Source organism: Vibrio sp. Vb1574, from assembly GCF_033338675.1.
On record NZ_JAWOTC010000010.1, the window covers coordinates 56,892 to 114,562 of the forward strand.

Annotated in this window: 54 protein-coding genes (2 of these 54 cut by a window edge); 27 read left to right on the forward strand and 27 right to left on the reverse strand. The window is 44.9% G+C overall.

Annotation, left to right across the window (positions count from 1 at the left end; genetic code table 11):
• Positions 1-1,591, forward strand: partial view of an RluA family pseudouridine synthase gene (locus R7O12_RS09620; protein WP_318125777.1) — the 3' portion only. It extends 89 nt beyond the left edge of the window; the window shows 1,591 of its 1,680 coding nt (coding positions 90-1,680); the start codon falls outside the window, past its left edge; its stop codon occupies positions 1,589-1,591.
• Positions 1,592-1,689: 98 nt separating this feature from the next.
• Here R7O12_RS09620 and R7O12_RS09625 read toward each other — a convergent pair whose 3' ends face one another.
• Positions 1,690-3,030, reverse strand: a complete 1,341-nt coding sequence (locus tag R7O12_RS09625) for an MATE family efflux transporter (protein ID WP_025768746.1) — start codon at positions 3,028-3,030, stop codon at positions 1,690-1,692.
• A gap of 506 nt (positions 3,031-3,536) precedes the next feature.
• Here R7O12_RS09625 and R7O12_RS09630 point away from each other — a divergent pair.
• Positions 3,537-4,685, forward strand: a complete 1,149-nt coding sequence (locus R7O12_RS09630) for a GGDEF domain-containing protein (protein ID WP_054700526.1) — start codon at positions 3,537-3,539, stop codon at positions 4,683-4,685.
• A 3-nt stretch (positions 4,686-4,688) separates the two neighbouring features.
• Here R7O12_RS09630 and R7O12_RS09635 read toward each other — a convergent pair whose 3' ends face one another.
• Both R7O12_RS09635 and R7O12_RS09640 read right to left on the reverse strand, forming a co-directional pair.
• Positions 4,689-4,970 carry a hypothetical protein gene (locus R7O12_RS09635; protein ID WP_005374405.1) on the reverse strand — a complete coding sequence of 94 codons (282 nt, stop codon included), beginning with the start codon at positions 4,968-4,970 and terminating at the stop codon, positions 4,689-4,691.
• Positions 4,971-5,102: 132 nt separating this feature from the next.
• Positions 5,103-5,387: a pyrimidine/purine nucleoside phosphorylase gene (locus R7O12_RS09640; RefSeq protein ID WP_005383244.1), complete on the reverse strand. Its 285-nt coding sequence runs from the start codon at positions 5,385-5,387 to the stop codon at positions 5,103-5,105.
• Positions 5,388-5,715: 328 nt separating this feature from the next.
• On the opposite strand from R7O12_RS09640, the gene R7O12_RS09645 reads away from it, so the two are divergent.
• Together R7O12_RS09645 and R7O12_RS09650 are read left to right on the forward strand one after the other, a co-directional pair.
• Positions 5,716-6,219: a DUF2850 domain-containing protein gene (locus R7O12_RS09645; protein WP_005374408.1), complete on the forward strand. Its 504-nt coding sequence runs from the start codon at positions 5,716-5,718 to the stop codon at positions 6,217-6,219.
• A gap of 369 nt (positions 6,220-6,588) precedes the next feature.
• Positions 6,589-9,135: a glycosyl hydrolase family 18 protein gene (locus R7O12_RS09650; protein WP_318125778.1), complete on the forward strand. Its 2,547-nt coding sequence runs from the start codon at positions 6,589-6,591 to the stop codon at positions 9,133-9,135.
• A 168-nt stretch (positions 9,136-9,303) separates the two neighbouring features.
• Here the strand turns inward: R7O12_RS09650 and R7O12_RS09655 are convergent, their stop codons facing one another.
• Positions 9,304-10,161, reverse strand: a complete 858-nt coding sequence (locus R7O12_RS09655; RefSeq protein ID WP_017633823.1) for an alpha/beta hydrolase — start codon at positions 10,159-10,161, stop codon at positions 9,304-9,306.
• Between the two features lie 127 nt (positions 10,162-10,288).
• Entirely contained in the window at positions 10,289-10,879 is a 591-nt protein-coding gene (locus R7O12_RS09660) for a TetR/AcrR family transcriptional regulator (protein ID WP_047102492.1), read from the reverse strand.
• Between the two features lie 250 nt (positions 10,880-11,129).
• Between R7O12_RS09660 and R7O12_RS09665 the strand changes: the two genes are divergently transcribed.
• Positions 11,130-12,155 (forward strand): acyltransferase, encoded by a 1,026-nt coding sequence (locus R7O12_RS09665; protein WP_318125779.1) that lies wholly within the window; start codon positions 11,130-11,132, stop codon positions 12,153-12,155.
• 420 nt (positions 12,156-12,575) lie between these two features.
• Positions 12,576-14,006: a sodium:proton antiporter NhaD gene (nhaD, locus tag R7O12_RS09670; RefSeq protein ID WP_065275582.1), complete on the forward strand. Its 1,431-nt coding sequence runs from the start codon at positions 12,576-12,578 to the stop codon at positions 14,004-14,006.
• 37 nt (positions 14,007-14,043) lie between these two features.
• On the opposite strand, the gene R7O12_RS09675 is transcribed toward nhaD, so the two are convergent.
• Positions 14,044-14,439, reverse strand: coding sequence for a GFA family protein (locus tag R7O12_RS09675; protein WP_017821038.1), 396 nt, complete (start codon positions 14,437-14,439; stop codon positions 14,044-14,046).
• Between the two features lie 201 nt (positions 14,440-14,640).
• On the opposite strand from R7O12_RS09675, the gene R7O12_RS09680 reads away from it, so the two are divergent.
• The gene (locus tag R7O12_RS09680; RefSeq protein ID WP_005374427.1) at positions 14,641-15,249 is read left to right on the forward strand and encodes a YitT family protein; all 609 of its coding nucleotides are present in this window, start codon (positions 14,641-14,643) and stop codon (positions 15,247-15,249) included.
• Positions 15,250-15,321: 72 nt separating this feature from the next.
• Here the strand turns inward: R7O12_RS09680 and R7O12_RS09685 are convergent, their stop codons facing one another.
• The 3 genes from R7O12_RS09685 to R7O12_RS09695 all read right to left on the reverse strand — a co-directional run bounded on the left by R7O12_RS09685 (position 15,322) and on the right by R7O12_RS09695 (position 18,087).
• Entirely contained in the window at positions 15,322-16,140 is an 819-nt protein-coding gene (locus tag R7O12_RS09685; protein WP_053350106.1) for a hypothetical protein, read from the reverse strand.
• Positions 16,141-16,240: 100 nt separating this feature from the next.
• Entirely contained in the window at positions 16,241-16,723 is a 483-nt protein-coding gene (locus R7O12_RS09690) for a methylated-DNA--[protein]-cysteine S-methyltransferase (RefSeq protein ID WP_005374431.1), read from the reverse strand.
• Positions 16,720-18,087 carry an Ada metal-binding domain-containing protein gene (locus R7O12_RS09695; protein WP_193837824.1) on the reverse strand — a complete coding sequence of 456 codons (1,368 nt, stop codon included), beginning with the start codon at positions 18,085-18,087 and terminating at the stop codon, positions 16,720-16,722. The genes R7O12_RS09690 and R7O12_RS09695 overlap by 4 nt, the downstream gene beginning before the upstream one ends.
• Before the next feature lie 194 nt (positions 18,088-18,281).
• Between R7O12_RS09695 and R7O12_RS09700 the strand changes: the two genes are divergently transcribed.
• The 3 genes from R7O12_RS09700 to R7O12_RS09710 all read left to right on the forward strand — a co-directional run bounded on the left by R7O12_RS09700 (position 18,282) and on the right by R7O12_RS09710 (position 19,958).
• Positions 18,282-18,485, forward strand: coding sequence for a hypothetical protein (locus R7O12_RS09700; RefSeq protein ID WP_017633816.1), 204 nt, complete (start codon positions 18,282-18,284; stop codon positions 18,483-18,485).
• Between the two features lie 324 nt (positions 18,486-18,809).
• On the forward strand, positions 18,810-19,253 hold the full coding sequence (locus R7O12_RS09705) for a DoxX family protein (protein ID WP_005374434.1): 444 nt from the start codon (positions 18,810-18,812) through the stop codon (positions 19,251-19,253).
• Positions 19,254-19,262: 9 nt separating this feature from the next.
• Entirely contained in the window at positions 19,263-19,958 is a 696-nt protein-coding gene (locus R7O12_RS09710) for a pirin family protein (protein ID WP_005383228.1), read from the forward strand.
• Positions 19,959-20,039: 81 nt separating this feature from the next.
• Here R7O12_RS09710 and R7O12_RS09715 read toward each other — a convergent pair whose 3' ends face one another.
• Positions 20,040-20,933 carry a LysR family transcriptional regulator gene (locus tag R7O12_RS09715; protein ID WP_005374436.1) on the reverse strand — a complete coding sequence of 298 codons (894 nt, stop codon included), beginning with the start codon at positions 20,931-20,933 and terminating at the stop codon, positions 20,040-20,042.
• A gap of 149 nt (positions 20,934-21,082) precedes the next feature.
• Here R7O12_RS09715 and R7O12_RS09720 point away from each other — a divergent pair, with 149 nt between their 5' ends.
• Positions 21,083-21,436, forward strand: a complete 354-nt coding sequence (locus R7O12_RS09720; protein WP_005374439.1) for a DUF413 domain-containing protein — start codon at positions 21,083-21,085, stop codon at positions 21,434-21,436.
• 147 nt (positions 21,437-21,583) lie between these two features.
• Here the strand turns inward: R7O12_RS09720 and R7O12_RS09725 are convergent, their stop codons facing one another.
• Positions 21,584-21,835 (reverse strand): DUF3081 domain-containing protein, encoded by a 252-nt coding sequence (locus R7O12_RS09725; RefSeq protein ID WP_005374440.1) that lies wholly within the window; start codon positions 21,833-21,835, stop codon positions 21,584-21,586.
• A gap of 374 nt (positions 21,836-22,209) precedes the next feature.
• Between R7O12_RS09725 and nagB the strand changes: the two genes are divergently transcribed.
• Positions 22,210-23,010 carry a glucosamine-6-phosphate deaminase gene (gene nagB / locus R7O12_RS09730; RefSeq protein ID WP_005374441.1) on the forward strand — a complete coding sequence of 267 codons (801 nt, stop codon included), beginning with the start codon at positions 22,210-22,212 and terminating at the stop codon, positions 23,008-23,010.
• Between the two features lie 90 nt (positions 23,011-23,100).
• Here nagB and R7O12_RS09735 read toward each other — a convergent pair whose 3' ends face one another.
• Together R7O12_RS09735 and gltS (R7O12_RS09740) are read right to left on the reverse strand one after the other, a co-directional pair.
• Positions 23,101-23,967, reverse strand: a complete 867-nt coding sequence (locus R7O12_RS09735) for a glycerol kinase (protein ID WP_191116169.1) — start codon at positions 23,965-23,967, stop codon at positions 23,101-23,103.
• 154 nt (positions 23,968-24,121) lie between these two features.
• The gene (gene gltS / locus R7O12_RS09740; RefSeq protein WP_318125780.1) at positions 24,122-25,348 is read right to left on the reverse strand and encodes a sodium/glutamate symporter; all 1,227 of its coding nucleotides are present in this window, start codon (positions 25,346-25,348) and stop codon (positions 24,122-24,124) included.
• Positions 25,349-25,761: 413 nt separating this feature from the next.
• On the opposite strand from gltS (R7O12_RS09740), the gene R7O12_RS09745 reads away from it, so the two are divergent.
• Genes R7O12_RS09745 through R7O12_RS09755 form a run of 3 tightly spaced genes read left to right on the forward strand, consistent with a single transcriptional unit; the run spans position 25,762 to position 27,817 of the window.
• Positions 25,762-26,133, forward strand: coding sequence for a GntR family transcriptional regulator (locus R7O12_RS09745; RefSeq protein ID WP_318125781.1), 372 nt, complete (start codon positions 25,762-25,764; stop codon positions 26,131-26,133).
• A complete protein-coding gene (locus tag R7O12_RS09750) occupies positions 26,130-26,987 on the forward strand; it encodes an ABC transporter ATP-binding protein (protein ID WP_005383221.1) in 858 nt (285 codons plus the stop codon). Before R7O12_RS09745 ends, R7O12_RS09750 begins: the two co-directional genes overlap by 4 nt.
• Entirely contained in the window at positions 26,987-27,817 is an 831-nt protein-coding gene (locus tag R7O12_RS09755) for a hypothetical protein (protein ID WP_318125782.1), read from the forward strand. The genes R7O12_RS09750 and R7O12_RS09755 overlap by 1 nt, the downstream gene beginning before the upstream one ends.
• 100 nt (positions 27,818-27,917) lie before the next feature.
• On the opposite strand, the gene gltS (R7O12_RS09760) is transcribed toward R7O12_RS09755, so the two are convergent.
• Entirely contained in the window at positions 27,918-29,153 is a 1,236-nt protein-coding gene (gltS, locus tag R7O12_RS09760; RefSeq protein ID WP_005374448.1) for a sodium/glutamate symporter, read from the reverse strand.
• A gap of 862 nt (positions 29,154-30,015) precedes the next feature.
• Between gltS (R7O12_RS09760) and R7O12_RS09765 the strand changes: the two genes are divergently transcribed.
• From R7O12_RS09765 to R7O12_RS09780, 4 genes are all read left to right on the forward strand, one after another.
• A complete protein-coding gene (locus R7O12_RS09765) occupies positions 30,016-30,810 on the forward strand; it encodes a DUF4344 domain-containing metallopeptidase (RefSeq protein ID WP_005383215.1) in 795 nt (264 codons plus the stop codon).
• Positions 30,811-30,834: 24 nt separating this feature from the next.
• Positions 30,835-31,221, forward strand: a complete 387-nt coding sequence (locus R7O12_RS09770; protein ID WP_031780806.1) for a thiol-disulfide oxidoreductase DCC family protein — start codon at positions 30,835-30,837, stop codon at positions 31,219-31,221.
• A 175-nt stretch (positions 31,222-31,396) separates the two neighbouring features.
• The gene (locus R7O12_RS09775) at positions 31,397-33,058 is read left to right on the forward strand and encodes a methyl-accepting chemotaxis protein (protein ID WP_025768726.1); all 1,662 of its coding nucleotides are present in this window, start codon (positions 31,397-31,399) and stop codon (positions 33,056-33,058) included.
• A 122-nt stretch (positions 33,059-33,180) separates the two neighbouring features.
• Positions 33,181-33,675 (forward strand): peptidylprolyl isomerase, encoded by a 495-nt coding sequence (locus tag R7O12_RS09780; protein ID WP_318125783.1) that lies wholly within the window; start codon positions 33,181-33,183, stop codon positions 33,673-33,675.
• A gap of 140 nt (positions 33,676-33,815) precedes the next feature.
• Here R7O12_RS09780 and R7O12_RS09785 read toward each other — a convergent pair whose 3' ends face one another.
• The 7 genes from R7O12_RS09785 to R7O12_RS09815 are packed head-to-tail and all read right to left on the reverse strand — an operon-like array spanning position 33,816 to position 40,430.
• Positions 33,816-34,607 (reverse strand): LytTR family DNA-binding domain-containing protein, encoded by a 792-nt coding sequence (locus tag R7O12_RS09785; protein ID WP_318125784.1) that lies wholly within the window; start codon positions 34,605-34,607, stop codon positions 33,816-33,818.
• Between the two features lie 15 nt (positions 34,608-34,622).
• Entirely contained in the window at positions 34,623-35,645 is a 1,023-nt protein-coding gene (locus tag R7O12_RS09790; RefSeq protein WP_318125785.1) for a sensor histidine kinase, read from the reverse strand.
• Positions 35,646-36,974, reverse strand: a complete 1,329-nt coding sequence (locus R7O12_RS09795; protein WP_318125786.1) for a hypothetical protein — start codon at positions 36,972-36,974, stop codon at positions 35,646-35,648. It lies immediately after the preceding gene.
• Between the two features lie 45 nt (positions 36,975-37,019).
• On the reverse strand, positions 37,020-37,805 hold the full coding sequence (locus R7O12_RS09800) for an outer membrane lipoprotein-sorting protein (protein ID WP_248486071.1): 786 nt from the start codon (positions 37,803-37,805) through the stop codon (positions 37,020-37,022).
• Positions 37,798-39,066 carry an ABC transporter permease gene (locus R7O12_RS09805; RefSeq protein WP_318125787.1) on the reverse strand — a complete coding sequence of 423 codons (1,269 nt, stop codon included), beginning with the start codon at positions 39,064-39,066 and terminating at the stop codon, positions 37,798-37,800. Before R7O12_RS09805 ends, R7O12_RS09800 begins: the two co-directional genes overlap by 8 nt.
• The gene (locus tag R7O12_RS09810) at positions 39,054-39,752 is read right to left on the reverse strand and encodes an ABC transporter ATP-binding protein (RefSeq protein ID WP_005448872.1); all 699 of its coding nucleotides are present in this window, start codon (positions 39,750-39,752) and stop codon (positions 39,054-39,056) included. Before R7O12_RS09810 ends, R7O12_RS09805 begins: the two co-directional genes overlap by 13 nt.
• 9 nt (positions 39,753-39,761) lie before the next feature.
• Positions 39,762-40,430, reverse strand: coding sequence for a hypothetical protein (locus tag R7O12_RS09815; protein ID WP_005383200.1), 669 nt, complete (start codon positions 40,428-40,430; stop codon positions 39,762-39,764).
• Between the two features lie 393 nt (positions 40,431-40,823).
• Between R7O12_RS09815 and rodA the strand changes: the two genes are divergently transcribed.
• On the forward strand, positions 40,824-41,906 hold the full coding sequence (gene rodA, locus R7O12_RS09820; protein ID WP_017821057.1) for a rod shape-determining protein RodA: 1,083 nt from the start codon (positions 40,824-40,826) through the stop codon (positions 41,904-41,906).
• A 72-nt stretch (positions 41,907-41,978) separates the two neighbouring features.
• Here the strand turns inward: rodA and R7O12_RS09825 are convergent, their stop codons facing one another.
• The 3 genes from R7O12_RS09825 to R7O12_RS09835 form a co-directional block, all read right to left on the reverse strand.
• Positions 41,979-42,695, reverse strand: a complete 717-nt coding sequence (locus R7O12_RS09825) for a YebC/PmpR family DNA-binding transcriptional regulator (RefSeq protein ID WP_005374482.1) — start codon at positions 42,693-42,695, stop codon at positions 41,979-41,981.
• A gap of 135 nt (positions 42,696-42,830) precedes the next feature.
• Positions 42,831-43,040, reverse strand: a complete 210-nt coding sequence (locus R7O12_RS09830; RefSeq protein WP_005374484.1) for a DUF3283 family protein — start codon at positions 43,038-43,040, stop codon at positions 42,831-42,833.
• A gap of 100 nt (positions 43,041-43,140) precedes the next feature.
• On the reverse strand, positions 43,141-45,039 hold the full coding sequence (locus R7O12_RS09835; RefSeq protein ID WP_042522309.1) for an ATP-binding protein: 1,899 nt from the start codon (positions 45,037-45,039) through the stop codon (positions 43,141-43,143).
• Positions 45,040-45,107: 68 nt separating this feature from the next.
• On the opposite strand from R7O12_RS09835, the gene R7O12_RS09840 reads away from it, so the two are divergent.
• A complete protein-coding gene (locus R7O12_RS09840; protein WP_005383196.1) occupies positions 45,108-45,863 on the forward strand; it encodes a substrate-binding periplasmic protein in 756 nt (251 codons plus the stop codon).
• A 68-nt stretch (positions 45,864-45,931) separates the two neighbouring features.
• On the opposite strand, the gene ribA is transcribed toward R7O12_RS09840, so the two are convergent.
• Both ribA and R7O12_RS09850 read right to left on the reverse strand, forming a co-directional pair.
• The gene (gene ribA, locus R7O12_RS09845; RefSeq protein ID WP_017635221.1) at positions 45,932-46,993 is read right to left on the reverse strand and encodes a GTP cyclohydrolase II; all 1,062 of its coding nucleotides are present in this window, start codon (positions 46,991-46,993) and stop codon (positions 45,932-45,934) included.
• Between the two features lie 238 nt (positions 46,994-47,231).
• Positions 47,232-47,429 carry a PA3496 family putative envelope integrity protein gene (locus R7O12_RS09850; protein WP_005374493.1) on the reverse strand — a complete coding sequence of 66 codons (198 nt, stop codon included), beginning with the start codon at positions 47,427-47,429 and terminating at the stop codon, positions 47,232-47,234.
• Positions 47,430-47,790: 361 nt separating this feature from the next.
• Between R7O12_RS09850 and R7O12_RS09855 the strand changes: the two genes are divergently transcribed.
• Genes R7O12_RS09855 through R7O12_RS09865 form a run of 3 tightly spaced genes read left to right on the forward strand, consistent with a single transcriptional unit; the run spans position 47,791 to position 50,041 of the window.
• Positions 47,791-48,639 carry an ABC transporter ATP-binding protein gene (locus R7O12_RS09855; protein WP_005374497.1) on the forward strand — a complete coding sequence of 283 codons (849 nt, stop codon included), beginning with the start codon at positions 47,791-47,793 and terminating at the stop codon, positions 48,637-48,639.
• A 2-nt stretch (positions 48,640-48,641) separates the two neighbouring features.
• Entirely contained in the window at positions 48,642-49,574 is a 933-nt protein-coding gene (locus R7O12_RS09860) for an ATP-binding cassette domain-containing protein (protein WP_318125788.1), read from the forward strand.
• Positions 49,574-50,041, forward strand: a complete 468-nt coding sequence (locus R7O12_RS09865; RefSeq protein WP_064369546.1) for a hypothetical protein — start codon at positions 49,574-49,576, stop codon at positions 50,039-50,041. The genes R7O12_RS09860 and R7O12_RS09865 overlap by 1 nt, the downstream gene beginning before the upstream one ends.
• 289 nt (positions 50,042-50,330) lie before the next feature.
• Here R7O12_RS09865 and R7O12_RS09870 read toward each other — a convergent pair whose 3' ends face one another.
• Complete coding sequence (locus R7O12_RS09870) at positions 50,331-52,301, reverse strand: replication initiator protein RctB domain-containing protein (RefSeq protein ID WP_005374502.1); 1,971 nt, start codon at positions 52,299-52,301, stop codon at positions 50,331-50,333.
• A gap of 1,238 nt (positions 52,302-53,539) precedes the next feature.
• On the opposite strand from R7O12_RS09870, the gene R7O12_RS09875 reads away from it, so the two are divergent.
• The 3 genes from R7O12_RS09875 to R7O12_RS09885 form a co-directional block, all read left to right on the forward strand.
• Positions 53,540-54,757, forward strand: coding sequence for an AAA family ATPase (locus R7O12_RS09875; protein ID WP_005374503.1), 1,218 nt, complete (start codon positions 53,540-53,542; stop codon positions 54,755-54,757).
• A 7-nt stretch (positions 54,758-54,764) separates the two neighbouring features.
• A complete protein-coding gene (locus R7O12_RS09880) occupies positions 54,765-55,739 on the forward strand; it encodes a ParB/RepB/Spo0J family partition protein (RefSeq protein ID WP_005374504.1) in 975 nt (324 codons plus the stop codon).
• Between the two features lie 105 nt (positions 55,740-55,844).
• Positions 55,845-57,671, forward strand: the 5' portion of a protein-coding gene (locus tag R7O12_RS09885) for a tRNA(Met) cytidine acetyltransferase TmcA (protein ID WP_170889915.1). The gene runs 201 nt beyond the window's last position; the window shows 1,827 of its 2,028 coding nt (coding positions 1-1,827); the start codon lies at positions 55,845-55,847; its stop codon lies beyond the right edge, outside the window.

Below are 57,671 nucleotides of genomic sequence, written 5' to 3' on the forward strand. Positions count from 1 at the left end.
CACGCCGCATCCTCTTTGCGTTATGGCCGCAAAGCAATTGCAACAGCACTTATTAGCGCAAACCGACTTCGAACACGATTTTGGTTTGGTTAATGAAGAAACGGGGCGAGGCAAAATGTTTGGCGTAGTGCTGGTAGAAAACCCTCAAGGCGAACTCGGATTTTTAAGTGCGTTTTCTGGCAAAATTGCTGACCAAAACTTGATTCCAGGGTTTGTCCCTCCTGTGTATGACATGCTGACCGATGAAGGTTTCTTCCGCGCAGAAACGGATGCCATCAACGCCGCCAATGCGGAGTACAAAACCTGTGCCGCGAATCCGGAATTGGCAGATCTTAAAGCGCAAATACAAGCCGACCGAGCCGCTTATCAACAAGAAGAGCAAACACAGCGCCAAGTGATGATTGACGGCCGCGCCGCACGCAAACGACAGCGTCAACAGGGCGAGCAAACACTCAATGCCGATGACCTCAAAATCTTATTGGATGAGTTGGGTAAGCAAAGTGTCGCCGAGAAAAACGTTCTCAAATACTTAAAGCAAGCGTGGGATGAAAAGCTTGCAATCAAAGAAGCGCGCTTGGCTGAGTTAGAGCAGCAACTTGCTCACCTGAAAGAGCAGCGCAAAACGCTCTCCAACGCTTTGCAGCACAAATTGCATAAACAATACCGCTTTCTAAACAACCATGGCAAAACACGCGACTTGGTGGACATTTTTGCGGACACCACAAACCCAGTTCCACCAGCAGGTGCGGGGGAATGTGCTGCGCCAAAACTGCTTCAATACGCGTTTAAACACGGATTCAAACCGCTGGCGCTGGCAGAATTTTGGTGGGGTGTGTCGCCAAAGTCTGAAGTTCGCCAACACAAAAAATTCTACCCATCGTGCAACAGCAAATGTCAGCCGATTTTGGGCCATATGATGCAAGGGCTGGATGTCGAACCTAATCCATTGGCGGAGAATTGGGCAGAAGACAAAGAACTAGAGATAATCTACCAAGACGACGCTATGGTCGTCGTCAACAAGCCCTCGGGCTTACTTTCAGTGCCTGGTAAAACTATCAAGGACTCTGCTTATACGCGCCTACAAGCGATGTACCCTGATGTGGAAGGGCCGTTTGTGATTCATCGTCTCGACATGGCGACCTCTGGCATTTTGGTGTTTGCCTTAACTAAGCGCGCGAACAAAAGTCTGCAAAAACAGTTTATGGCTCGCGGCGTACAAAAACGTTATATGGCACTGCTCGAAGGCGTATTAAACGAGCCTGAAGGGGAAATTTCACTGCCAATGCGTGGTGACCCAGACGACCGCCCACGTCAACTGGTGTGTTTTGAACACGGGAAACATGCAGAAACCTACTGGCAACTGATTGAAGTCAAAGATGGACGCAGCAAGGTATACATGTATCCGAAAACCGGGCGAACTCACCAACTACGTGTACACAGTGCTCATCACATGGGGTTAAACATGCCGATGGTTGGTGATGGTTTATACGGCGAAAAATCGAATCGCTTACACCTGCATGCTGAGATGCTAGAGCTGGATCATCCATACAGCAAAGAGCGTATGGTGTTCCAAGCTGAGTGCGAATTCTAACGTCTTCCCGATTTTAAATAACAAAAAGGCACTGACTATCAGTGCCTTTTTTTGTTTTCTAACAACAGAATAAGCGTGATGCGCGATACCGAAAACCGTTAGCTCACCTTAAACTTGGTCCACACCTGAGAGCGCCAACGTCTTGCCATGATGATACCACGTACCCATTCATCGAGAGCGATTGCCATCCAAGCCCCTAAAACGCCATAACCCAAGTGGATGCCAAAGATGTAAGAGAAAAGCACGCCTAGTCCCCACATACTCAAAATCCCCATTTGCACTGGGAACTTGATGTCACCCGCGCCTTTGAGCCCCGCGATAAAAATCAGGTTAAACACACGTCCGGCCTCGAGCAAAATTGAGCCCATGACTAACGAACCTGCCAATGCGAGTATCTCTGGTTGATCGGTAAATACGCGCAGAATCTCTTCTCTAAACAGGTAAATCAGTGTGGTTGCCGCCGTTGATGCCACAAACCCCACTAAGAAGTAGATTTGTACGCGTTTTAAAATGCTACTCACCCAACCTTTACCGATGTAGTAACCGGTCTGAATTTGCGCAGCCTGACCAATTGCCAGCGCGAAAGCAAACGAGAAACGGGCAATGTTTTGCGCATAAGTGAAAGCCGCTAACGATGCCGTCCCCATTTGCACCACAAAGTACACAATGCAGATTTGCGCCACGTTGTAAGACAGCACTTCACCCGCGTTCATACCGCCGATTTTTAAGATTTTTTTGTAAATCTCTGCCGGTACTTGTTTCATAGTCGACATTGGTAGTTCAATGCTACTGCGAGCGAGAATAAACCATAACATTAACGTACCGATGACTTGGCTGACGACGGTTGCTATTGCCACGCCTTGCACACCATACACAGGTAAACCGAATGGCTGGTAAAGCGCAATATAGTTACCAATGATGTTGAACACACCCGAGATCAAATTCACCACCATTGGGGAACGTGAATAACCATGACTACGCAGAATAGTTGTAAAAACAACGCCAATCGTAACGTTAAACGTCATCGCACCGCTTATCAGCAGATATTCATGAGCGTACTGCTCAACTTGCGCTTCCAAGCCGTAATACGGGAGTAGATATATCGCACCAAGCACGGCAATCACACTCAATAGCACACCGACGAGCACAGACAACGCAATACTCGCAACACCAACGCTCACTGACTCTTGCTCGCGTCCAGCGCCATTGTATTGGGCAATCAAAATCCCCGTACCGCTACTGACAAACGTCGAAACGATGATTAAAAAGAAGGTAATCTGCGTGATCACACCAACAGCGGATACGGCTTTGTCTGAGTAGCCACTCAGCATGAACACGTCACTGGTTCCTAAAGCCGTCCGTAGCAAAATTTCGACAAGAATTGGCCAAGCTAATGCCACGATGGACATTCGTTGGTTGATGTTTTGGCTTTTAGGCATGCTTGTAACCTTTCCTACAACTAAAAACTGCCTCACAATTTTGTGAAGCAGTTTAAAAATAGTGACTCGAACGAAGCTCGATATGAGGTTGTGATTTAGCGCGGATTCTAGTCGCATATTGGTCATAACGACAACAATATTTCGCCCTGTTTCGGAAAAATATTTCTAATGCATTTTCGAAACGACATATGCCTTGACGATACGTAGAGCAGAGATTGGTGAACAATACTCTCAATCAACGAGCACCGAACAGAATTAGGATAATCAATATAAATGCGTCTAACTAGATACATTACTTTGAGTTATCAGTCCAACCATATAGAGCTATGAAGAACCGTCATGAAAACCTGCATGCGCCACCATTCCTCTTTGAACACTCGCACCAAATCACACTGATGGCTTTGCACTAAAAATGACTGATATCACATTTGGAAACTTTGTTGTTCTATTTATCGCGAAAATACCGCCTAGAATAAGCGTACACGTTAATTAAGCAAGGATACGTAATGTCGACATTGGCTGGGGCGCGCTTAGAAGAAATGGCGGACATCCGTTCAACAAGAAAAAAGAAAATTGTCTTTTTATGCTCCAGTATCGCCGCTGCCTGTTTAACTTATGGTTTCATTGCTCAATCACTTGAGAATAACTGGGGTTTAAGCTTTTTCCATGCTTTGTGTGCCTTGGCATGCTTAGCAATCAGTTATGTAATAAAAGTCCAGCGGCACCATCAATACGCCGACTTATGGCTAAGTGCTGTCTTAATGTTCGAAGGGTTATTGTTACTTCTGTATAACGACGCTCCGTCAGGCAAGATGCTATGGCTATATCCTATTGTCGCCACTCTGGTATTAATTAATGAGTTTAAGGTCGGTCTGTTGTTCAGTGGCACCTACATTTTACTGATCTTTTTTGGGGTCGCTTTTTTAGATCGACTGCCAACAGCCACAGAAATCATAGAGCGGAGATTGATGCTGACCCTGATAGCGACCGCGTTTGTGTGTCACACGTTCTCGTATTACTACACGAAAGTCCTCAATTACATTCAAACACTGTATCGTGAGGGGATTGAGGAGTTAGCATATTTTGACCAGCTCACTGGGCTTGCCAATCGCTGGAGCTTTGAGACTTGGGCGCGCGCAAAGCTCGATGAAATCAAGCACTCATCTGATGACAGCATCACCGCATTGGTCTTTCTCGATATCGATAACTTCAAGCACATCAACGACACCTACGGGCACGATATTGGTGACCAAGTACTTCAAGCCTTCGCCACTCGATTAAAAAATAACATTCGCAACAAAGACAGAAAAACCGATAAACATGACTACTCCATCGCTCGATTTGCGGGCGACGAGTTTGTAATCATGCTTTACGATGTAAAAAGTAAAGATGACCTCGACAGCATCCTAAAACGGATCGTGAATCTGTTTCCGACAGGTTACCGAAGCTACGATATGATTAACGAGTTAACGATGAGTGTAGGTGCTGCTATCTATAAGCAAGATGCAAAGGATTTGTCTGAATTGACTCGATGTGCAGATAAAGCAATGTACGCAGCTAAACATACTGGTAAAAACCAGTACGCCTTTTATGAGCACTGCAATACGGAAGAACAGTCAACATCTGATGCACCAGCGGTACCAGAAGCTTGCTAATGACTAAGCGAACACATGCATCACCCAAAGCCCCACAACGAGGAATACGATTAACCACACTACTTGCAACGTTCTGTTCGGCTTGTCTTGCTGACGAGTGGGGTGATCTTTAAACGCACGGCCCTTCATTTTGCCCATTAAGCTCTTTCCTAGAGCACGTCGATAAAATTCACGTCTCTTATGAGCGGCATTGGCAACTTCGGTAAAGCGCTGTCTTTGCTCATTGGTGAGATCTTTGTCCTCGTAACGAGGAGGGAGATCAGAATGCTTGCGTTGTACTGCCATCACTTCCTCCCTGGTCGATGGGTACATTTTTATTAAGTATATACCCAAATAACCAAAAAGATGCGTTATAAGTGAAGCACATAGACGAAAAAACCACCCGAAGGTGGTTTTATGACGAGCAACAAATGAACGCTAGAAGTACTCACATAAATACGCAGTCGCTTCTTTCACTTGAAGCTCAAATGAAGAATTACCTTCCACTTCAAAAAACTCACCACTTTGATAAGTCGTCCAATCGCTCTCGCCAACACGCTTGACCACAAGCGCACCTTTTACAACCGTCATACGCTCTGGTGCTTGAGTACCAAACGTGTACTCACCAGGAAGCATCACACCAACGCTAACATCCTGATCTTTCTGGTTAAAGCCTAGTGATTTTACACTACCAGCAAAATAGCTATTTTCCTTAATATTCATTATTGGTTTCCTTATCAAAAGTCCGCTCTTTTTTACCTTGTTTCTTTCCGTTACTCAAGCTTTGAAAGCCATTAAACTCAACGTAGTAACGCACATCCTTTGCTACTGAGCGAGAACCTCTTTTCGCGAGGATTAATCAGGCGACCTAAACCGAGCAAGAAAAACTGCGAAGTAATGAATGTGAGCAAACAACAAAACCATCAATAAGATGTGTATCTGAATGTAAAAGTGGACATTAGATCATAGTTTCGTCGTCTCAATGGCGGGATTGTTTGTTTTTAAAAAGGAAGGTTTCCACCATGTTAAAAAAGTGGAGAAAATTAGATCTATGACGGACTCGACTCGCCGAAGGCGAAAAGCACGACAAGAACCAAAACTTTCATTTTTGGCTCGCCACCAATCCAAAATCCTCAAGAGTACATTTGTCTGCTTCGGGATGGGTCTGTTGACGTTTTTTGGCTATCAAATCCACCTCTCCTATCAAGACCACATTGATCCGGAAAAGGTGTACGGCGAATGGATTGAGATTGGCGCGCCACCCTACCAAACAGAACGTCTCGTTTTCACTGAAGATGGGGTATACCGAAACCATCGACTTATTACGACGGAATTTGAATTCGATGGCAAGGTCATCACGTTGAATACCGGATTAGGAAAGACCGCGTATCAGATCTCGGGCTCTCATCTTTCACCTCAAATACGCCGTATTGAGCCTCTTATTCCAGATCAGCGATTCATTCGTAAAGGATTTGAGCATACCGTTCAGGGCTCAGAAACCGGCGCAGCCTCTAAACGTCGCGCCGCGTTGAGTGAACACTTCAGCCGTGACTAATACGTCTTCACGGCTATTTTTCCTTTCAATTCTCTTTCTATATCAATGAAACAAAACCTTAATAAACAACAAAATAAGGCCTTCATCGCATTTAACTAACTCGTTACTGAGTAAACAATAATTTTAGTTTCTGCTGAGATTTTATAAATTATTGACTCAGTCTGACACTTTCTGTGTAACAGAGTGCGAGTTTTAGTTAAGTTCTCTCAAGTGCCTCGAAAACCGTCTTAATTTTTTTTGACGAAAAAAAACTCTCTGAAATGCTGAGTGTGATGCTTTTGCACGTGGAGTAAATCCAATCATCTTATCTGGTGCAAGAGCAGCCTATGTTCTAGGTAGAACATGAATCCAAGGATTGAGAGAGAAGTTATGATTCGATTTAACCTATGTGCAGCTGGAGTTGCTTTAGCGCTATCAGGTGCGGCAGTTGCGGCTCCAACCGCACCAAGTATCGATATGTACGGTTCCAACAACCTTCAGTTTTCTAAAATTGAACTCGCGATGGAAACCACGTCAGGCTACTACGACATGGTGAAATACCATGAGCAAGCGAAGATCACTGTTAAATTTAACCAGTGGAGTGGCACACCTGGTGACACTTACAACGTCTATTTTGATGGTGTAAAAGTAGCAAGCGGCCCTATCACTGGTAGCCAAACGACAGCTTCGTTTGAATACGGCCAAGGTGGCTTATACCAAATGGAAATCGAAGCATGTGATGCGACAGGTTGTGCGAAAAGCGCACCAGCTGAAATCACGATTGCAGATACCGATGGTTCTCACCTGAAGCCACTAACGATGAATGTTGATCCAAACAACAAAACCTACAATACCGATCCAAGCGTCGTGATGGGTACGTATTTTGTTGAATGGGGCATCTATGGCCGTGACTACACCGTCGATAATATGCCGGTCGACAACTTGACTCACATCCTTTACGGTTTTATCCCAATTTGTGGCCCAAATGAGTCTGTGAAGTCTGTTGGCGGCAACAGTTTCAATGCGCTACAAACTGCTTGTACAGGTGTGCCTGATTATGAAGTCGTTATCCATGACCCTTGGGCTGCTTATCAGAAGAGCTTCCCACAAGCTGGTCATGAATACAGCACGCCTATCAAGGGTAACTACGCAATGCTAATGGCATTGAAACAACGTAACCCTGATCTAAAAATCATCCCATCGATCGGTGGTTGGACACTGTCTGACCCATTCTTCGATTTCGTGGACAAGAAAAACCGAGACACATTCGTCGCATCAGTTAAGAAGTTCCTGAAAACTTGGAAATTCTACGACGGTGTTGATATCGACTGGGAATTCCCTGGCGGCGGCGGTGCAGCAGCCGATAAGGGCGACCCTGTAAACGATGGCCCAGCATACATCGCACTGATGCGTGAACTGCGCGTAATGCTTGATGAATTAGAAGCTGAGACAGGCCGTACTTACGAGCTAACGTCCGCTATCGGTGTCGGTTACGACAAGATTGAAGACGTAGACTACGCAGATGCGGTGCAGTACATGGATTACATCTTCGCAATGACTTACGACTTCTACGGCGGTTGGAACAACGTTCCTGGTCACCAGACTGCGCTTTACTGTGGTTCATTCATGCGTCCTGGTCAGTGTGACGGTAGTGGCGTTGATGAGAACGGCGAACCGTACAAAGGTCCTGCTTACACAGCAGATAACGGCATCCAACTTCTTCTTGCTCAAGGCGTTCCTGCAAACAAGCTAGTACTTGGTACAGCAATGTACGGTCGTGGCTGGGAAGGCGTAACTCCAGATACACTCACAGATCCAAACGACCCAATGACAGGTACTGCTACAGGTAAACTGAAGGGCAGCACAGCGCAAGGTGTTTGGGAAGATGGCGTAATTGACTACAAAGGCATTAAGTCATTCATGTTAGGTGCAAACAACACTGGCATTAACGGCTTCGAGTACGGCTACGATGCACAAGCAGAAGCACCATGGGTATGGAACCGTACAACGGGTGAGTTGATCACATTTGATGACCACCGTTCAGTGCTAGCAAAAGGTAGCTACGCGAAGTCTCTTGGTCTTGCTGGTCTATTCTCTTGGGAAATTGACGCGGATAACGGTGACATTCTAAACGCGATGCACGAAGGTATGGCTGGTGGTGTGGTTCCTCAACCAAACCGTAAGCCAACCGCAGCCGCTGGCGCAGATCAATCGGTAACAGGTCCTGCAAATGTGGTTCTAGATGGCAGCCTGTCAAAAGACTCTGACGGCACCATCGTAAGCTACGCTTGGGAACAAGTATCTGGCACAGCAGTGGCACTAACAGGTGCAAACTCAGCGAAAGCAAGCTTTGATGCAGCAGAAGTTACTGTTGAAGAGCAATTAACTTTCAAGCTGACGGTGTCTGATAACGAAGGTGCAACGGCATCTGACCTCGTTGTAGTAACAGTGAAACCAGCAGGTGTTGTTGACCCAGTGAACAGCGCACCAATAGCGCAAGTTGTTGCTCCAGCAACAGCAAACGCTGGTGACGTTGTGGTTGTAGATGCATCTGCGTCTAGCGATGCAGACAACGATACCCTGACATTCAACTGGACTCTACCTCAAGGTCTGAATGCAACGGTTGAAGGCTCCAAAGTCACGTTCACTGCTGCGGAATACCCGCAAGACACAAGCTTAAGCTTCACTGTAAGTGTGAGCGACGGTAAAGCGTCTTCATCGGCAAGCGCGACAGTGGTTGTTGCACAGCACACAACCGATCCGAACCCTGGTAATTGTGACAACGCATGGGATGCGAGCGCAGTGTACACAGGTGGTAACCAAGTGACTCACGCAGGTAAAACGTGGGAAGCGAAATGGTGGACTCAGGGTGACGATCCTAGCCAATCTGGCGAATGGGGCGTTTGGAAAGAAGTTGGCGTAGCTAACTGTAACTAACTTCAGCCTTGCAGACTTTCTGCTAAATAAACAAAGGACAGCTTCGGCTGTCCTTTTTGGATTTAACCTCTTAACGAGGAGAGCAACACCAGAGACGAAAAAATCTGAGGTGTTACTTTCAAATCGAATTAGCGCAAAACGGAGCGAGTCAATCAGTAAAAGTAAGGGTTACCAAGCACTATCGAGCAAACGGTCAAAACTACTGAAGACTTGCTCACACTTCATCACTCGACCATGCCCCTGACCTTGTGTTGTCACTAACTCAACGTTTTTAATCTCTTCAGCCGCTTTTGCCGAGACACTGTATTTGGTGAACTTGTCTTGCTCATCATGAATAATAATGGTGTGAGACGGACGCTCAGACAAACGCTTCATCGGATCAATGGACTGTAACGGATAACCAAATTGGTCTTCAACTTCTGAAACCACAGCATTAAAAAGCTTCATCGAGTAACCGGAACGCGCAATGCTACCGAATAAGTTCTCTACGTAATTTAATACCGGAGCAATAAGCAGCAAAGGCTTGTTTTCTAATTTACTGTGCCTACACTCAAGAGCAGAAGCGGTGCCCATGCTGTGCCCAACTAGGCCAACAATATCCTCGACCGTATCCAACACATCTTCTAATCCTCTGACAAACCCCGGAATGTGCCCATACTGCCCCTCACTCTCACCATGTGCCGGATGATCGTACGCCAAAGCAGTAAACCCTTTCGACGCAATATGTTCCATCAGTGGATAAAACTGACTTGCCGTTCCAGACCAACCATGAGTTAGCACCCAAATAGGTCCAGAGCCCAAAGTATAGGTTTTGATGATGCCTGCATGCCCTTTAATTTCACCTTTGATAAGCCCTTGAGGCTCAATATTTTTAGGTTGCGTACGAGCAGGTGTCAGAAGAAGCTTGCGCGCGGTCTTCTTTGCATGTGACGGGGCCAGTGTATGGTGTAACCGAGTACTAATGTTCACCAAACTGCGCTTAATACTGAAACGTTGCGATGTATTAAAGTAAATTTTTTCACTCATAATCATGTCCTTAACTATCAGCTTTGCACAAATAGAACGGTCGTGCTTTTTACGCTGATAAGAAAGAGCGAACTCAGCCGCTCTTTGTGATTTTATGTCTACGAATCTGGGAAGCGAATAACCGATATTAGCCTTTCCAGCGAGAAAATAAGTTGTCGATCCCTTGCCAAAACAGACGCAAGCTTTCTTGCTCACCTTTAATTGAGTAAAAAACATGCGCACTCAAATAGAGACCGTACAAATCAAACGTTGCTTGGCGTGTATCTAAGTCTGCTGCAAATTCTTGCTTCTCTTTGCCTTTCGTTATTTGGATCTCCAAATAGCTCAGCCAAGTGTCTATGGATTTACGCAGTCCGGCCTGAAGCGGGCAATCTTTATCTGCCGTATCATTCCAAGCGTCAAGAAACATACAACTTCCTTGGAATGCGTGATTCCAAGTCATCCAAGAGTCGAGCAACCCTCGAATTTTACGCTCGATATTGCCATCCCCGAGTTCTCGAGCAGGCTCAATAACCCGATCAGCGAACACTTTATTGGCGTGATCAAGCACCGATAGCTGTAAATTCAACTTCGAATTAAAGTGGGCAAACAGACCACTTTTCGACATACCGCATTGCTTGGCTAACTCTCCAATCGTAAGACTTTCTAATCCGTCTTCGCTGGCGATCTCAAAAGCCCGCTGCAGAATAAACTCTTTTGTCACTTTTCCTTTTTGCATAATCTTATTTTTAGCACGATCGTTCTTTTTTGCAATCTCGAGTTAACTGGTCTAACCATTATTCAGTACTATTTTCGACTCACGAATCAGGTATTGATTGCGTTAATAGGTTAATAATTAAGAAGTTTGAAGTAAGTCTTAATTTTCGAAACAGCTTCAATGTAAGCGCAAGTCTGTTGACTTTTTCACGTATTACTTCAACAACAACCTGCTATTTTCACCTAAGTTTTTTATTTAGGTAAACAATGTAATGGCAAAGAAACAAAAAATAGCCAGCTTAGAGTTTGCACGTATCATTGCAATGCTTGCGATTGTGGGTTTGCATTGCCAGATGGCACTGACGTACTGGCAGTGGGATGGGATACCATGGGTTGGCTATATGCTCAACCAACTGGCTCGTTTTGCTGTTCCGCTGTTCTTTCTCATCTCGGGTTATCTAATCCAGCCGAAGTTGAGTCATTCACCTATCGATACTCTTAAGAACTACGCCAAACCGTTAATGAAGGTTTGGCTCATTTGGAGCATGATCAGTTTACTGATGCCATTCCAATGGCAGACGGTCGCTGAGGCAGGGTATCTCGCAGAAAGGCAAGGTTATTGGGGGTACTTAATGTCAACCCCGATCAATTCACTCATCGAAGGCGGACTCGTTCATCTGTGGTTTATTCCGGCTCTGGTCATTGCCGTAGCGTTAATTGCCTTTCTCGTGCATATCAATATGGTGCAACTGATACTGCCAACTGCAGTATTGCTATACATATACGGGGTCTTTGCTGGCAGTTACGCGACCATTACCGACCTGCCAGCGCCTTTCTTTACTCGTAATGGGCCTTTTTTCAGCACGTTGCTAGTTGTTCTGGGTTATTTCGCACGAGAAGCGCGGTGGCGGTGGTCGCGAAACAATACGGTTCGATGCATTATTCTTGGCATGGCACTGCATTTTGGTGAAGCTTACTGGCTGATGCAACATGACATCGCTTTCAACTCGCACGACTTCCTATTCGGTACCGTTATCTGGGCTGTAGGTGTCTTTATGTGGCTTTTGGCTCACCCTCATTTTGGCGGCATGCCTTGGGTCTTCAAACTATCTCCTAGCGTGTTAGGGATATATGTTAGCCATCTGCTTATCATAATTGTCATGATGAATGTCGCTGGATTTATCGGGCTGCAACACCTCGCGAAAGATGTGTTTATTTATCCTGCAACGATTGTTGCAACCATACTGCTTGTGAAAGCAATCGACGCTTCACCGTTGAAAAAATGGCTCCTACGCTAAATGCATTCAGCTCTAGATATAGCTAGCTTTAACTCAAAAGGGTTAGAGCTAGCCAGTTAAAAATGAGATTTCTCTCTCACTGACCAATTTTTGACTTTCTAATCCTTCAGAATTTGCTTTCACTCACAAAAAACATTGTTCATTTCCTTTAAATTGGCTCGACTATTACAACATTGCTCATTAAACGGAGGCTGTATGTGGGCAGGTCAAGGACTCGTTCCTTTTTTAGAGATTAGTCACTGGTTAACTTACGGTTTATATGCCGCTGCGGTTTTATTCGGCGCAGCAAGCATTGCGTCACTCAGAAAATAGTGGCGCACACTATCATTTCCTAACTCCTACTGTTAATTCGAGCTCTCTCACAACTAACTCATTCATTTGTGGCTAATATTTCTCCAACCAGACAAAGGAGAAATGTCTATGCCAATCTATCCAATTGTGGCTTTCTGCTGTTTGTTGTTATCTAGCGCCACCTTTGCTGCATCAACCAATGAACTGAACCTTGTTAATTCTGGTGTCGGTTACGCGGCTCTGATTATCTTTTCGATCGCTTACATACTGGTTATGTTGGAAGAGTATCTGAAAATGAGAAAATCCAAGCCAGTGCTGCTCGCTGCAGGGTTAATTTGGATTCTGATTGGCTACACCTTTGCTCAGCACAACCAGCCTGAAATCGCCAAATCCGCACTAGAACATAACTTGTTGGAATATGCCGAGTTGCTGCTGTTTTTGCTCGTGGCGATGACCTACATCAACGCAATGGAAGAACGCAAACTCTTCGATGCCTTACAGGCGTGGATGGTTGGTAAAGGTTTTGGATTCAAAAAGTTGTTCTGGCTGACGGGGTTTCTCGCTTTTGTCATTTCACCGATTGCCGATAACTTAACTACGGCCCTTTTGATGTGCGCTGTAGTGATGAAAGTCTCTGGTGATAATCCTAAGTTCGTCAATCTTGCTTGTATCAACATTGTTATCGCAGCCAATGCTGGCGGTGCATTCAGCCCATTTGGTGATATTACAACCCTGATGGTGTGGCAGGCCGGTCATGTCAGCTTTGCTGAGTTCACTCCGTTGTTTGTACCGTCATTGGTGAACTACTTGGTTCCCGCATTTTTGATGTCACTTTTTGTTCCAAACACAAAACCGAATACGATTCACCAACACGTTGAGCTAAAACGCGGGGCAAGGCGTATTGTCGCGTTGTTCATTTTGACGATTGCCACCGCAGTCTCTTTCCATGCTGTGCTGCACTTCCCACCCGTTATGGGCATGATGATGGGCTTGGCGTACTTACAGTTTTTCGGATATTTTTTGCGCCAAACTCTCAAACACTCACTCGCAAAAAAAGCAGCTATGGCAATTGCCAATGGCGATGATCAGGCATTGAAGCGCTTAGGCTCAGTGGTTCCGTTTGATGTGTTTCATCGTGTGTCTCGAGCCGAATGGGACACCTTGTTGTTCTTCTATGGTGTTGTGATGTGTGTTGGCGGTTTAAGTTTACTTGGCTACCTCGAACTGGTTTCAAACGTCATGTACACGCAATGGAACCCAGTCTGGGCAAACGTAATGGTTGGTGTCCTATCTGCAATCGTCGATAACATTCCGGTTATGTTTGCTGTACTGACTATGGAACCAAACATGTCGATGGGCAACTGGCTACTGGTCACATTAACCGCAGGTGTCGGGGGCAGTTTGCTTTCCATCGGATCCGCGGCAGGCGTCGCTTTAATGGGAGCCGCGCGTGGGCAATACACCTTCTTTGGCCACTTAAAGTGGGCTCCCGTCATCGCCTTGGGTTATGCCGCCAGTATTGCGGTACACTTGTGGATGAATAGCGGTTTATTTACTTAAAAGCACCGACAATCAGGTACTTAACTTGCAACACAACCTAGCGGTCGGATGGATGGTTAACGCCATCCATCACTTCAATCGCTCCCAACTCATATGGGTTGACGCCCTCTAAGCAGCCGACATTATAGCCATACTCACTCGGGTCAGAACGACGCTGATGGTGCGTATAAATACCGCACTCGCCACAGAAAAAGTGCTTCGCAGTGTGTGTATTAAATTGATACTGCTTCAAGACGTCTTCGCCTTGCACAATACGAATACCGTTCAAAGGTACAGATGCGACAATCGCGCCACGACGTCGACACATAGAACAGTCACACCGTCTCGGTTTCTCAATACCATTGGGTAACGCCAGTTCCAACTCAACTTTTCCACAGTGACAACTCAGTCGATGTAATGTGTTGATTTGGGTGTTGCCAACTTTCTTAATCATAACTTTTCCTTGTTGTTTTTCTATCTGTGTACATTATGTTAAACAGGTTAATATCATCATAATCTCGTCCAAAAACTCGACATCCATCACTTTTCGCGACATTTTATTTGCCGATTTGTTAGTTGCTATTTTGGCGACTGTCTATCGCGTCCGTGAGACGTGTTATCTCCGGCGCGTTTTTTAAACCAAGGAAATTAATTTATGGACAAAGATCATAGCCTAAGAGAGAACCTCTTGGCTCTGACGCTCGGCAGTGCGTTAGTGTCACTTGGAGTGATATTTTTTAGCAAAGTAGGATTGCTCACTGGCGGTACGGCTGGCTTGGCGATCTTCCTAACCAAAGTGAGTGACTTCAGTTTTGGTCAGATATTTTTCGCTCTTAACCTCCCTTTTTATATTTTATCTGTGATGCGCATGGGTTGGCGCTTCACTATCAATACCTTTATTGCGGTTTCGATTGTCTCTTTTGCGGTCGATCATCTGCATCATGTGATTGAGATTTCACGAATCGAACCTTTCTATGCGGCACTTTTGGGTGGTGGGCTGATTGGAATCGGTATGTTGGTAATTTTCCGTCACAAAATGAGTTTGGGTGGCTTTAACATTCTAGCGTTGTACCTTCAGGAACGTTTTGGAGTTCGAGCGGGTAAAGTTCAAATGGCGTTAGATTGTGCCATCGTGGTGATGTCACTGTTCATTGTAGATGTGCACCTTATCGCTCTATCTGTTCTAGGTGCCATCGCAACGAACTTGATTTTGGCGATGAACCATAAACCAGGACGATACCAAGCAAAAGCGCAAGCAGCATAATCATCGCTGCATAGTCAACAACCCTAAAGCCCCCAGCCAGTCACTCGGGGCTTTTTTCATTCAACGCTAAGATCACGTCAACGAGCTCGTTTTGCAGTGCTGCTGCATCTCTTCATCCAATTTAGCTTTATATTTCTGACTAAGATGGAAGTGTACTTGCATCAACAAGTCATGTGCGTGGAACAGCTCAAACGCGTCGCTACCATTTTGCTGACAAATAGCCTCACAGCGCTCAGCATGCACTTTGGCTTCTTGCGGTTTATCCGCTTTAAGCAAGCTCATCGCTAAGCGATACTCTGCGCGCTCTTCTTGCATCCAACCCCCTGCCACTTTCCAATAGTCTAGCGCGAGTGTCGCTGCTTCTAACATCTTCGATTTTTCCATGCACGTGCGCTCAGCCAGCGCTTCGTACTGACATGCTAAGTTGTTCGCAGTGATCGCGATAGCGCGCGCTAATGGCCCTTCTGCATCGTTCGGCGTCGTTCCTAACGCTGCCTTCACCAACCATTGACTCGCCAGTTCAAGCTGAACAAGTGCAGAAAGTTCATTCGAAATCAAAGCGTAAACTCGGCGTTGTTCTTGCTCTTCCAATAATTCCATATTGTCAGTGCCATCTACGAAATAGCGCGCAACGGCAATACTGCGTTGAAATGCAAAACTCTCGGCAACCTTGCGTTCATCAAAGTGCTCTAAACAAGTAAGAAACTGTTCTGGGCACTGGAGATGCCCAATAGCGGTATGCAGCATCAATGCGAATATTCGCTCGATTTGGGTAACGTCTTCCACCTCGCTCAGAGCCGTTTCTAGCTGAGCATAAACTTGTTCGGGATTTTCCTCGTGATGCTGCCAACACTCACTCATGAAGGCATCAAAATCCGTTTTGAAAGGCATGTCCTTATTGTCCTTCTTCTATTCGTATAACGATTATGAAACTCTACACTATCGTTACCCCTGTGTAGCACGCTTAATCCCAATACGAGAATCGCCTCACTTAAAGCGGTGTACCTTGCTCCAACGCGAGCAAACGTTGCTTGCGCTCCACTCCACCTGCATACCCAGTCAGTTTTCCGCTTTTGCCAATAACGCGATGACAAGGCACCACGATAGAAATCGGATTCTTCCCGTTTGCTAACCCAACAGCACGCACAGCTTTAGGGTTACCTATCGCATTCGCGAGATCTTGATAGCTCCACGTTTCCCCATATGGAATGGTCGTTAGTGCCTGCCAAACTTGATTTTGAAAATCAGTGCCTGTCGCTGCAAGGGGCAAATCGAATTCGTTGCGCAGACCAGCAAAGTATTCATCCAGTTGGGTGACAGCTTGGCGCAAGACCGGATGCTGCTCGTCTCGCACTCCCAGCTCACTCGGCTTAGTGGTGCATGTTTCAAACCAAATGCCAAGTAAGCCCTCAGCGTTCGATTGGATAGTCACCGTTCCTAGTGGACTCGGCATTTCGGTATAAAATGTTTTCATGATTGATTCCATAAGTGAAACGTCGCGTAGCTTCCCCAAGGGGCCGCAGTGTGCGTATTCAGTGATGGGTAACGCTGCATCGCCTTTTTCACCACTAAGTCTTTATCTAAAAAGCAATCGGGTTGAGATTGCCCTCGCAGTTGAGCATAACTGACGGTCCAAGGTCCAATGCCTTTCAAAGTTAGCCACTGCTGGGGGTCAGCTTCTGAGTTGTCCTGCATAAACTGGGCGAAGCGCACTAGCGTCTCTTTACGGCTTTGCGGCATGCGCAAAAAGCTCACGTCGGCGTTTGCAATATCACTGGGAGTCGGGAAAAAACGTTTTTCTGACTCTCCACTAAGTGTGGCCACCAATAAGTTAAGTTGACCAATCGCCGCTTTAACCGACACCTGCTGGCCTAAAATCGCTCTAACCCCTGCTTCCCATGCATTCCATACACCAGGAATACGAATACCTTTACTCGACACGAGCCCAGGCGCGACATACTCCAAATGCTGCTCAACAGTACAAATATCAGTGTCAAGATCGAACATACGACGAATGTCAGACACCAAGTTTTGCAGCTTCGTTACGTCTTCAATTTCAAACGCCAGTTCTAAGTATCCTTCACCTTTTGTCGCTTTAAACCAGGCTTTGCTGTTATCCAAAAAAACGTTGCGCTGATAACTCTCATCCCTCACCAGCTCAACCCCCTCAACCGCTCGCAAACGATAGAAGTCCAACATGTGCGACCAATTCAACTCACCTCGATAAGGTAAGGCAATTCGATTGCAACCCGCACCATCAAACTCTTTACGGCGTACTTGAGAAGGCGTTAGTTTGAGAAACTTTTGAAAAGCATCGTTGAAGCGGCGCGTACTGTTAAAACCGGACGCAAACCCCACGTCGGTGACCGACATAGAGCTGAAGTGAAGCAACTGTTTGGCAAACATTAGTTGCTGATATTGCGCATACTGCTTGGGTGACATACCTAGATACTGCTCAAATAACATACGTAAGTAACGGTCAGAAATCCCAACACGCTCAGCCAACTCAGACACCGAATGGTGATGCAACTCCCCTCTATCAATTAACGAAATCGCTCGTTGAAAGGTCGTCTCGACACCTTTCCATGCCCAAGATCCAGGAGCGCTATCAGGTCGACAGCGTAAACACGGACGGTACCCTGCTTGAAGGGCTTGCGTCTTATCAGCGAAATACTCAACATTTTCTTCTTTAGGCAAATTTGCCGGGCAAATCGGACGACAAAAGATTCCCGTTGTTTTTACCGCCACATAAAATCGCCCATCAAAACGACTGTCTCGCGCGACTCGCGCCTTGTGACACTGCTCAAAGGTCAGTGAGGTATGGGGGTGAATAAACATAGTGCTTTCCTTGCTCATGCCTTTTGTCATTTATTGTTCATAGGCATCGTTCAATATAGTGTTATTGTAGCTTGCTTAAGCGCCCATAATTAGCCATTTTCGGAACTCAATATTGAGATTTATTGGCATTAGCGCTTTTGTACACTAAAGTTAGATCCAGAACATCACAACAACGTCGGCTAAAGGGAATTGGCATGGACTTACATACTTGCGTAATTGTATTAAGAAACCAAAAGGTTATTACCAGTAAATCCGTAGATCATTCTATTGGAATCATCGAACGAGACTCAGATAACGAGATCTCAGAAATTCAGATTAATGCGACGGATGGACGTAATATTCGAACTTATCACTACAACAATGTAGAGGAGTCATTAGAGAGCTTAATGAACCTCTGACGGTTTTCTTTAACGCACCTTTCTCCCTTGTTAAAAGCGAAAGCAATAGAGCACAGTACATGTGCTCTTTTTTTGTTTAACAGAAAAAATGTTTATCGAAAATAATGACAGACCTTGATTTAAAACAGACAATAATCGGCAAATTAAAACCCAAAAAACATTTCAAGATATTGATTTAAAATAACAAAAACCTCTCATTCGATTTTTTAGAACGAGTTTATCAAAATCCTCCCGTTATTTTTATGTTCGCCTCTACCTAAACTGTTCTCAACAGCACGGGAGCACACGCTTCCCACTCATTGAAAAGAGTCAGAGGACAGAATCATGAAAGCACTATTACAGAAAATTACCACGTCAAACGCAGGTTACAGCGCACTATCACTTCGCGTTCCAATCGGCATTATCTTTATGGCGCACGGCGCACAAAAACTGTTTGGCTGGTTTGGTGGCTACGGCCTAGAAGGCACAGGTCAGTGGATGGCATCTATCGGTTTAGGTCCTGGCGTACTCATGGCGTTACTTGCGGGCAGCGCAGAGTTCTTTGGCGGCTTGTTCATTTTACTTGGTCTGCTAACTCGACCAGCAGCGGTTGCTTTGGCGTTCACGATGGTGGTAGCGATATTCTCTGTCCACTTTGAGAATGGCCTGTTCATGGCAAACAACGGTTACGAGTTTGGCTTGGCATTACTGGCAGCGAGCGTTTCTCTGGCGTTCTCTGGCGCAGGTAAAGCAGCGTTAGATAACTTTTTAAACAAAAAGCTCTCTTAAGGAGGCCTTATGATTACGGTAAGACATGCAGCAGACCGAGGTCGAGCAAACTTTGGCTGGCTTGATAGCAAACATACGTTTTCTTTTGGTAGCTACTACGATCCTCAACATATGGGCTTTTCTGAGCTGAGAGTCATTAATGACGATGTAGTCAAGCCTGGCGCGGGTTTTGATACACATGGCCACCGTGATATGGAGATCATCAGCTATGTGTTGGAAGGTGTTATCGCACACAAAGACAGTGAAGGTAACGTCAAAACACTACCTGCAGGTGAATTCCAACTCATGTCGGCAGGGAAAGGGATTTACCACAGTGAGTACAATGCGTCGAACCAAGATACGCTGCGGTTTCTACAGATTTGGATTCAACCGAACACATTTGGAACCAAACCAGGTTATCAGCAAAAAGATTTTGGTCGCAATCCTGGGTTAACGACTATCGCTACTCCAACTGGAGAAAACGGCACGCTACTTATTAAGCAAGATGCGACTTTGCATCAGTTAATTCTTGAGCCAAGTAGCGAACTAAACTTTGAGATTGAGTCGGGCCGAAATCTATTCATCCATCAAGTGACAGGCAGCCTTAGTGTCGACAATACCACTTTGACGGCTGGCGACGGCGCGAAGATTGAACACCAAAGTAAGGTTGTTTTGCGCAATACATCAAACGAAAGCACAACAGCCCTGTTGTTTGACTTACCATAACTATCGATTCATCGAGATAAAAACAAAGCCGCCTTAATTTCTCAAGGCGGCTTTTTCGTTTTTCTGGCTTTGCATTCAACGCTATTCGTCGGAAGTGCCAGAACCAATTTGCTGAAAACTGTAAGCGGTCAGTGGATCGATCTCTTTGACAATTTCTTCCACTTGCTTAATCGCGTCTACAGACGAGCTAGCTTTACGATAGCTCAAATAGATAGGGCGACACCAATCTTCTACTCCAGACACCTTGTGAAGCTGCCCATTAGCGATAAATGGCTCCACGAGAGAGATTGGTAAGTACGCGGCTCCACCCTTCTCTAAAATAAAGTCCAATGCGATACGCGCTGTTGAAGTGCGTAAATATGGAGCTGGAATCTTAGGGTGACGCTCAGAATGCTCTGAGGAGAAACGCGTCCCCCAGTCAACGTACACATATTTGTTTTCGAAAACGGTGTCTAAAGAATCTTTCTCAGTTGATACCAGAACGAGAACAACATCCGCCACTTTTTTACAGTTAAGCTCATCAGCTTTGATCTGATCAAACGCAAATGCCATATCTAACGTGCGCTCTAGCAAGCTACGACTGAGCATCTCACGTCCCATCACTTCTGCCATGAAGCCATAACCACCAAACGAATCTGTGACGACACTTAAACAATTCTGTAAATAAGCGTCCCAAATGTTTGGCGTGCCACCTAACGTTAGTTGCAGCGCTTTGCCATCTTCAAGCGATAATTCTAGCTTGGCTTGTTGCAATGTAGTGACCATTACCTCGGCATAGCTGATTAAGCGCTCACCTGCAGAGGTCAACTTTATGTTATTTCGATCACGAATAAACAATTGCGTATCGAAGTAACTTTCCAATTGTTTGATACGTGCGCTCACAGCGGCTTGGGTAATATAAAGGTTCTCAGCAGCACGTCCGAAGTGACGAACTCTTGCCAGCTCTAAAAATGTTCGAAAGACTTTTACATCCATAAACCATCTCCTGGTTAATATAAAACCAGATTAACAACTAATTAAAATCATGACGACAAAAAAGTTTTGTTTTTCTTTTGTTAGATTTAAGCCTAATTTTCGCCGTAAGTTCACTACATTCATCAATAACGGTTACAGAGGCTGTTGACATGTCTGACACTGAATTCCGTCATGGCAAAAAACGTTTTTACGATAACGTAAAATTCCCACGCGGCTTTGCAAAGTCTGGCGATTTTACTCTTTCAGAAGAGGAAATCCTAACAATTTATGGGGATACAATGCTTGGCTTAGAGTCAGGCGAATTAACACCTGAAAACAGCGAAGAGAAACACTTCATCAAGGTGTTAGAAAACCCGGGCAAAGCAAAAACAAAACTTGAGCGTACGTGGCTAAAGTACACCCAACTTGCTCGTGGTCGCAAGCGCTTCCATACGCTAAATGGTCGTAACAAGCCTGACGCCACAGAAGAATACATTGAAGAGAGTTTGGTTGAAGACGATTAATAACCAATAACCTAGTTCTCGCCTTTTTCTAGCAGTAGGCGAAAGCTCGTTTGACTTTACTGAGCGAGCAAGACAAGCTCATTTCTTCTCCTAAAGCCCAAGGGGGCATTCTCCCAAGGGCTTTTTTAATATTTGGGTGATGACCGTTTACTTGGCGAGCGTCGCAATCTTTTTCAGAAAGCTCTCTTTCAAATGCTCTTGGTCATATTCCAAGTGATAGGTGTTGTGGAAGCCAATTTTTAGCTCAACACCATTCCCTCTCAAGAAAACGTTGTACCCATCGTAGTCAGAAAACGCTTCTACACCTTCATACATTTTACCAAATTCGGTTGGTGTACCGTTGTTCATCACACATTCGTAAGCCTGTAGTACTTTGCTCGGATCTAACTCATTTTTCATACCGAATTCCTCACTGGTTTACACATTTCAATTATGGTTAAAGAATGAGCGCCATGCCATATCTAACCCATAATATTTGAAGTTCGTGTGCGATTTCGCACTCTGTAGGTTGTTAAAAAACAAGGTTAAGTGCGAAGGCAGAACTTAATTTAGATCATAAATTTTATCTATTGATTCGTCAGTTTCATAATGCAATTTCTTTGTAAAAAATCGTCTTATAAAAGCATTTAGATATAAAAATCGTCGACAAAACCAACATTGGTTAAAGAAAAAGCAAAATTTTGACCTAAAACAATAGCAGTTCGCCATTACTTATTTTATAATGCGAATTAATGTTTCAGTACATCGTCAATTCCAATAACTAGGGGCACAAAATGAGACTTATCCCGTTAACTCGAGCAGCACAAGTAGGTAAGTGGGCAGCTGCGCATATCGCTAAGCGTATCAACGACTTTAAACCTACTGCTGAGCGTCCATTCGTTCTGGGTCTACCAACTGGTGGCACTCCTCTAGCAACCTACAAAGCCCTAATCGAGCTTTACCAAGCCGGCGAAGTCAGCTTCAAAAACGTCGTGACTTTTAACATGGATGAGTACATTGGCATCCCTGCGGATCACCCAGAATCTTACCGCTCATTCATGTACAACAACTTCTTTAATCACATTGATATTCAAGAAGAAAATATCAACCTACTGAACGGTAACACAGACGATCACGACGCAGAATGTAAGCGTTACGAAGACAAAATTAAGTCTTACGGCAAGATCAACCTGTTCATGGGCGGCGTGGGTAACGACGGTCACATCGCGTTCAACGAGCCAGCGTCATCTCTTTCTTCTCGTACTCGCATCAAGACCCTCACTGAAGACACTCGCATTGCGAACTCTCGCTTCTTTGACGGCGATATCAACCAAGTGCCTAAATACGCGCTGACTATCGGTGTTGGTACGCTTCTAGACTCAGAAGAAGTGATGATCTTGGTCACTGGTCATAACAAAGCTCAGGCACTTGAAGCAGCCGTGGAAGGTTGTGTAAACCATCTATGGACAGTTTCTGCACTTCAGCTTCACCCTAAAGCGGTGATCGTATGCGACGAACCAGCTCAACAAGAACTGAAAGTGAAGACAGTGAAGTACTTCTCTGAGCTAGAAGCAGAAAACATCAAAGGCTTTTAACTCATAGGATGGCAGCCTAGAAATACACTAAAAATACAAAACCCGTGTTGAACACGGGTTTTTTCTTATCTGAACAGCGGGCTTAAGTCGTCAATAAGCTTTAATACCAAACTGACGAAGACGCTTAGGAAGCACTTCATCCAACTTGTCTAGTTCACTCGGTTCGACTTCGATAAGGTTGAAATGATGCTGCTCATAAACAGTACGAATGGTCTCACGGTCGGCCTGAGCCATCTCCCCATCGTCACTTCCCCAAAATTGCAAATAGACTTTACCGCCTGGTAAGTAAAAATCGCTAGTGACATCTTGGTCAATCGGCAACTGACGCTCATAAGCGTGCACTACACCAGCCAAGTACAGCCAGTTGTCAATGAGCAACTCACCCTTAGAGCGCACGTAATGCCCATCTAATGTTCGGTGCTTGGCTTCAAATTTTTGGCGAAAGCTTGAGTACGATTTATCCGTAGAATGTGACTCCGCGTCTTGCCCTAAAAACTCAATGACAGACTGCTTAAGACGCTTGTTACGCAGCACCACATCGTGCCATACGACAAAGGTATTTTGTGTTTCTTTATCGGTTCTTTGCTGCCCACCAGCGCGCACACCAGCTTCTGTGACACTCCATCCCTCTTCGGATTTGGTCAACCAACCCAGTTCACTCAAAAGCTGGTTCATGCGCTTCGCATTCAATTTCAGCTTTTCACCCAGTTGTGTCGCGCTCAATGTTTTCCCTGAGCTGGGAGTCAGCTCAATATGTAAGTTGGCCGGCCAGACGATGAACTGGCCAAATTTAGGGTGATCCACATACTCACCGCCAAACTTTGCCCCTTCTTCGGTCAAAATCCACTTTTCATCTTGGCGAACGATGTAGCCTGCACGTTTGAGATCGGCAAACAGCAGCTTAGCTTCTACCTTGCGCATTTTCGCTAATGCCGACGTCGATATTTTTTCAGACATGTGGGTACCTCATGCTGCTGCAAAATTGAACACTATGTCGTCATAGTAACGCATTGATTTCACGGCTTGAAGTCAGGCAAACAAGATTTCGTGTTACAAATAGCAAAGCCAGCGTATAGGTGCTGGCTTTGTTATTTCGGTAAAAAAGCGAATGTTATCGAATAAAAGCGATGCATCCTTGCAAAATCACTAAATTCACAATGTCGATGAAGAATGCACCGACAATTGGAACCACCATAAATGCTTGTGGTGATGGACCATATCGACTCACGATGGAGCCCATATTCATGACCGCAGTCGGTGTAGCACCTAATCCAAAACCGCAGTGTCCGCTAGCGATCACCGCCGCATCGTAGTTGCTTCCCATCATTCGGAATGTTACGTAGTAAGTGAACATCGCCAACACTGCCGACTGAATAGCAAGAATAATAAGGAATGGGATCGCAAGATCGAAAATATTCCACAATTTCAAACTCATCAAGGCCATGGCAAGAAATAGAGATAGTGCAACCGTGCCAAGAATATCAACGGTTTCTAAATCAACCTTGCGCGCCTTCGTCACTTCCATGATGTTAGTGATAACAACACCAATAAACAGCGCATAAACAAAATCGGGAATCATTAACCACTTGATGTCAAAACTGCTTACCCAACTCTCGAGATACTTCGCGCCTGTCACGCAAAGTAGAATGATGGACAAGCTTTCAACGACTCTTTTCGCTGTGACACGATCTTCCTCATGTTCGTTGTACGTCACCAGTTCAGGGAAACTCTGATGACTTTGATTGGTGCGTCCGTATTCCGATTCCAAGTTGTGTTTGTTTAGTAGCTTTTGTGCAACAGGGCTGCCAATAATCCCTCCCATCACCAAGCCAAATGTAGCAGAAGCCATTGCCACCTCTAGAACATTATGCAAACCATACATTTCTTGAAAAGTTTGCGACCACGCAGCTCCAGTTCCATGTCCGCCAGAAAGCGTAATGGATCCGGCGATCAACCCCATGAGTGGATCTAACCCCAACGCTGTTGCTAAGGACACGCCGACCGCATTTTGGATAAGAATGTAGACCGATGCCACAACTAGGAAGATGAAAACCTTCGCACCGCCTTTAATCAGTTGGGTGTAATTTGCCGCTAAGCCAACGGTTGCAAAAAACATCAGCATAAAGACGTTTTGCAGTGGTAAATCAAAGGAAACATCCACACCGTTTAAGTGCATCATCGTGATGACGCAAGCGACCACTAGACCACCAACAATTGGCTCTGGAATATTAAATTTTTTTAAGGTTGGTAACTTGGTATTGATGAACTGCCCTAAAAACAACACGCAAATTGCGACGAGGAACGACTCCTGTGGGCCGATAGATATTACCTGATTCATGAGACCTCTTTACTCTACTCTTTCTCATTCATTGAGCACGCGCTCAACGTGAGATAGGTGCCTAAGCCAGTCAGATTGCCTCTCGAAACTTTTGTTTTCTAGGCCTCTTTGACCATCAATTCTCATCAAGTAAGAAATAGGCAGAGCTAAAATTATGCTAATTATCATTCAGTGAGAATATTAATTTAGAACAGGTGATAAGTGTATTGATGGGAAGAGAAAAACAACACTTCTCAACTTATGAGAAGCAATTAATTTCCATATAAAACAAAACCTCAAAACAACGACCACATAGGTGGATATTTAGAGCGAATGAGACAGGCGGATACACTAGGTTTTAAATTATTACTTTCTCTCTAATACACTAGGTGTTATACATATATATAACACCATCTCAACCAAGAGATTCACTCATGACTAATTGGCATGATCGCCAACCGATATTTCGACAGTTGGCAGACCAGATCACGCAGCAAATACTGCAAGGTGTCTGGCAAGAAGGCGATGCTCTGCCCTCCGTCCGTAGCATCTCTGCAGATATGAAAATTAACCACCTCACCGTTATGAAAGGCTATCAATTGCTTGTTGATGACGGGCTAGTGGAGAAAAAACGCGGTCAAGGTATGTTTGTCGCTTCAGGAGCAAAGCTCAAATTACTCGCAGACGAGAAGGCACGTTTTCTTCAGCAACAAATTCCACAGATAGCCGACACAATACAGCGTCTGGATATGTCACTCGACGAATTCATTCAACAACTAATACCACACTTGAAAGGTGACCAATGAGCGCATTAGTCAGTGTAAACAACGTCTCCAAGCAATATCAGCAACAAGGAGAAGCACTGCATGAAGTGAGTTTCGACCTACATGCAGGACAAGTACTTGGCTTACTCGGCCATAATGGCGCAGGTAAATCAACGCTTATTAATGCCCTACTCGGTGCACATGAATATCAGGGCACTATTCGTATCAACGGATTTGAACCCATTATGCAACGCGACAAGATAATGCAGAGCTTATCCTACATCTCGGATGTCAACGTTCTGCCAGATTGGATGACCGTTGCTCAACTGCTTAACTATACCGAGGGCGTGCACCCAGGGTTCAATCGCGCCCAAGCAGATACGCTACTTCGTCAAACGGACATCAAACCTCGTGCGCGTATCAAATCTTTATCCAAAGGGATGAAGGTGCAATTACACCTCGCGATTGTGATCGCGACCAACACCCAAATCCTCATATTGGATGAACCGACACTCGGGTTAGATCTCGTGTATCGCGAGACGTTTTATCGTCACTTATTGGAATGGTTTCACGACGGCGAGCGCGTGTTGATCATCGCCAGTCATGAAGTATCAGAGATTGAGCACTTGCTGACAGATGTTCTGATTCTTAAGCATGGTCGCCCCGTTCTGCAAACCTCGATGGACAGTATCAGTGAAGACTATTTCATTCTTGAAGCCAACGACGAGCACCGCACACAAATTGAAGCGATGAACCCACTCTCGTCACAAAAAGGCCTCGGTTCAACGAAATGGTTACTCAAAGCCCAGTATGCCCAACAAGCAGAAACAATGGGTTCCATCCATGGGGTGAAGTTAGCGGATCTATTTTTAGCATTGCAGAAGGAGGCAGCGTAATGCGTTCAGTTGTCGCGATGTTGCAAAAAGAGTGGTTAGAAAACCCTCTTGTTTTACGTATTCCACTGTTTGTGTTGGCGTGTGGAGTTATTCTCTTTGTGAGTTTAATGAGTAACGACACTCTACAACACAATATGTTTTTCCAAATGAGCTTTGGTGGCGATGTCAGTGACATTCACAAAGAGCTTGGTGATGATGTCAATATGTTGATTACCGGAGGAGCAGGGCTGCTGTCTATCTTGTTAGCCGTTCAGTACTTCCCAAGAACGCTACGCAAAGAACGGGCGGAAGGCAGCATTATGTTTTGGCGCAGTATGCCTGTCAGTGACATAAAAACCCATTTAGTGAAGCTAGGATTTGGCTTATTGGTGATTCCGCTCGTCTGCTCGGTGCTCGTACTCGCTGCAAATTTAATGTTGTGGTTGCTGAACATCTCTACTGATCACCAATTGGCTTTATTGTACCGCCAAGCCTCGTTAGGTTACGTGCTGCTGCATTGGGGAGAGTTTTTAATCAGAATGTTGTTCGCCGGTATTCTGCTGTTACCGCTGGCATTAACTGCGATGGCTATTTCACAAAAAGTGAACTCACCACTGGTCATTTTGTTTATCGCCATTTATGCGCTGCGTTGGATGCCTATCGCACTTTTTGGTTTCTACGGACTAGATCAGTTTTTCTCCGAAGTGCTTTACCTTCCGCTGCACGCCATTATTACACCAAACCCATTCAATGCCATTCCTCAAGCGGGTTGGTTAAACGTCGGCATTTACGCCTTCATTGATATTCTTGGTTGGACAGCTAGCCTCAAGTTCAGCCGAACTATCCAATAATTCTTCGTTCAATAAACGACCAAACCAAGTCATAAAAAAACGGTCACAACCAGTGTTGTGACCGTTTTTATTTCGCCTCTAGGAGCTCATCCACTTAACTTTAACCAAGGAATGAAATGTAGCCTTGCAAGATAATTAAGTTGACGATGTCGATAAAGAAAGCGCCCACAATTGGCACCACCATAAATGCTTGTGGCGACGGGCCAAATCGGTTAACGATTGAACCCATGTTCATTACGGCTGTTGGGGTTGCACCCAAGCCAAAACCGCAGTGCCCCCCTGCAATAACCGCAGCATCGTAGTTGCTTCCCATCACTTTGAACGTAACATAGTACGTAAAGATAGCTAAGACGACAGACTGCACAGCTAAAATAACCAAGAATGGAATCGCTAGATCAAAGATATTCCATAACTTCAAGCTCATCAGAGCCATCGCTAGGAATAGAGATAGCGATACCGTACCTAACATATCGACCGTTTCGGCATCTAACTTACGAATTTTGGTCACTTCCAAGAAATTCGTAATGATCACACCAATGAATAGCGCATATACGAAGTCTGGAATCATCAGCCATGAGATTTCATACGTGCTTACCCATTGCTCGACATACTTGGCCCCAGTAACACAAATCAGTAGGAAGAAGAGTTTCTCCACCACTTTTTTCGCCGTTACTTTATCTTCTTCGTATTCATTGTAAGTCACCAACTCCGGGAATTTCTCGTGAGTTTTGGCATCTCGACCACCACGACCATACTCAGACTCTATGCTGTTCTTTTCCACCAGACGCTGCGCTACAGGGCTACCAATGATACCGCCGATGATCAAACCAAAAGTCGCTGATGCCATTGCAATTTCTAAGACGTTATCCAATCCATACACGTCTTGAAAGGTTTGTGACCACGCAGCACCTGTACCATGACCACCTGACAGAGTAATCGAGCCAGCAATTAACCCCATCAAAGGATCTAAACCGAGCGCCGCCGCAAGTGAAACGCCAACGCCGTTTTGTATGATGATGTAAAACGATGCGACAGCTAAGAAGATAAAAACCTTCGCACCTCCTTTCATCAACTGAGTGTAATTTGCGGCCAAACCAACTGTCGCAAAAAACATTAACATAAACGTATTTTGTAATGGCAAGTCGAACTCTAAGTCGATGCCGTTGAAATGAAGAGCAGTAATCATGCAGGCCACAATAAGACCACCTACAATCGGCTCAGGTATGTTGAATTTCTTTAAAATCGGTAGCTTAGCATTAATAAAATGCCCCAGGAAAAGCACACTGATTGCGACCAAGAAGGACTCCAGTGCACCTACAGATATTAAATGATTCATATCGCCTCTTATTATTGTTCTCTTCATTCTCCGTAATGAATGAGTGTTAGTTTAACCTTCGTTCAATAGCAAATTTTCTCGCTTTATTGTTTCGAAAATACTCAAAAAGTTGGTGTAGATGCGCCTTAGGCTAGTTTAAGGGGCGCTCCTTAAGCGATGTGTCAGTTTTTACGCTGTTAGCAAGCCCTTAAATGTGAAAGGAGCTGATACAGCTCCTTCAAATGGCCCCTCGCAATACCTGTGCGTTATCGCTTGGGGTGTCGTGTTGTGAGTAAATTCTGGGTGACACTTTCTGAACCACTTCGGGCTCCCTTACTTAAACAGAATGTGTCAATTACTATCAAACAAAGTTCCTTCCCGTTGTAACCGCTAAACGCCGAGAGCGCGTTCAAAACAATTGGGTTTGCCTGTTCCTGTCGTAGCTTTTCAACTCTGGCTCATGGTGTATAAACGAGCCGAATCCAAGGAAACTCTCAGGCTGCAACAAACGTTTTCGTCACAACGGAGCAGGATTATAACATATCGCTGATAATTTTCTTCAATTCAGTGACATTCACCAACCCCATGGTTAAACCTTGCAATGATTAACTGCCTATTATCATTTTTACAGATAAAGATCGAAGCACAGTTACTCAGTAAGCTTCTTAGAATACGATGCATAGCTAATAACTTCACCGCCGTTCTTATCCAAGAGGTCTTGATAAACGCCCTAGAGAACCAAGCAGCCGAAATATGCGATGTTATCATGATTGCTTTTCGAGACCGACGTCCCGACTTTGGCTAATGAGTACAACCCCAACTATGCATCAGGCAAAAACATGTATAATTTTTTATACAAGTTATTCAATAACAAGAGTCCCACATGAACATTCATTCGCTTTGCGCTGCGCTATTACTCAGCGTCGTCTCATCAGCTACAGCAGCTGAAAACATTCGTATTCAATATTCTCCCGTAGAGACAACTCATGAAAAAATCGCCCAACAATCGATTCAAAGCAGCGATGTAAACACCATCTTTGCTGAGCTATCTCAGGCCTACTTTCCATTTGATAAAGCTCTCACGCTGGTTTACGGCGGAGAAGATGGTCCAATGTATGACCCTGATACACACACAATATACGTTCCTTACACTTTTTATTTGGAGTCGCTCAATTACTTCTCCAATAATCAGTATGAAGAACGCTTCGGAAAATCCCCAAAAACAGGGGCGCTAGATACGTTATTGCACACTTTACTTCATGAAGCTGGACATGCTTACATCGAAGATCAAAGCATCCCTGTTCTCGGAAAAGAAGAAGATGCGGTCGATAATTTTGCCACTATTTTAATGATTGACTTCCTAGAAGATGGCGCAGATATGGCCATTAGCGCCGCCGACATGTTCGCATTCGAATCCGACGACAGACCGGACTACTACGATTTTGGCGAGTACATTGACGAACACAGCTTTGATTTGCAGCGTTACTTTTCAACGTTATGTCTGGTGTACGGTAGTGATCCTGAGCAATACAAAGCCTTACTCGATGAAGTAGAAAAAGACTACCTGCGTGATCGCAAAGAGTTCTGCCAATTCAATTACGGCAACATTCGCGACAATTGGCTGCATTACTTGCAAAACAATGAACCAAAAGAAAATTCGCCACGTAAAAGCGATTAGAAAATCTCAAACAAGAAAACCGCAATGACAAAACTCACCATATTTTATGACGGAACCTGCCCGCTTTGTGCCAAAGAGATGAAGGCGCTAAAACAACGCGATGCCAAGCAGCAAATCAAAACCGTCGATATCTATAGTGATGCATTCGCAGATTATCCTCAGATCGATCCTGAACAAGCCAACACCATTTTGCACGCCCTCAACGAAAAGGGGGAGCTTCTGCTTGGGTTGGACGTGACTCATCGTGCGTGGCAATTAGTTGGTCGCGGTTGGCTCTACGCTCCACTGCGTTGGCGCCTCGTTAAACCTGTTGCTGACTGGCTTTACCTGAAATTCGCAAAGAATAGGTATCGCGTCTCATATTGGTTAACGGGGACTTCTCGTTGCAATAGTGGGTCGTGTTCACGTTAATTGTGATCCCGCTTAAAAATGCTACGACCTTCGTCTAGATTTACAAATTTCCAGTACTTCTGATTGAGTAACTCGGTTAATCTCTAAGCATTACAACAATAAGTATTAACACTTTTATCAGGCAAGCTTATTCAGCTTGTCACTTGTAACGCTGCGCCGAGAGAAGGACGTCTCTATGAATCTGACGATCAGAAAACGACTATATATCCTTTCAATAATTCCAATTCTAACTATGGCAATAGGCATGATGTGGTTCACCTACGTACAAACCACGGCCTACAACGAGCACGAGATTGAGCAAACTCGAAGTCGAATGATGGAGATGAAAAAAGCCGAACTCAAAAGTTACGTACAAATGGCGCGTTCCGCTGTCGAGCCGCTACTCGCACAAAATGCCCCACTGGAAGAGGCTCTGCCTATCTTGAAACAACTAGAGTTTGGTCAATCCGGCTACATCTTTGGTTATGATTCAAAAGGCGTTCGCGTCGTGGTGGGTAAAAACACCAAAGGCATCGGGGAAAACTTCTATAACTTGCAGGACAAGAAAGGCAATTACCTGATTCAGGATTTGCTAAAAAATGCCAAAACTGGTGAGTTCACGACTTATTACTTCCCGAAACTCGGTCAGAGTGAAGCACTACCGAAACTGAGCTACTCAGTCTTTATTCCTGAATGGGACTTGATGTTGGGAACGGGTTTCTACACGGACGATATCGACGCCATTGTGGCAGACATGGAAAAAGCCGCACACGAAGATCTCAACACCACACTAACTGCGATAGCCCTGTTTTGTGCCTCGATTACAGCGATAGTTGCAGTCTTTGCCGTGTTTGTTAACCGCAGCATCATGAAGCCTATTGAGCAGTTTGATGCTTCAATTCACTCTTTCGCGCAAGGCGATGCAGATTTAACCGCTCGCATGGAAGAATCGAGCGTGCCGGAGTTCACCCAACTTAGCCGTAACTTCAATATCTTCGTTGAAAGCCTGCAAGGCATCATTAAGAGCGTTAGCCACGTAGGACAAGAAGTGGTTTCAGAGACCAACGAGATGTCACAGCGTGCATCGCAAGTGGATGAATTAGCTTCTGGTCAACGTGAAGAGACCGAACAAGTCGCAGCGGCAATGACCGAGATGACAGCAACGGCGCACGAGATTTCAAACAACGCTAACCAAGCAGCGCAATCAGCCAGAGACGCCGATGAAAACTCACAACAAGCAAAACACATTGTTGATTCAGCAGCGAACTCTGTCGAAGCACTCGCGCTAGAGGTGTCGGAAGCCAGCACGGTGATTTCTCGTTTAGAGAGCGACGTAAAAAACATTTCTTCTTCTCTGGAAGTGATTCAGGATATAGCCGAGCAAACTAACCTATTGGCACTGAACGCAGCCATTGAAGCAGCCCGTGCAGGCGAACAAGGTCGCGGCTTCGCAGTCGTTGCCGATGAGGTTCGTAAACTGGCGAGTCGCACTCAAGACAGCACAGGCGAAATTCACCAAATGATTGAGCAATTGAAGTCTGGCTCGGATGCGGCAGTGAAAGCCATGGGCTCAAGCCAAGCGCGTGGTGAAGCAACGGTTGAGGAAGCACGAGCTGCCTCTGCCGCACTGCAAGAAATCCAAGCCGCAATTGCTAACATCATGGACATGAACACCTTGATCGCAACGGCAACCGAAGAGCAAAGCCAAGTTGGGCAAGAGATTTCACAACGTATTGAAGTGATCTCTCAACAAAGCAGCCAATCGGCACACCTTGCCAACCAAAACCGTGCAGGCAGCGGCAACCTTAACCACAAAGCTAACGAGCTGTACGACTTGGTCGGTCGCTTTACGGTTTAACGCTTTCCTCACCCATTCACTATGCAAACAGCGACGCCAAAACGTCGCTGTTTTTATTTCTGCTATCCTCATACGACTTAGCTATAATGCCGCCAACTTAGCACCTACAAGGGCAAAACCAGATGATTATCATGACCACCAATTTCGGTGATATCGAGATTGAACTGAACCTAGAACGAGCACCAGTTAGCTCAAAAAACTTCAAAAAATACTGTGAAGATGGCTTCTACAACGGCACCATTTTCCACCGCGTTATTGACGGCTTTATGATCCAAGGTGGCGGTCATACAGAAGACATGGCAGAAAAGCCAACACGCGCCCCGATTGCGAACGAAGCAAACCGTGGTCTAAAGAACCTTGTTGGCACTATCGCAATGGCGCGTACCGATGCTCCGCACTCTGCAACGGCACAGTTCTTCATTAACTTGGAAGACAATGATTTCCTAGACTACACCGCAACCACCAACCTAGGCTGGGGCTATGCAGTGTTTGGTAAAGTGACCGCGGGTATGGATGTCGTAAACCGCATCGCGAAAGTAAAAACGACCTCTAAGTTTGGTCACGATGATGTACCATGCGATCCAATCATTATCGAGAAAGTGACGATCAGCGAATAAGCCCATTCATCTCTTCGGAGAAATCGTCGCTATAAAACGACAAAAGCGCCTAACGTCTTATGACCTAGGCGCTTTTTGTTTTCGTTGCAGAAGCAAATAAGCAGCAAGTTTACAGTGTAAAGAGTGAGCAGTTCTAGCGATTACATCCCTTTGAACAAACTTTGAGATGCACGGCTCACAGCGAGCTTAGTTTCTCCAACGTGAACAAACATTCTGCCTGCAAAGTCTTTGTTTACTTTGCTAATTTTGCACACTTGCACCACGCTTGAACGGTGCACTTGCCAGAACTGTTCTGGGTTAAGCTGCCCTATCAACTCTTTCAACGATGTACGAATCAAATACTCCTGCACTTTGCCTTGTCCTTGTTGGGCATACACAGAAACGTATTTTTCTTCCGCTTTGAAATACAACACATCAGACGTGGCAATCAGATGAATATCTTCCCCTTGCGTCGCTTTGATCCACTGAAGATATTGCGGTGTTTGTGGCGCGGATAATTGCTGCAACTGTTCTAACAGGCTGCTCATCTGCACATTACTGCTTTCTTGCTCTCGCTTAGCAAGACGTGCTTTCACTCTTTCACACGTCGTCAGGAGGCGCTCATCCGAGATAGGCTTGAGCAAATAATCGGCGGCATTTTGCTCAAAGGCTTTTATGGCGTAATCATCGTACGCGGTAACAAATACAATCAAAGTCGGGTTGGCGAGTTGATTGAGTTTTTGCGCTAATGTCATGCCATCCAAAACTGGCATACGAATATCGAGAAACGCAATATCAGGTTGGCTTTGCTCAATGGCTTGCAACGCTTGTTCACCATCGGCGACTTTGGCTATTACCTCTAGCTCTGGCCACACTTCAGCTAGGCTTTTATCAAGATGACGCCTCAATAGCGGTTCATCATCAGCAATAATGGCAGTAAACCCTGTATTCATTCCTTTCTTCCTTGATTACGATTCCATTGGCCAACTCAGGCGAACACAAACGCCACCCTGAGCAGACTCACTGATAGAGACCTCTCCTTGCCCTGTGAACAAAGCTTCAACTCGCTGCTTGAGATTACTTAGACCCACGCCAGAGCCCATGTGCCCACTCACGTGATTCAATCCAACACCTGTGTCTCTGACTTCAATCTTCAAGTTCTGCTGTTCGCGCTTAATGAGCAAGCTGACTTCACCACCTTCTCGCTTTGGCTCAATACCATGGATGATGGCGTTTTCGATTAAGGGTTGGAGCATCATCGGCGGTAACTCGGTTCTGCCTAGTCCCTCTTCCACCTCAATCTTGTAACTGAGTCGATCACCCAAACGAGTTTGTTGAATACCTAAATAAGCCTCAATTAACGCCGTTTCATTGTCTATGGTGGTGTGTTCTTCGCGTGAGCTTTTAAGCGTTGCACGCAACAGTGCGGTTAATTGTTCTAGCATCAGCTTAGCTTTATCGACATCTTGCGACATGAGCGCGCTGATATTCGCCAACGTATTGAATAGAAAATGCGGCTCAATCTGGCTTTGCATCTGCTTAAGCTGACTCAGCAACAGCACACGATCTTGCTCGGCTTTCTCGCGCTTGATGGCTTCCAACTCTCGCTGAGCGATCGCATGTTGCTCGCGTGAATAGAAATAGAAAAAGCACATGGCACTGAATAACAATCCCATGAGACCAACCGACAGCATGCTCGAGATACCGAAGTACTCCCCAAGCCAAAGCTGGGCGTTCACCACACCAAACAATAGGCAAGCCGTCAGCGATATAGCCACTTCCGCCAAACGAGGAATGGTAGGAAACAGGCGGTCGACAAGCCATGAGAAGAAGATAGCCGAATAGCCAAATCCAAAGCTAACCGCCACATGAATGTAAAATGGACCGCCCCAAACCGAGAGCGTCATTGCTGCAATAAAGAGACAAAATGCCGTGGTCACTAATAAGCTACGCGGCCATCCACTTTTCACCACTGATTTTGCTGAACACATTTAGAATTTCCCTTTGATGTTAAATACAATCATATGCTTATCATTGATTTGTGCGTAAGCAGATTGGTCGTCTCCGGTTAAAAAGCGTGCGGCAACTTCCACTTCTACACTTTGATCGCCGGTATCAACCCATTGGTAGTTAAGCCACTGCGTGACAATCACACCACCATCTTGTGGCGACAGCATCAGATCCAACGTAGGGGTTACATCACTTAGCCAGCCCATATCCGCTTTACCGTTCCATGCAGCCCACGCTTCCAAATCCCAACTCCAGTGCAGCATTACGTTATGCTGAACGATATTGGCATGCTGAAACCCTTGGGCGTAGCTTGTCGCAAGTAGAGATACATTATGGTCGGGGATCTGAGAGAGTAATTCGCCACGCTCTATTGCTTGTTGCCATTCGCCTTTCGACCATGCACGGCTGTCGTACCAATATTCAGCAATCACGTTGTGTCCGGCTTGGTTTGCCCAATTCAACCCAATTAAGGCTTGGAATGCGCTGCCCTGGTCCTCAACCGAAACGGGTTGGTAAAGATCATCCTGCTGAAACTGATAGCCGACACTTTGCTTTTGCCACAGCATGGAACCGTGCATGGCGATGGATTCATCCCACACGGCGATGGCACTGGCGCCAAGTAAACCTCGGCGCACATCATCGTAATAACCAATAAGTTGATACTCGGTATCACCCACCAGCGCATAACGACGAATACCAACACCTTGCTGCTCTGCGGCTTGATCCAGTGCACTTTGGTCTTGTTGCCCCCAGCTTGAATCCGTCGCAATCACCGTCCACTCGCCTTCCATATCGTAGTGTGAAAGTGAAAACACACCCGCCCCCTCTTCTGCGACTAAACCAACAGGGTTTTGTCGATAAGGCTTAAACAGATCTAAGGGTCGGTAGCCATAACCCACGCCCCAATCAACGCGCAACTTACCTAAGCTCACATCAAGTGTGGTGTCACCAACTTGCCACTCCCCTAGCCAAGCCAGCTCTCGAATCAACAGTTGGTTATCAGCTTCACTCCACCAGTCACTCTCTCCTTGTTGGTTGAGGTACAACCCTTGGCTGTACAGAGCAAACAAGCCGCTGAAGTTCTGATAATTCACCTGCACATCCAACAGTGCATTAAGTGAATCACGAGAACTGCCCTGCGCCTGCATAAACGCGCTATCACGCTGCTTGGCAGTTTCGTAACTGACAGCCCAATCCCACTCAAAACTCAGCTCATCATTGGCAAAAGCAGGGACTGCTGCGCCCACACACAACGACGCAGCAATCAACAAACTGGTGCTTTTGTTAAGGTTAGGCTGGTGCGATTTCATGTGACTTCCTTGCTCGTTTTCATGCTTCTATTTGCAAAGATCAGACTAAAGCTGAGTCGTGTTGGCTTTCGGTAAATAACTTGGGTTGTAGAACTTATTATCCAGCTGCCAAGGCACGATCTCTTGATACTCGATAACGGTCTTTTTGCTCGGCTGAATGCTATCAAGCAAGGTCATCTCACTGACGTAGTCTTCACCGTTGTCAGTTGCACGCCCATATTGCGCTTGCTTGGCGAGTTTGCCCGAGCGCAAGTAGAGATCAGCTTTAATTGGAAACGCATCTTGCTCAGACAACCACAAGTCGATCTTCTGATAGCTCGCCCCTTTGGTTTTCGCGGTTAACGCAAGGTGATAAGCCGAGACACTTTCTCCGTTCACCGAAACAGTTTCTGTCGCTTTCCATTCACCTAGATAATCTTGGCTCCACGTCAGCGTTGATATGTCACCGATAGACGCTTCACCAAGCAACTTTTGCATTGGCGTAATTCGAATAGGCCGACGGCTCTTTGGCATTTGCAGCCAGTAGTTATCGCCCATCATCAACATCTTTTGCCCTGCTTCAACCGCCGATTTGAATACCACCAGCGATTCACGATTTGGACGCGTGTACACGTGGTAAAGGCGGGTTTTATCTAACTCTTGGTCTTGATATAAGCGCACCAGTGACACCACTTTGGAGGAATCATCTTGCAAGCGGTAGCTGTCGGCTTTTTCAATCAATTGCGCGACTTGCTGTGCATCTAACGCTGTTTCATTCGCACTGACATTCATGCTTACAACGCCGCTTGCCGTCAGCAATGCAATTGGTAATAGTGATTTGAAATTAAACATAAATCAGTGCCTCCGTAATTGGCTTGTTCACCCCTTTGCGCGCCGAGAAAAACGCCGCAACCAAACAAATCATCAATACTGCGAATCCTGCTATAGCCACCAGCTCCCAAGAGAAGTAAATCGTTAATGGGTAACCTTCTGTGCGTCCTGGCGGTGGCGGCATTTGCACATCCACGACCATCAGTAAAATGGTGACTAGTGCAGTGAACAAAGCGCCGATTAAGCTGCCAATCACGGCAAGTAAGCCTGCTTCGCGCAAGAACCCAGCAATGATTTCGCGAGGGTAGCTACCAAGTGCTGACAAGGTGCCGATTTCACGTGTACGCTCGGTGACCGACATGGTCATGGTGTTGAACAGGGCGACAAAGACCACCAACGCCATTACTGCGCCCATGATGCCGAAGATGCGGTCGTACAAATCTTTCACTTTGAGATAGAAGAACGCGCGTTCTTGCCAAGGCGTAATCTCAATATCTTGATCGCCAAAGTTCTGCTTTTGCTTAATCAGAACCGAAACCACTTGTTGCTCGACTTGGCTCGTTAAACTGGTATCGAACAGGAAGACAGATAACGCGCTGACTTTGTCTGAACCGAGCAGCGATTGCGCGCTGTTGATGTGTACGTAAAGCTGGCGTTTATCAAGCTCAGGCACGCCGGTTGAGTAGATGCCACGTACTTTGAAGTCATACGCATTCAATGCGCCATCGGTAGTTGTCGCCAGCAAGGTAATCCAATCGCCAACGTGCACGCTTAGGTTGTTCGCCAAATCAACGCCAAGCATCACTTCTGGCTCTGCTGGGTCATAACGCGAAGCGTGAATGTTGGACAGCGTTTGCCCTTCACGCACATCCAAAAACGATCCTTTCATATCGAATTCGCGCTCGTTCACGCCAATGCCGATAAAGATCGATGACTTGTTGCCGTTGGAAATCAAACCACTGAACTCAACTCGTGGCTGCACGCCTCGCACTTCATTCAACCCAATCAATTGCTTGGTAATGTCGTCGGCGTGAGTTAAACCGTTACTCAGTGGCATCTCTTCTTCTTTGGCGAAATAACCCGGCGTGGTTAACGTCAGATGCCCCGTGTCACGCGCTGTCGACTCTTTCAAACTGTCGTAGGTGTACAGACCAAAACCGCCCGCACTGGTTAACGCAAACACGGCAATGGCAATGATCAACATCGACAACAAACTGCGACGGCGATTGCGTTGCAGGTTCAACCAAGCAAGGCGAACCGAAATAGGAATTAGCTTGCCCATGAAACCTCCTCCACACTTGCGTGCGTTTGGGTAATTTTGCCATCCACCAACTCAATGGTTCGATCACAACGGGATGCCATGCGAGGATCGTGAGTGGCGACGATAAAAGTGGTGCCTAGCTCGTGTCCGAGCCCTTTCATAATGTCGATGACCTTGTTGGCAGTTTGGCTATCAAGGCTTGCGGTTGGCTCATCAGCAATCACCAGCGCCGGTTTGTGTACTAACGCACGAGCAATTGCCACACGCTGCTGCTGACCGCCCGACAAGTTATCGGGCATGTGATGAATAAACTCGCCCAAGCCAACGTGTTCTAGCATTTGTGTAGCGAGCTCGGTTTGTTCCGCTTTTGAAAAACCGTTGAGGTGTAGCGGATACGCCACGTTCTCTAACGCTGTCATCACGGGCACAAGATTGAATTTCTGAAATACAAAACCAAGCTTTTCACGGCGCATTTTTGCAGCCTGCATTTGTCCGGTTGGGTATGGGCTGCCTGCAAATGTCACCTGACCTTGGTATTGAGTATCCAGCATGCCAAGCACATTAAGTAAGGTGCTTTTGCCTGAACCAGACGGCCCGCACAATGCCACCATTTCGCCGGCAAACACTTCACCAGACACGTCTCGCAATGCACGCACCGTTTGGTTGCCAAGGGCGTAATCGCGACTGAGTTGATTAAAAACGATCATGACGCCTCCCTAATACTTGGCTAGCAACGCTTTCGCGGTTTGCGTTTCTAGATTGCTGTCGCCCAATTGCTCCATTTGCGCTAACCATATTTTGGCTTGTTGAACATCTTCAGCGCGCAGTGCCGCTTCAATGGCATAACGGTAAATCCACGAAGTAGCCGCGAAAGGTTGCTGACTAAAACTCGGTTCATCGAGCAGAGAAAGGTACAGCTCGTAGCCACGCTCAAAGTGATTGAACATGTCTGGCAGAGAGGTAAACGTAGTAGCTGCCATGGCGGTAGCTAGCTGGTATTCCGGCAAGCCTTGTAAGCGTTGTTGCTCTTGCAGTGGTACTGGCTGGTTCGCCATTAAATCCAAGCCTTTTTGGATTGTGGCAAGACCGCGCTCGGTGAACTTCATCTTGTTCCAAGGCATAAACGCCTCACGACCTTGCAACGTCTCAGCACTGCCCAAGTAAACCAAGGTCACCGGCGTTGCGCCCTGCTCTTCGAGTTGTTTGGATAGTTCGCCATAAACAGTATCAACTAAGCCAGAGTCACCCTGCGCCGCTTGGTTGAATTGACTGAGTGTGCGCTCGCTTGGGTTAGCCAGAGCCAGATTGCTGCTAAGTGCAAATGCGGCGATAAACGTACTTGCCAGTTTAAGAGCTTTGATTGAGCGAGATTGAGAAACCATCATGTACTGTCCTTAGTTGAATGTGATTTGATGGTTTCAGATTAAGGGAGAAGGTCGCACGCTGCTTTTGCATGCGACCAATGGCAGTTATGCAGAGTGAATGGTATTGAGAGAGGATGAATGACATTCACTTAAACAGAAAATACAATTCCGCTCATTCGTAACTCTACATTTTTACGGCAGTCACAATAAAAACACTGGCTTAAAATCTGAGGCTAGTGTATTTATCCATCCCACAGCTACCCATAACAGACAGTGTCGCACTCTCCTTTCTTACACACCTTTGCATGGTGTCTGTTGTTTCGAAATCGAGATTCTTAGCATCGGAATAGTTTGAACTCTTCGAGTTTTAGTTGTTTTCGCACTCAAAATAGGTGCGTTATTAGGTCGTTGAAAATGAATAAGCGTTATTTCCCAAGAGTTGATTTGCCACTGCTAATGGCGATCATTCCGATCATGCTGTTAAGTTCGCTCACTCTCTGGAGTGCCAGTAGCTTTAATGAGGCGATGCTCTTCAAACATTTGGCGCGCTGCGGACTGACATTAGTTTGTATCTTGGTCATGTCCTCGATTCCAGCGTCCAGCTATCAGCGCTCAGCTCCATATCTCTACATTATTGCGGTTGCTCTGCTACTTGCTGTCGCTTTATTTGGTGATAGCACCAATGGCTCTCAACGTTGGCTCGATATCGGCTTCTTCCGCTTTCAACCGTCTGAGCTAATCAAACTTTCCATTCCAATCATGATCGCCTGGATGCTGCATATTGAAGGAGGTCGACCAGACAGTCGGAAAATTGCGTTTTGCTTACTTATTACAATGATTCCTGCCGGGTTAATCGCGCTACAACCGGATTTAGACGGTGCAGTTTTTACCGTCATTTATGCATTGTTCGTTTTGTTTTTGGCTGGCATGAGCTGGAAAATAATATGCGGGTTTATTGCGAGCATTTTAACGTTAGCACCTATTTTATGGTTCTTCGTTATGGAAACCTATCAAAAGAGCCGTGTAACACAGTTCTTGCACCCTGAGTCCGATCCACTGGGTTCGGGCTACCAAATCATCCAATCTTTGATTGCGATTGGCTCAGGCGGTATGAAAGGCAAAGGTTGGATGAATGCAACGCAGGGAACACTTGGCTTTATTCCAGAAAGTCATACGGACTTTATTTTTTCGACCTATGCGGAAGAATGGGGCTTTGTTGGCAGTTTAGTCTTACTCGCATTGTACTTGTTTATTACTGCACGCGTTATGTTGCTTGCATGTCAGTCTGACCACTTTTTTAGTCGGCTGGTAAGTGGCGCATTAGCGATGAGCTTTTTTCTGTATGCTTTTATCAATACGGGCATGGTGAGTGGCTTGTTGCCAGTAATGGGTAGCCCACTTCCCTTCTTTAGCTATGGCGGCACGGCGATGCTAACTCAAGGTATCTGTTTTGGTGTAATCATGTCGCTGTGTTATTCCAAATATCGTAACGCATAGCGTTGCTTGAGAAAAAGCGATCAAAAAAGGCTTCCCTAAGGAAGCCTTTTTACAACGATATGAGCGAATTAATTACAGCTCTGCGTTGTGGTAAACCTGCTGAACATCATCACAGTCATCTAGAAGATCTAGGAATTTCTGGAATTTCTCAGCATCTTCACCCGATACAGGCGTATGAGTTTGCGGAACGAATGTGATTTCTTCAACATCGATCGTTAGATCTGGGAATGCACCGTTAAGCGCAGTTTTTGTTTTGAAGAATTCTGTGTGAGGTGCGAATACAGTGATAACACCGTCTTCTAGCTCAACGTCAGTAACGTCTACGTCTTCCATCATTAGCGTTTCTAGGATGATTTCATCATCGTCGCCTTTGAACTGGAATACCGCTTGGTGATCGAACATGTGAGAAACCGAGCCCTCAACACCAATTTTCGCACCGACTTTCACAAAGCATTGGCGTACATCTTGGAAAGTACGGTTGCCGTTGTCTGTTAGACAGTCAACGATAACGCTAGTACCGCCAGGGCCGAAGCCTTCGTAACGTGCTGGAGTGTAGTCTTCACCACCGCCACCGTTCGCTTTGTCGATCGCTTTATCGATAACGTGCGCAGGAACTTGGTCTTTTTTCGCTTTTGCGATCAGGTGTTTCAAAGACAAGTTCATGTCTGGATCACCACCACCGTTTTTCGCGCACATGTAAATTTCTTTACCGTATTTGGAATAAACTTTAATTTTCGCGCCTGCAGTTTTCGCCATAGAGGCTTTGCGCACTTCAAAACTTCTTCCCATCGGGATGTCTCTCTAAATTCAAATTTAATGCGAAGGATTTTAGCAAAAAGCGAAACCTTTTCAATTTCGCTTAGCAAAGGAATAGGGAGGTTACCTCATTCGTCGCATTGGATTGAACCATTGCCACGGTTCGCGTTAAGCGACACCCATTACTCGTTTGTACTTTTCGACCGATTGCTGGAAAAACGCCTTTTCATCAGCATCGTTAATCTTGGACAACTGTTCTTCTATTGCTTCAGGACCAGATTTGGCCTCTCTGAGCTTCCAAACCAAAAACGACGCCTGCTTATCCAGTTCGATTTTGTTTTTTTCGTCAGGCGGCAATAGGGATAGATTAAACGACATTCACAGCCTCAAGGTACTTTAAATACTAGCCGGGCACTATATCACACAGAGTTACAATTACAGAATAGAAACGCACTTAACTTGATCGATTTCAAGTTAACTATTTAGGCACAGCGCTGATTTTCAGTGCTTTTGGTAAATGCTGTTCGAATATTTGTTGTAATCGAGTCTTGGTAACGGGTTTAGCCACGAACTCGTTCATCCCGACATCGAAGCAATGTTGCTGATCCTCTTTAATGACATTGGCACTTAGCGCAATAATTGGAACGTGTTTCCCCCACTCTCCCATTTTTCGAATTCGCTCCGTAGCAATAAACCCATCCATCACAGGCATTTGGCAGTCCATAAAAATCAAATCGAAAGGCTGCTGATCACACAGCTGCAATGCTTCTTCGCCATGGTTGGCGACACTCACTCGCACACCCAGTTTTTCTAACATGATGCGAACTACCTTCTGATTGACGATGGTATCTTCAACAACCAATACCCAAGGTTTATCATTATCTTGAGGGCTGATTTCGTTGTCTTCCGCTTTCCGGAAATCTAATACATTAAGTTGGTCGGTATAGGTCGATTGCGCATTTATTACAGCAACAGGAATCGAAAATTCAAAACAGCTTCCCAGCCCAAGCTCACTTGTTAGTTGTATTTCCCCTCCCATCAAGTTAACCAACTGTGCAGCTATCGCCAAACCAAGCCCTGTCCCACCATACTTTCTGGTGGTACTACCATCAGCTTGTTGGAAGCGTTCGAAGATTGCTTGTTGGTGCTCTTTCGCAATACCAATACCAGAATCCACAACTCGAAACCGGATATGAGCGGTCTCTCCATCAAGTCGAGATAACGCTACAAGAAGCTTCACATGGCCGCGCTCGGTAAATTTAATCGCGTTGCTCAACAAATTGTTCAGAACTTGTTTCAATCGTGTGGCATCACCTTGCACTTCCGTTGGCAAGTGAGGATCAATATCGCTGAGCAGCTGTAAGTTTTTCTGCTTGGCTTTGACACTATGTAAACTGATGACATCGTCAAGTAGCTCGCGAAGATCATAGCTCGTGTATTCTAGCTCTACTTTGCCAGCTTCAACTTTAGAGAAGTCCAAAATGTCGTCGATGATCGTCATTAGTGAGTGAGAAGAACTGTCAATGATCTCTACAAACTCTTTTTGCTGGGGATCGAGGTCGGTGTCATTGAGCAACGACGACACACCAATAATGCCATTCATCGGTGTGCGGATCTCATGACTCATAGTGGCAAGAAACTCACTTTTCTTACGATTAGCGACTTCTGCCCTATCGCGTTCAGCCTCTAACTCAGTCTGGTGCTCTTTCACTTTCTCAACACTTCGGTTGTATTTCTCTGCCAAAACACTCACTTCATCAAAGCACCATCGTTTAGGGAGAGTCACTTTACTCGGCACTGTACCGCCACGAAAATCGCTCACCGCACCAGACAGCAATTGTAACGGATTGACCAACAAGCGAAACGCCACCCAAAGAACACCAATGATGAGGACAAGAATTTTGATCGCTTCTGTCGTAAGTAGAAAAAAGAACTGCTGCCAAAGATCTTCATATATCGCGCTAAGATCCGATTGAACCGTTAATATCGCGAGATCATACGTTTTATCGCCGACCCGATACTGCATCGGCCAGCTTCTCTCGACAACATCCTCAGAAAGCGCCGAACCTAATTCAATGATAACTTCGTCTTCACTAGCAATACGTAAGTAGTCCACCGAGGGCATACGCATTGCACCTTGAGCTTGTGTCAGCAACAGCTCCCTATCCTCTACCCACAAACTCGCAGAAAAACTCGATAAATAGCTAGACTCAACCTGCTTTAATTCAACATCTAAATGGGCTAAATCTTCGTGAAAAACTCGATATAAGCTCACTGTAGAAATGATGACCGTAAAGATTAAACTCAACGTTAATACCGCCAACATAAGTTGGTTGCCGATACTAAAACGACGTTGAGATCGCTCTTTTTCATCCATATGAAACCGCTCCGATAAACTTGCGCTACTCTAAATATAGCTACGCACAAATAATAATCGAGGATACGATGAAAAGACTTCTACTTAGATTGGCTTTTAGCTTAATTGTTGTAAGTTCTCATGTGACCGCAAATCAAGTGAACTATTACGTCATTGCTGAACAAGCTCGACCATTTCAAATTGAACAACAGGGACAAATGCACTCCGGAATTGTGACCGATATCGTCAGCGCTATCTTCGCGGAGTCGGATTACCAAGTGAATTATCATACTTATCCATTTAAACGTATGATTTCCATATTGGAAGAAGGCGCTGAGCCAAACTGGTTAACTTATGGCAGCCCGAACTGGGGCAAGGTGCAATCGGAAAATTTATCTGAGGAGCCCATTTACACTGTAAAACATGTACTGGTGTCGAGTAGCGAGAAGCCTTTAGAATTCAAAAATATGGATACGATGCATGGTCGTTCTATTGTATTACTGCTGGGGTTTGATTATCCAAATTTAACACCGTTCTTTGAAAATGGCAGTGTCAATGAAATGCGTGTGAAAGACTACAACGCCGCATACCGAGTGATAAGCCGAACCCCTGGAGATACAGCTTTTGTCGAGATGGAATCCCGAGTCCTTTACAACTTAAAGCGACTCAATTTGCCGTTAGAGAATTTTCAGATACAGCCTTTCAGCTCGGTTATTCCTGACTACTCAATCTACCTAGCTTTTTCACCTCAAATGCAACCAGAAACTCAAAATTACATCAATACACGACTCGTTGAATTAAAAACCTCAGGGGAAATTGATGAAATCATTCAAAAGTATCAATGAATCAACTCATTAACAAAAACGCCAACGATGATACGTTGGCGTTTTTGTTTCTGAGAAATCTGTAGAACTTACTTAGTGTGGTTAACAAACTTAGGATCAAACATATGCCCCAATTTACTCGCCTTGGTTTGCAGGTAATGTTGATTACTTGGGTTATTCCCTTCTTGTAATGGCACTCGTTCAATGACGTTAATATCAACCGCTTTTAAGGCGGCGAGCTTGCGTGGGTTATTCGTCATTAGACGCACAGCGTCAATCCCCAAATGCTCTAGCATTCCTTTACAGAACGCGTAATCACGCATATCAGCGGCAAAACCTAAACGTTCATTTGCTTCCACGGTATCTGCGCCATCATCTTGTAAGTGATAGGCACGAATTTTATTAATCAAGCCGATTCCACGCCCTTCTTGACGTAAATAAAGCAGCACGCCACATCCCTCTTTGACGATGTTTTGTAGCGCTCTATTAAGCTGAAAACCACAGTCACAACGCGTGCTAAATAGAGCATCTCCGGTAAGACACTCCGAATGCAACCGAATAAGTGGAGCTGCACTTTTTGTTGGCTCGCCATAGACCAGAGCAAGATGCTCTTTATTTGTCGCGGCTTCAATAAAGCCGTACATCATAAATGTGCCCCACTGGGTGGGCAATTTGGCTTTATCGATAAACTTCACGAGATTGTAAGGCTCAACATGTCTCAGCTCTGCCCGCACATTCATCAGAATCTCTCCTAGATGATTTTCTCCTTTACCATCTCCCCCGTCTCCCCAAAAGGCATCTTTATGAGAATGCTCTGTTAGGCAAGCGTTACCCGTTCTCATTAATTGCTGCGCTAATGGTGGATTTTGTAGAAACTTTTCCCTAACGATGAAAGCCATAACAGCCAACTTTATATCGTCCCAATCGCTTCTGACAAAGTGTTCGTATTTGCGGCTTAAAGCAAACGCTTCGTCAGGGGTGCTTGCGTGCTGAATTTTACTTTGCAACTGAGCATCGAGAAACTTTTGGGCTTGGTAATAATGTTCGCTGGTGGGCCAAGTTTGGGAGGAGATATTGACTGGGGCATGGCAAAAATTTGAGAGAAAACCGTGGGGCTCATCGGGCTCATAAAAAAGGATTTGATCAACCATACTTGCGCTCCTTGCTTTGTGGTTGCGATAATCAACAAAAAGCATATCGCTACTGATATATCTAGTAACACAAGGTCAGATTGTCAAACTTCTTCGGGACGGGACGTGAGTGTGAAACTCGTGCTTTTGAGGCGCAAGACAGATAAATGGAGAGTTTGAATAAGAGAGTAATAGAGTGAAAAAATAAAAAGGGCAGTCCGTCGACTACCCTATGGGTTGCTAAACCAACCTGAGGCGATCAGTGTATCAAGCCAAGCTCCCTTGCTTCTTCAATGGTCAACCCACTTTCACGGATCTCACGTAACGCTTCAATGCGTCTTCTGGCTTCTGCTGATTTCACTGTTTTCTCTGGCTTCACAACGGTTTCCTCATCAGGTAATTCCCATTTGTGAGCGATGTTGGTCATCTCGTCATGGTCGATAGAATTAATGGACATATTTCCTCCGAACACACCATGTTTTCGATGCGTAATCTATAGCAAAACCGGAACAAGGTGGTAAGAAAAACTGTAGGGAAATGTGACCCCTCCCGCCCTTTCGTTAACTCCTTAATAGATTCATCATTTAAGTTTTGCCAAGGGACAAATTTACGATTAAATTTGAGTAATTCCCCCTACGAAAAGTGTGCTGATCTAGCTCTCAATTCTGCTCTTCTTTAGTTTTATCAACGACGCATTACACCACTTCCTGTTTCACCTAACTTTCGAGTCACTTCACTGATTCATGGTTTGATACTTTCTAAAAACCGTCACACCTGATAATGATAATAATTATCCTTTAGATTGGTTAGGTGTTTATATGGATGGTATTAACTTAAGTCATGCATACCACAATGACCCGGTCATCCAGATCCGAGATTTGTGCGTCGATTACATCACTGATAATGGTGATTTTAATGCGGTAAAGTCCGTCAGCTTTGATATCGGCAAAGGCGAAGTATTTGGTCTCGCCGGTGAATCTGGATGTGGTAAAAGCACAATCGCATTCTCAATAAATCGTCTTCATAAGCCGCCAGCGTTCATTTCTGGCGGTAAAATATGGTTTGATGGCAAAGATATCCTTAGTATCTCAGACTCTGAACTGACCGCTCTAAGGTGGAGTGAAATCGCCATGGTGTTCCAGAGCGCGATGAACTCACTCAACCCTGTCTTAACGATACAAGAGCAATTTGCAGATGTGTTACGACACCATCAAGGCCTCACTAACGCTCAAGCAAAAGATAGAGCAGAAAAGTTGTTGGACTTGGTCAATATTCCTCGAGAACGCTTAGCAGAATATCCTCATCAATTTTCAGGAGGAATGCGTCAGCGGTTGGTGATAGCCATTGCTTTGTCTCTAAATCCAAAACTGATCATTATGGATGAGCCCACAACAGCATTAGATGTAGTGGTACAGAGAGAAATTTTACAGCAAATTTATCAGCTTAGAGATGAGTTCGGTTTTTCAGTCCTCTTTATCACTCATGACCTGGCACTCATGAGCCAACTATGTGATCGAATTGCAATCATGCGTCACGGAGAAATCGTCGAAGTCAATCGAGCATACGATATACGCAATCATCCTCAACACCCTTACACGCAAAAGCTATGGGCTTCTTTCCCAAACATCCATGACGTCCACAAACAACCAGAGTTACAAGGAGCGTAACCATGAGCCAGCCTATCATCCAAATGAAAAATGTGATTAAAGAATTCAAAGTGGGCGGTGGTTTAGCGAAAGAGGAAAGCTTTCGTGCGCTTCAAGGAGTGACTTTTGATCTGTACGCAGGAAAAACCTTGGCTTTGGTTGGAGAATCAGGCTGCGGTAAGAGTACTTGCGCTCGCTTAATAACCAAAGTCTATCCAGCAACGCAAGGCGAGATCCTTTTCAATGGCACTGACATAAATGAGATCACGTCACGATCGGCTCTACAAGAATATCGCAGTAAAGTACAAATGGTGTTTCAAGATCCGTTTGGCTCTCTCAATCCAACTCATACCATTCGCCATCACCTAACACGTCCTTTAAAAATTCATAAACAAGTCAAAAACGAGCGCGACATCCCAGCCCGCTTGGAAGAGCTCCTAAAGCTGGTGGAACTACCAGAAGAGACACTGAATAAGTTCCCTCACGAACTCAGTGGTGGGCAACGTCAGCGAGTAAACTTAGCAAGGGCTTTAGCGGTAGGTTCGCAAATCATTCTTGCCGATGAGCCTACGTCTATGCTGGATGTTTCTATTCGCTTGGGAGTGTTGAATTTAATGCAACGAATGAAGCAAGAACTGGGAATTGGTTTTTTATACATCACTCATGATCTGGCGACTGCGCACTACATCGCGGAAGAAACCGCAGTAATGTACAAAGGGCAAATCGTTGAGTGGGGCGACACTCATTCAATACTTAAGAATCCGCAGCATCCTTATACTAAGCTGTTGATTTCTGCCGTTCCTGATCCTGACTTACCTTTTGGTAACTTAGTGAAAAATGAGCCAAACTATTCGATAGATGCCGATGAAATTCGTCAACGTAGCAGCATAATTGTCGACGAATTTGATCAAATAGGGCCAAATCACTATGTAAAACAATGGACTGAGGCAGCGTAATGGATTTGAGTACTTGGCAAGATCAAATCGCCATGTGGTACGAACAGCGGAAACATGATCAAGTAGAAAAATTGGAAACGATCTTATATCAGGTGCCTGATGACGTGTTTGGACCCGAATTGAGTGATCTTCAAAGTAAAGCGATTGCTTGCTGGTTGGATGGATGTTTACGCGTGTTTCAACATGCAAGCTACCAAGACCCTCAGAAAGCATATCAAACCTTGCTTTATACGAGTGCAAAGCTTGAACAAGCAGCATGCCAAGTCTCGACTGATATTCTGATCAAAGATTGGTGTTTGAGACGACTTCAGCATCTCACCGTTGTGGCGTTAGAGTTTTGTAATCGGCAGTGTGATCAAAACAAGTGGCAGGAACAAGCCCATAGCTTAATCGAATCACATGTTGCGTTGATGCGTTCATTACATTGGAATGAACCCAAGAAGCATGATCAAGGTTTGCCTCATTAGTCCGGAAAAATGATCAAGGCTTAATTAGCGGAATTTTAGGTAAAAAAAAGCGAGTTTCCTGAGGAGAAACTCGCGAAGTCTATTCAGAATGAATGTAACAATATGAGCCAATCTATTAATCATCAGAAAGGACAAAAGGTTGTCTATTCGGGGTAAATAGTAGTATTAGGCTTGGCTTCTAATGTCAGTGGTTTGTAAGAGTTAAGTCTGTTTTTTATCATCGAAAGACATTGTTACATTTCAAACCGATACATCACACCTATAGCTTGATACACATCAAGCGACACTTTTAAATCGCCATTTCATCCAAGGCACGAAATACCATTTCATCCATGTGACCATCGAAGATTTGACGACAAACTTTCCGACGCACCGCTAACCCCGCAATCAAGCGCTCGATGGTAAGATGCTTAACATCGTTCTGGGTGTTAAACAGCTCGACGGTTTTACTTAATGTCTCATAAGGAATCGGCTCATCCCCTACCCTTAGCCAATCGAGCTTCTCTATGTAATCTGAGCACTCTTCTTTGATTGAGGCATAGGAGTGCCCTGTCATCGCAGACAAAGCCGTTATACTGCGTTCTAGAGCCTCTGGTGAGGTATATTTAGATAGAGTAATGGTGATCTCATCAGCATTGATCTCTACCAAATGTTTTCTTTGCTTCACGCGTCGCCCTAAATTTCCTCTTGGAGACGGTGCTTTGCGTTGAATGGGCTCAAATTCGCCGTCTATGATGCCTGAGAGCTCCTCAAGCTGCTGTCGGGTTACCATCTCATTACGAAGCGGGTTTGGCAGCGTAGGCGCCATGTTGCGCTTGCCTGCGTTGGTTGTACGAGCACGTGAGTAACGCAGCACCTCTTCGACGTCACATTTGATGTCGATCTGGTAATCCATCACTTTATCATTCTCGATCATAGTTTCGATCGTTAAGTGATAGCCCCATAAGTTCACCACAAAAAGATCGTCTGTCCCTTTGCCGTCTGACAAGCGTTTCAGCTCACGGATCAGATCCATGGAGAACCGACGCCATTCAATGTTACGTGCAAGCTTCTGATTTAACTCACTCAGTAGCATGCAATCCGTGTGACGACGAACCATGCGACTACGGAAGAAAGAGTACAGTTGAAACACCAACGTATGTTGTTTCAAGATCTCTGGCGGAAACAAGAAGAAATAATCGCGTGTTAACAGCTCTTCATAAAACGAAGGTTCCCAAACTAAAATATATAAGTTTGGCTTGATACGAATTTCACCATCGCTACCCTCCACTGGTGCCTCTTCAGAGGCTGTGATGGTTCGTGCAAGAAAACGAAAACGATCACTTTTGAAGCCCTCTGGCATGTTTTCACTTAGCCAACGTCCAGTAAGTTCATGGAGCTGAAAATCAGTGAATTCAATGCGATCAATGCTATCGCGAATGGAATCACGAGCTGGGCCACTGTCTTTTTTGCCTCTGAGCGACAAAATATCAGTGATGTATAGCGGCGTTTTGTTTGGTACGTGAGCAGCATCAAGTTGATACTGATCTTTGTGATGATCATGATACTGAACCGTTAACGTGAAGAGAGCGAACAGGGTCATGAGATCATCCACAGTCATGATATTTTTGGATGATCGCGTCTCAATAACGGCTTTTGTGCCAGAGATCGACACCATGGATTTCTGATAACTTTTTCGAGTTCTTGGTGGCGCAAGTGCTTGGTCAATTATCCCAGCCCAATTTGTTGGAGATACAACAAATTGATCGGCTTCATCTTTCATCGTGGGAGGTGTGTTTAACCCGTGCTCATTCAACAAACGTTTGTTTACTTGAGTCTGAGCCAATGCTTTCGAACGTTTTTGTTTCTCGTTCTGGCGAACTTTGTCGGTAACAAGACTTGTTGCTCCCAACACAGATATAAGCTGATTGGGATTCACAAATTTATGTAGCATCGTTTTACCAGCAAGTCCCTCTTCAAAACGCACTGGAGTTTGAGTAAATAAACCAATATTTACTGCCGCACGCAAACGTTGTTGCAGAGCTGCACGTGTGAGTTGCCCATCTGTTGCTTCCACAATCTCTGTGGTTGAAACCAAACCATCCTTGCTGCTGAAGCCTCGTAATGAGATCAGATTAAGCAACTCTAAGATGCTTTTGGTCACCCCTTTGAAATGTTGGTACTGCTCTACCCAATCCGCAGAGGATTCATGTACCTCAAAAAGATGGCCATCTTTGTGGCTTCTCGGTGCTTTAATCAGAATTTTTTCATCAGCCGTCATTTTAGATCCAGATCACACTAGCCGTAGTTGTGCTATGGTTCCGAAGAATAAAGAAAAACAGATCATAAATAAAGAAAAAAGATTGTTTTTTAAATAACTGATCTTTTTGATTAATCTGATCTTAATTGATTATATGATCTAATGATCTGGCTTGAAATTTCTCGCTAAGCTTTTGTTCTATAAGACTATTATTTCCATGTGTTTCGGAACTATGATCATAAGAAGTCTGAAAGTATGATCAACAATAACCTGAAAGCATGATCATATTTATTCGTAAGCATGATCATTAAGGTTATGAAAAGATGATCAAAAGAGTCTTGAAACGATGATCATGATGTTTTTACAGGTTATCCACAGATGCAGTATTTAATAATGATCTTCACGATGATTATATTGTGCATTGGTGATGTTATTTATACTCGGATCGATGATCAAGAGCCAATATATCTATCGTTCTGGCGCCCATATTGATGAGATATCACTCATCTGATTAAAATACATTCAAGTCGCTCATATTTAGAAGTAAATCCTAGTCTCTGCTTATTTACAGGAAGCATGATCATGAGAGCGTGATTTATCATAGCAACTTGAGCAATTTCATTGTTCCGGCTTCTATAACGTCAATTTCTGCTCAATCCCCCATTCTGTCTGCACTCAACCGTAAATCAGAGAAGAAAACTCATGCTTCCGAGAGATTCTAAGGCTTGATCATATTTCCGATTAATGGATCTTATTTTATTTGCGTGTTTACACCGTACTCTGCTCTATTTTTCCATGATCATGCTTTCGGATTTGCTTATTAACACGGAAGCATGATCATAAGCATACCTTGATCATACTTCCATAGATGTTTCGCTGGAACTGCCCTATTTTGCTCGGAGACATGATCAAGGTGTTCAGGTCTTTATTGTTCCGATATTACTTACTATTTATCGTTTAAATTAGGTTGGTCTAACATAACCCGTAATTTAGCTTAAGATTATAATCGTTCCGGTAGAAAATTGATTTACATTGTAAATGAGTGACGCTGTAACACTTTTTATTTTTAAGTTTAGGTGTCCACTTATGAGAAGATTATTTGATTAAAAATAGTTATCTTTTTGACCATAAATCATAAAAGCGTCGATTTGGGTGTTTTTTTATGTGATGGTAATTCAAAATGTTCGTGCACCTTTTTGTTGTTTTTGGTCTTTACTGCTGTACAATTGCAATTATAAATCCTTCCAACGGAATTTGGCATGAAAAGAGAAAAAACGATTGAAAACCTTCTTGAGTTAGCGGAGCTGACTCAGCAGGTTCAAGCTGACCGTATTGAAATTGTTTTAGAAGAGCGAAGCGATAACTACTTCCCACCAATGTCGAAAGCGATGATGGAAACCCGTTCTGGTCTAACTCGCCGTAAGCTCGACGACGCGATTGGTAAAATGGAAGCCGCTGGGCATCAATTTACTAAAAACAACGCGAATCATTATTCAATTACGTTAGAAGAAGCACACATGCTCATGGATGCGGCTGAAGTGCCTAAATTTCATGAGCGTAAAAAGAATTCAGGTAACAAACCTTGGATTATTAATGTGCAGAACCAAAAGGGCGGTACAGGTAAATCAATGACCGCGGTTCATTTAGCGGCATGTTTAGCGCTAAATTTGGATAAACGATACCGTATTTGTTTAATCGACTTAGACCCACAAGGCTCGCTACGTTTATTCCTCAACCCGCAAATCAGCATGGCAGAGCATGATAATATCTATTCTGCGGTAGACATTATGTTGGGTAACGTGCCTGATGGTGTGGAAATTGACAGTGAATTTTTACGTAAAAACGTATTGCTGCCAACGCAATATCCGAACTTAAAGTCGATTTCAGCGTTTCCAGAAGACGCGATGTTTAATGCGGAAGCATGGCAAACGCTATCTGAAGACCCATCACTCGATATCGTCCGTCTGCTGAAAGAGCAACTGATTGATAAAATTGCTGATGACTTCGATATCATTATGATTGATACCGGTCCACACGTTGACCCATTAGTATGGAATGCGATGTATGCATCAAATGCCTTGCTAATTCCTTGTGCGGCTAAGCGTCTGGACTGGGCTTCAACAGTAAACTTCTTCCAGCATTTGCCTACGGTATATGAAATGTTCCCGGAGGACTGGAATGGTCTTGAGTTTGTTCGCTTGATGCCAACCATGTTTGAGGACGACAATAAGAAGCAAGTTTCTGTTTTAACTGAAATGAACTATCTTCTAGGTGACCAAGTTATGATGGCTACTATTCCTCGTAGCCGTGCGTTTGAAACCTGTGCCGATACCTACAGCACAGTATTTGATCTGACAGTAAGCGATTTTGAAGGCGGTAAGAAGACACTAGCCACCGCGCAAGACGCTGTTCATAAAAGCGCACTGGAATTAGAGCGTGTGCTGCACTCTAATTGGCCGTCATTGAATCAGGGGTAATAAGTAAATGGCTTTGAAAACGTCTGAATTAAACGCGAAATTATTTGGCAAAACGAATAAGCGTCGTGTTGTGACTCCGCAAGAGGCGCAAACTGCGGCAAAAGAGAAAGCTCAAACGATTGAACTAGCAGTTGCAGGTGAAAATATTGTTCAGTTTGAACTTGTGCGTATTCCTGCAAATAAAGTTGCGACAGAAACAACAGTATTTGTTGATAACGCTCGTGAGCAATCGTTCTTAAACGAACATGCTTTATCTGATGTTTTAGTCACACTCAAAGAGCGTGGCCAACAATATCCAGCAGTGGGTCGTAGAACTGAAGATGGCAAGATTGAAGTTTTAGATGGTAGCCGTCGTCGCATGTCTTGTATCCTCGCCGAACAAGACTTTTTGGTTTATGTTGCTGACAACATTAATACTGACCATGCTAAGTTTTTGTCTGATGTGGCAAATGCTCACAAGCCGCTCTCTTTATATGAAAAAGGGAAAGAGATGCAGGCTAAGCTTGATAGTGGTGAAGCTGAGGATCAGAAAGCATTGGCAAAAATGTTCCAGTGCAGTGAAGCGTTGGTAAGTGGCGCTTTAAAAGCCGCAGCATTACCGTTAGAACTGCTTCAAGCGTATCCGAATGTTGGCGATCTCGGTCGTCCAACTATCGTGAAACTGCACAAACAGTTTTCAACGCTGACACCAGAGCAGCAGCAAGAGCTGTTAGATAAATGTCGCTCTAGCGAAGGGTTTTTATGGCAGCGAAGCACAGCTCAAGGAGTTGCTCGTCTGACAAAAGAAGTCACGGAAAGCATCGAAAATTGGATTACTGAACTTGCACCAGCAAAACCTGGCAAGAAGACGGAAAAAGTCGACTTAGTAAAAGGTCGAGCAAGCTATAGCCGAAAAGGTAGCAGCCTGGCGTTGAACTTGAAGAAAGTTGACGACAGCTTAATGGAAGAGATTCTTGCGTTTGTACAAACCAAACTGCAATAACAAATGATGATTGAATCAACCGCCTCCGGGCGGTTTTTTTATATCTGAGAAGCGTCAAATTAAAGATGTGATACCATTACGTCAGTTCAACGTTGGATAGACAAAATGCAGACACAATCTGATTTCCTTTCATCACTTCAACATCAAGCTCACCAATCTTTCCAAAGGATTGGTGTTGTCATTCAAGGCGAGGCTTCTTGGCAAAATGCGTTGATGTCAGAGTTCCATAAAACGCAGCGCCATCAACGTTGGTTTTCTGTTGGTGATTTTGGTTTGAAAAACGTATCCAGCGTTTCGTCTAAACAAGGGCACATGTTGCTAGGCAGAGAGTGTGACGTTCTATTGTTTGATGCTCGAAATGGCTTTGACGCAAATAGTTTTACCGCCACGCTTGGCTCATTGGTTGGCGGCGGTTTTCTTATTGTCATTACTGAGCTGCGACAAAATGCGAATTTTGCTCAGCAATGGATGCATAAACAATGGGAGAAGCTCGTTGTTATTGAGCAAGACAAACCATTGCCAATGGCTCCAGACATCAAGCAGGCAGAAAAAGAAAGCCACTACACGGAACAAGAACATGCCATTTCTCTAATTGAAAAGGTGGTAACTGGACATCGAAAGCGACCGTTAGTTTTGACCGCTGATCGTGGGCGCGGAAAAACAAGTGCCCTCGGCATTGCGTGTGCGAGCTTATTACAGCAGAAGCCACTTAGAATCTTAATTACGGCACCATCTATAAAAGCCGTTGAGCCTGTTTACCAACATGCTTTGCGGCTACTTCCTAATGCGCAGCGTATTAGGAAGGACAGATTAGAATCAGGGCAGGGAGCCATTCAATTCATTGCTCCTGACGAACTTCTATCGAGCAGACCTGAATGTGATTTGTTACTTGTCGATGAAGCGGCTGCAATTCCAGTTCCTATGCTCAAAAGCATTACCGAACATTATCATCGACTCGTTTTTTCTACGACTGTTCATGGTTATGAAGGTTGTGGCCGGGGCTTTACGATTAAATTTGTTGATTGGCTTCAGAAACAGCGTTCGGGAATGAAAACATGGCACATGACACAGCCCATCCGCTGGAGCATGAATGATGCGCTTGAATCATGGCTCTATGACGCGTTTTTGTTGGATGCGGAGTTAACGCACCATCAACTTAAACAGGTCGACTCAATTTCCCTTTCTAAAGCCGATAAGAACAATTTGATATCGCAGCCTAGTTTGCTGCGTGAGTGCTTCGCTCTTTTGGTGAATGCTCATTATCAGACCTCGCCGAATGATTTGATTCACCTTTTGCAAGACGACAACAGTCAGCTCTATTTTGCTAAGCAAGATAATGCGGTTGTGGGGGTGATATTAGCGGTCGAAGAGGGGGGCCTTGACGATGAATTGATTGAAGAAATCCAGCTTGGTAAGCGTCGTCCTAAAGGACACTTAGCCCCAATTACGATTGCAAACCACCTAGGATTCCCGAATGTCGCGAATCTATCGACGCTGCGAGTCATGAGAATTGCGGTTCATCCAGCATTGCAAGGCAAAGGCATTGGTCAAAAAATTCTGCAGCAACTTGAGCAAATGGCTGCTAAACACATTGCCTACTTATCCACGAGTTTTGGTGCGACGGAAGAGTTGCTCTATTTCTGGCGACAATCGAACTTCCGTACAATTCGCTTAGGGTCAATGCGCGATGCTGCTAGCGGTTGTTATTCAGTCTTGATGGTCAAACCTTGTGATTCCCAACAGACGGCTTGGGTCGACCAATCTCAGGCGCTATTTGAAGAAATGTTGTCTAACAATGTGGCTGACGTCTATCCAAAATTAGAAGCCCCTATTTTTCGAGCTCTATTGCCGCAACCTTTGGGAATGAGTCCACTTCATCCCGCTAAGTTATTACTAATTGAATGTTATGCTGATGGTGGTAACAGTTATGAG

Coding starts and splice junctions, on each gene's coding strand:
- R7O12_RS09625 (WP_025768746.1), bottom strand. CDS start 3,030: ATGCCTAAAAGCCAAAACATCAACCAACGAATGTCCATCGTGGCATTA.
- R7O12_RS09630 (WP_054700526.1), top strand. CDS start 3,537: ATGTCGACATTGGCTGGGGCGCGCTTAGAAGAAATGGCGGACATCCGT.
- R7O12_RS09635 (WP_005374405.1), bottom strand. CDS start 4,970: ATGGCAGTACAACGCAAGCATTCTGATCTCCCTCCTCGTTACGAGGAC.
- R7O12_RS09640 (WP_005383244.1), bottom strand. CDS start 5,387: ATGAATATTAAGGAAAATAGCTATTTTGCTGGTAGTGTAAAATCACTA.
- R7O12_RS09645 (WP_005374408.1), top strand. CDS start 5,716: ATGACGGACTCGACTCGCCGAAGGCGAAAAGCACGACAAGAACCAAAA.
- R7O12_RS09650 (WP_318125778.1), top strand. CDS start 6,589: ATGATTCGATTTAACCTATGTGCAGCTGGAGTTGCTTTAGCGCTATCA.
- R7O12_RS09655 (WP_017633823.1), bottom strand. CDS start 10,161: ATGAGTGAAAAAATTTACTTTAATACATCGCAACGTTTCAGTATTAAG.
- R7O12_RS09660 (WP_047102492.1), bottom strand. CDS start 10,879: ATGCAAAAAGGAAAAGTGACAAAAGAGTTTATTCTGCAGCGGGCTTTT.
- R7O12_RS09665 (WP_318125779.1), top strand. CDS start 11,130: ATGGCAAAGAAACAAAAAATAGCCAGCTTAGAGTTTGCACGTATCATT.
- nhaD (WP_065275582.1), top strand. CDS start 12,576: ATGCCAATCTATCCAATTGTGGCTTTCTGCTGTTTGTTGTTATCTAGC.
- R7O12_RS09675 (WP_017821038.1), bottom strand. CDS start 14,439: ATGATTAAGAAAGTTGGCAACACCCAAATCAACACATTACATCGACTG.
- R7O12_RS09680 (WP_005374427.1), top strand. CDS start 14,641: ATGGACAAAGATCATAGCCTAAGAGAGAACCTCTTGGCTCTGACGCTC.
- R7O12_RS09685 (WP_053350106.1), bottom strand. CDS start 16,140: ATGCCTTTCAAAACGGATTTTGATGCCTTCATGAGTGAGTGTTGGCAG.
- R7O12_RS09690 (WP_005374431.1), bottom strand. CDS start 16,723: ATGAAAACATTTTATACCGAAATGCCGAGTCCACTAGGAACGGTGACT.
- R7O12_RS09695 (WP_193837824.1), bottom strand. CDS start 18,087: ATGTTTATTCACCCCCATACCTCACTGACCTTTGAGCAGTGTCACAAG.
- R7O12_RS09700 (WP_017633816.1), top strand. CDS start 18,282: ATGGACTTACATACTTGCGTAATTGTATTAAGAAACCAAAAGGTTATT.
- R7O12_RS09705 (WP_005374434.1), top strand. CDS start 18,810: ATGAAAGCACTATTACAGAAAATTACCACGTCAAACGCAGGTTACAGC.
- R7O12_RS09710 (WP_005383228.1), top strand. CDS start 19,263: ATGATTACGGTAAGACATGCAGCAGACCGAGGTCGAGCAAACTTTGGC.
- R7O12_RS09715 (WP_005374436.1), bottom strand. CDS start 20,933: ATGGATGTAAAAGTCTTTCGAACATTTTTAGAGCTGGCAAGAGTTCGT.
- R7O12_RS09720 (WP_005374439.1), top strand. CDS start 21,083: ATGTCTGACACTGAATTCCGTCATGGCAAAAAACGTTTTTACGATAAC.
- R7O12_RS09725 (WP_005374440.1), bottom strand. CDS start 21,835: ATGAAAAATGAGTTAGATCCGAGCAAAGTACTACAGGCTTACGAATGT.
- nagB (WP_005374441.1), top strand. CDS start 22,210: ATGAGACTTATCCCGTTAACTCGAGCAGCACAAGTAGGTAAGTGGGCA.
- R7O12_RS09735 (WP_191116169.1), bottom strand. CDS start 23,967: ATGTCTGAAAAAATATCGACGTCGGCATTAGCGAAAATGCGCAAGGTA.
- gltS (WP_318125780.1), bottom strand. CDS start 25,348: ATGAATCAGGTAATATCTATCGGCCCACAGGAGTCGTTCCTCGTCGCA.
- R7O12_RS09745 (WP_318125781.1), top strand. CDS start 25,762: ATGACTAATTGGCATGATCGCCAACCGATATTTCGACAGTTGGCAGAC.
- R7O12_RS09750 (WP_005383221.1), top strand. CDS start 26,130: ATGAGCGCATTAGTCAGTGTAAACAACGTCTCCAAGCAATATCAGCAA.
- R7O12_RS09755 (WP_318125782.1), top strand. CDS start 26,987: ATGCGTTCAGTTGTCGCGATGTTGCAAAAAGAGTGGTTAGAAAACCCT.
- gltS (WP_005374448.1), bottom strand. CDS start 29,153: ATGAATCATTTAATATCTGTAGGTGCACTGGAGTCCTTCTTGGTCGCA.
- R7O12_RS09765 (WP_005383215.1), top strand. CDS start 30,016: ATGAACATTCATTCGCTTTGCGCTGCGCTATTACTCAGCGTCGTCTCA.
- R7O12_RS09770 (WP_031780806.1), top strand. CDS start 30,835: ATGACAAAACTCACCATATTTTATGACGGAACCTGCCCGCTTTGTGCC.
- R7O12_RS09775 (WP_025768726.1), top strand. CDS start 31,397: ATGAATCTGACGATCAGAAAACGACTATATATCCTTTCAATAATTCCA.
- R7O12_RS09780 (WP_318125783.1), top strand. CDS start 33,181: ATGATTATCATGACCACCAATTTCGGTGATATCGAGATTGAACTGAAC.
- R7O12_RS09785 (WP_318125784.1), bottom strand. CDS start 34,607: ATGAATACAGGGTTTACTGCCATTATTGCTGATGATGAACCGCTATTG.
- R7O12_RS09790 (WP_318125785.1), bottom strand. CDS start 35,645: ATGTGTTCAGCAAAATCAGTGGTGAAAAGTGGATGGCCGCGTAGCTTA.
- R7O12_RS09795 (WP_318125786.1), bottom strand. CDS start 36,974: ATGAAATCGCACCAGCCTAACCTTAACAAAAGCACCAGTTTGTTGATT.
- R7O12_RS09800 (WP_248486071.1), bottom strand. CDS start 37,805: ATGTTTAATTTCAAATCACTATTACCAATTGCATTGCTGACGGCAAGC.
- R7O12_RS09805 (WP_318125787.1), bottom strand. CDS start 39,066: ATGGGCAAGCTAATTCCTATTTCGGTTCGCCTTGCTTGGTTGAACCTG.
- R7O12_RS09810 (WP_005448872.1), bottom strand. CDS start 39,752: ATGATCGTTTTTAATCAACTCAGTCGCGATTACGCCCTTGGCAACCAA.
- R7O12_RS09815 (WP_005383200.1), bottom strand. CDS start 40,430: ATGATGGTTTCTCAATCTCGCTCAATCAAAGCTCTTAAACTGGCAAGT.
- rodA (WP_017821057.1), top strand. CDS start 40,824: ATGAATAAGCGTTATTTCCCAAGAGTTGATTTGCCACTGCTAATGGCG.
- R7O12_RS09825 (WP_005374482.1), bottom strand. CDS start 42,695: ATGGGAAGAAGTTTTGAAGTGCGCAAAGCCTCTATGGCGAAAACTGCA.
- R7O12_RS09830 (WP_005374484.1), bottom strand. CDS start 43,040: ATGTCGTTTAATCTATCCCTATTGCCGCCTGACGAAAAAAACAAAATC.
- R7O12_RS09835 (WP_042522309.1), bottom strand. CDS start 45,039: ATGGATGAAAAAGAGCGATCTCAACGTCGTTTTAGTATCGGCAACCAA.
- R7O12_RS09840 (WP_005383196.1), top strand. CDS start 45,108: ATGAAAAGACTTCTACTTAGATTGGCTTTTAGCTTAATTGTTGTAAGT.
- ribA (WP_017635221.1), bottom strand. CDS start 46,993: ATGGTTGATCAAATCCTTTTTTATGAGCCCGATGAGCCCCACGGTTTT.
- R7O12_RS09850 (WP_005374493.1), bottom strand. CDS start 47,429: ATGTCCATTAATTCTATCGACCATGACGAGATGACCAACATCGCTCAC.
- R7O12_RS09855 (WP_005374497.1), top strand. CDS start 47,791: ATGGATGGTATTAACTTAAGTCATGCATACCACAATGACCCGGTCATC.
- R7O12_RS09860 (WP_318125788.1), top strand. CDS start 48,642: ATGAGCCAGCCTATCATCCAAATGAAAAATGTGATTAAAGAATTCAAA.
- R7O12_RS09865 (WP_064369546.1), top strand. CDS start 49,574: ATGGATTTGAGTACTTGGCAAGATCAAATCGCCATGTGGTACGAACAG.
- R7O12_RS09870 (WP_005374502.1), bottom strand. CDS start 52,301: ATGACGGCTGATGAAAAAATTCTGATTAAAGCACCGAGAAGCCACAAA.
- R7O12_RS09875 (WP_005374503.1), top strand. CDS start 53,540: ATGAAAAGAGAAAAAACGATTGAAAACCTTCTTGAGTTAGCGGAGCTG.
- R7O12_RS09880 (WP_005374504.1), top strand. CDS start 54,765: ATGGCTTTGAAAACGTCTGAATTAAACGCGAAATTATTTGGCAAAACG.